Raw genomic sequence first — 54,942 nt, forward strand, 5'->3', positions numbered from 1 at the left:
GGCCCGTCCTCACCGGCGACGTCGAGGAGCTGCTCGACAGTCACGTCCGGCTGACCGGGCCCCGGGCCGACCAGCCACCCGGGCCGGGCGTGGTCGTCCAGGCGCAGCACACCGGCCGCCAGTCCACCTTCGTCCTCAGGCGGCCGGCGGCACCGGCGGCGCACGCGGTAGTGGCGCCCGGCTGGACCGCCCGGCCCATCACCCTGGACGAGCTGATCCTGACCCACCTCAGAGCGTCGGCCGCCGCGCCGCACGAGCGGAAGGCAGTCGCATGAGCCCGGTCGGCCAGCTGTCCGCACCCACGAACCGACGGAACGACCCCGGGTACGCCGGGGGCGTACGCGGTCTGCTCTGGCTGACCTGGCGTCAGCACCGCTGGACGGTGATCGGCACGCTGGTCCTGGCCGCGGTCCTGGTGGGCTGGATGACCTACCTGTCCGTGGAGCTGACGAGCCTGTGGCACCAGTGTCACGAGACCTTCTGCGCGGAGGAGTCGCCACAGGGCCGGCGGCTCGGCGGCTCCTCCAGCCTGGTTCTCACCCTGGCCGTCCTGTCGCAGGTGGTGCAGTGGATGCCGCTGCTGATCGGCGTGTTCGTCGGCGTCCCGGTGCTGACCAGGGAACACGAGCAGCGCACCCTGCTGCTGGCCTGGAGCCAGGACGTCTCCCCGCAGCGGTGGCTCTGGACCCGGCTGGCCCTGCTCGGCCTGTTCGTGGCGGCGGTGACCTCGGCCGTCGCCGGTGTCAGCGACCACCTGGAGCGGCTCCAGGCCCGGGTCGCCCCGGTGAGCCTGTTCGAGTACGGGCCGTTCCTCAACACCGCGATGCTTCCGGCCGTGATCAGCCTCTGCTGGTTCGCGGTCGGCGTCGCGCTCGGCGCTGCGATCAAACGCACGCTCCCGGCCGTGTTCGGCGTGGTCGTGGGCTTCGTCGGCCTGACCTATCTCGTCCGGTGGCGCTACCCCACGCTGATGGAGCCGCTGACCGTGCACCGCGTCATCGGCGGGCCGGGCGTGGGTGTGCTGCGTGACAACGCCCTGGTCGTCGACGGCGGCATGATCGACTACGGAATCGACGGGCCGTCCGGCGCGTTCGACCCCTCCGGGCGTGAGCTCAGCGGAGTCGAGCTGCAACGCCTCTGCCCGCCCGACAACGGCAGTGGCCGGACGATCGCATGCTTCGCCGAGCACAACCTTCAGCAGCACCTCCAGTACCAGCCGGGCAGCCGGATCCCCGAGTTCCACCTGATCGTCGCCGGCGGCTATCTGGGTCTCACCGCGCTGGCGCTTCTCGTCGTCTGGTGGATCGTCCGCCGCACCGACCTCAGCGCGGGCTGACCAGGGAATCGGCCTTGCCGGTGTTGTTACCGGCGAGTAGCGTTCGGGCATGAGCATCGACTCTCGCCAGGTGGCGGCCGGTCTCCTCGACGCCGTGCCGTTCGCCCGCACGCTCGGGATCGAGTTCGTCGAGGTGGCGCCCGAGGCCGAGGGCGGGGTCCGTGTCGTGGCCCGGCTCCCCGACATCGCGGCGCACCACAACCACCTCGGCGGCCCGCACGCCGGGGCCATGTTCACGCTGGGGGAGAGCGCCTCGGGCGCGGTCGTCCTGGTCGCATTCGGGCACGTCCTCGACCGGGCCGTACCCCTGCCGGTGACCGCTTCCGTGCACTTCCGCAAGATCGCGATGGGGCCGGTGCTGGCGACCGCGCGACTCGGCGGCGTACCCGCCGAAGTGCTGGCCGAGCTGGACGCCGGGCAGCGGCCCGAGTTCCCGGTCGAGGTCGAGGTGCACACCGAGGACGGCACGCTCACCTCCTCGCTCACCGTGATCTGGACGCTGCGTCCGAACCGCTGACCCGCGAAGTGTGGTTGCCCGGCGTGGGGCCTGGATAGATTCAAACGATGCTGGGCCTCCCCGCGCACGTGAGCGCGTGTCTCTTCGATCTGGACGGTGTGCTGACGCAGACCGCCAAAGTGCACAACGCCGCCTGGGCGGAGACGTTCGACGCGTACCTGCGGCGACGGTCCGTCGAAACCGGCGAGCCGTTCCAACCGTTCGACCCCGGACCGGACTACAACCGTTACGTGGACGGCAGACCGCGCGCCGACGGGGTGCGCACATTCCTGACCTCGCGCGGCATCACCCTGCCCGAGGGCTCGCCCGACGACCCGCCCGAGGCGGACACCGTCAACGGCCTCGGCAACCGCAAGAACGTCGTCCTGCTCCAGCACATCGAGCAGCACGGCGTCGAGGCGTACGAGGGCTCGGTGCGCTACCTGGAGGCAGCCACCGCGGCCGGGCTGCGGCGCGCGGTCGTCTCGGCCAGCGCCAACTGCGCCGCCGTGGTGCACGCCGCCGGGCTGGACCACTGGCTGGAGGCGCGGGTCGACGGCGTGATCGCCCGCGCGAACGGGCTGCGCGGCAAACCGGACCCGGACACCTTCCTGGAAGGCGCGCGGCTGCTCGGCGTCGAACCGTCGCAGGCCGCCGTCTTCGAGGACGCCCTCGCCGGCGTGGCCGCCGGACGGGCCGGCGGATTCGGGTACGTGATCGGCGTCGACCGCGTCGGCCAGGCCGACGAGCTGCTGGCGCACGGCGCCGACGTGGTGGTCACCGACCTCGCCGAACTGCTCGCAGCGGAGCCGGCCGCGTGATCCGGGAACGGGCGTACCCGGTCGAGCCCTGGCACGTCCGGGAGGTACGGCTCGACATGGACGTGCTGGCCCAGTCCGAGTCGGTGTTCGCACTCTCCAACGGGCACATCGGGCTGCGCGGCAACCTCGACGAGGGCGAGCCGCACGGCCTGCCCGGCACCTACCTGAACTCCTTCTACGAGCTGCGCCCGCTGCCGTACGCGGAAGCCGGCTTCGGCTTCCCCGAGTCCGGGCAGACCATCGTCAACGTCACGAACGGCAAGCTGATCCGGCTGCTCGTGGACGACGAACCACTCGACGTCCGCTACGGCGAGGTGCTCGCCCACGAGCGGGTCCTCGACCTGCGCGCCGGGACGCTCCAGCGGGACCTGCACTGGCGCTCCCCGGCCGGGCAAGAGGTCAAGGTCCGCACCACCCGGCTGGTGTCGTTCACCCAGCGTTCGGTCGCCGCCATCCACTACGAGGTGGAGCCGGTCAACGGGCCGCTGCGGCTGATCCTCCAGTCCGAGCTGGTCGCCAACGAGTCGCTGCCGCCGCAGAGCCGCGACCCCCGGGTGGCAGCCGTGCTGGAGTCGCCGTTGCAGGCCGAGGAGGAGCTGACCACCGACGACGGCGGCCTGCTCATCCACCGGACCAAGGTCAGCGGCCTGCGGGTCGCCGCCGCCATGGGCCACGACGTGCACGGCCCCGAACGCACCACGATCGAGAGCGAGGGGTACGAGGACTGGGTCCGCACCACCATCGGCTGCGTGCTCAAGCCCGGCGAGAAGCTGCACGTGATCAAGTACCTGACGTACGGCTGGTCCAGCCGCCGGTCGCTGCCGGCGCTGCGCGACCAGGTCGGCGCGGCGCTGGCCGCGGCCCGGCTCGACGGCTGGGACGGGCTGCGCCGGGCCCAGCGGGAATACCTGGACGCGTTCTGGGACGCCGCCGACGTGCGGGTCGAGGGCGACCCGGAGGTGCAGCAGGCCGTTCGCTTCGGCCTCTTCCACGTGCTCCAGGCCGGCGCCCGCGCGGAACGGCGGCCGATCTCGGCCAAGGGCCTCACCGGTCCCGGGTACGACGGCCACGCGTTCTGGGACACCGAGATGTTCGTGCTGCCGGTGCTCACGTACACCCAGCCCGGCGCGGTGCGCGACGCGCTGCAGTGGCGGTACGCCACGCTCGCCCAGGCCCAGGAGCGGGCCCGCACGCTGAACCTCGACGGTGCCGCCTTCCCGTGGCGCACCATCGAAGGGCCGGAGTCGTCGGCGTACTGGCCGGCCGGGACCGCCGCGTTCCACATCGCCGCCGACGTCGCCGACGCGCTGCGCCGCTACGTGCTGGTGACCGGCGACGAGACGCTGGAACGCGAGATCGGGCTGGAACTGCTTGTCGAAACCGCCCGGCTGTGGCGCTCGCTCGGCCACCACGACCGCGCCGGACGGTTCCACATCGACGGCGTGACCGGCCCCGACGAGTACACGGCGGTGAAGAACGACAACGTCTACACCAACCTGATGGCGCAGCGGAACCTGCGTACCGCCGCGGACTGCGCGATGCGCTACCGGGACCAGGCCCTCGACCTCGGCGTCACCGAGGAGGAGGCCGCCGCCTGGCGGGACGCCGCGAACGACATGCACGTGCCGTACGACGCCGAGACCGAGGTGCACGAGCAGGTCGAGGGGTTCACCCGGTTCCAGGAGTGGGACTTCCAGCACACGCCGCCGGAGAAGTACCCGCTGCTGCTGCACTACCCGTACTTCGACCTCTACCGCAAGCAGGTCGTCAAGCAGGCCGACCTGGTGCTCGCCATGCACTGGCGGGGCGACGCCTTCAGCACCGCCGAGAAGCTGCGCAACTTCGTCTACTACGAGCGGCGCACCGTACGCGACTCGTCGTTGAGCGCCTGCACCCAGGCGGTGCTCGCCGCCGAGGTCGGCTTCCTCGAACTGGCCCACCGCTACCTGCGCGAGGCCGCGCTGATGGACCTGCACGACCTGAACGAGAACACCCGCGACGGCGTGCACATGGCATCCCTGGCCGGCGCCTGGATCGCGCTCGTCGCCGGATTCGGCGGGCTGCGGGACCACGACGGGACGCTCTCCTTCGCGCCCCGGCTCTCCAGCCGCCTCAGCCGGCTGGAGTTCTCGCTCCAGTGGCGCGGGATGCGACTACGCGTCGACGTGCGGCCGCACCAGACGACGTACTCGCTGCGCAACGGCGGCCCGGACACGGTGGTGGAGCTGCGGCATCACGGCGAGCCGCTGCGGATCACCTCGGCGCAGCCGGTCACCGTGCCGATCCCGCCCGAGCACCCGAGCGAGCCGCAGCCGGAGCAGCCGCAGGGCCGCGCGCCGCTGATGCACCTGCCGGAACGCATGTAGCGGTCCCGCCACGACGGGCGGGACCGCTACGTACGCGTACCTCAGAACTGGCGGCCGTTCGACGGACGCCCGCCGGCGTCGCGCGGCGCCGTGGCCCGCGCGTCGTCGGCGGTACGCGCCGTCGCGGCGCGGTCGGCCCACTCCGGCGAGCCCTCAAGCTCCTGCTTGCGGCGCTCCTGGTCGGTGAGTTCCTGTTCCCGGGACCTGTCCTGTTTCGCCATGACGATCCTCGCGATCCGTCGGGGTCCGTGGTCACCCCGCGCGTTCCCGCCCGGCGGCGGATCAACCGTCCAGGTGGCGGGCGAAACTGCGCCGCAGGTGGTCCTTGGGGCGGGAGCCGACGATCGAACCGACCACCTCGCCGTCCCGGAACACCAGCATCGTCGGCGCGGACATGATCCGGTGGGCGCGGGTGGTCGCCGGGTTCTCGTCGGTGTTGAGGGTGACGAAGCGCAGCGCGTCGCCGAACTCGTCGGCCAGCTCGACCAGGTGCTTCGACACCACCCGGCACGGCGGGCACCACTCGGCCCAGAAGTCGACCACCACCGGCCGGTCGGCGGCCAGCACGGTGGCCGCGAAGGTGTCGTCGGTGACCGGGGTCAGTCGGCCGGTCCCCGTGTCCTGAGGCATGTTTCCTCCCGTTGGGCGATCGCGTGGGCGAGCTGGTCGTGCAGCCGGCGGCGGACGTCGCCGAGCCGGTCGAGGTAGTCGTCCACCTCGGCGAGCTTGCGCCGCAGCACCGCCACCGAATCGGGGCAGACGTCACCGGAGTCGTTACCGGCACGCAGGCAGGCGACGAACGGACGGATGTCGTCCAGGCCGAAACCGATCGCCAGCAGGGACCGGATCTCGCGGACGACGCGCAGTTCCGCCTCGTCGTAGACCCGGTACCCGTTGGCGGACCGGCCCGACCGGACCAGGCCGTGAGTTTCGTAGTAGCGCAGGGTGCGGGTGCTCGTACCGGCCCGCCGCGCCAGCTCCCCGATCCGCATCCGCCGCCCCCGTCCCTGCCTGTAGGTCGACGCTAAACCTTGCCGCCGACGTCAACGCAACCCCGCACGCGTCGGCCTCCCCGCTGGCTGTCCCCGTCGATCATGAAGTTGACGGCGTTGTGGATCTCCAAATCTGCCGCCAACTTCATGATCGACCCTGTAGCGGCGGGGCTGGGGTGGCGTCCCCCGTGGTTTTGCCCGGATGGCGTGATCATGAAGTTGGCGGGGTGGGGGAGCGCTTTCTGGGCCGTCAACTTCATGATCGTGCGGCTGGGGGGTATCGGGTGGGCGGGGGTGGAGGGATATGCGTGAGGTTTCGGTGCCTGTGGTGGACGGAGGGCTCGTCGGGGATGTCAGCGTGCCCGGCAACGCCGGTGGGATGGTGCTGTTCGCGCACGGGAGCGGCAGCTCGCGGCACAGCCCGCGCAACATGGCCGTCGGGCGCGCGCTCAACGAGCGTGGGCTGGCCACCGTGCTGGTCGACCTGCTGACCGCCGACGAGGAGGCGCGGGACGAGGTCACCGCCGAGCTGCGCTTCGACATCGGCATGCTGGCCGAGCGCCTGGCCGGGATCGTCGACTGGATGGGCGCCGACCCGGAGCTGGGGCAGCTCCCGGTCGGGCTGTTCGGGGCCAGCACCGGCGCCGCCGCCGCCCTGGTCGCCGCGGCGACCCGGCCGGACCGGGTGGGCGCGGTGGTCTCCCGGGGCGGCCGGCCCGACCTGGCCGGCAGCTCACTGACCGGGGTACGCGCACCGACGCTGCTGCTCGTCGGCGGCCTGGACGAGCAGGTGATCGTGCTCAACGAGCAGGCCCGGGACGCGCTCGGCGAGGTGGCGGAGCTGCGGATCGTGCCCGGCGCCACGCACCTGTTCGAGGAGCCCGGCACGCTGGAGCAGGTGGCCGAACAGGCCGGCACCTGGTTCACCACCCACCTGCGCCAGCCGCACCCTGCCTGAGCGCTGTGCCGCCCGCACCACCGGCGGCCGGCCGGCCCTCGTCCAGCGGCTTCGGCGGCCCGGCTCAGCTCGCGGCCTCGACGGCGCGGCTGTCATGCCGCGGCTTTCGACGGCCCGGCTGTCAGCCGGTGGCTTCGGCGGTGCGGCCGGGTTCGGCAGCCGGGCCGGGACCGATTGCGCGCTTCGCCGCGGCGGCGCGGTGTTGCTGCACGGTGTCCAGCACCCGCCAGAGCACCGCCGCGATCGGCACCGACACGAACGCACCGGCCACCCCGGCTACCAACGTGCCGGCGGTGACCACCACCAGGATGACGGCCGGGTGCAGCTGCACCTGCCGCCGCATCACCAGTGGTTCCAGCAGGTTGCCCTCGATCTGCTGGACGGCGATCACGGCGGCGAGCGTGAGCAGGGCGGTAGTGGGGCCGTTCGCGGCCAGCGCGACCAGTACCGCCACCGCGCCGGCCACCGTGGCGCCGATGATCGGCACGAAGCCGCCGAGGAACGTGATCAGGGCGAGCGGCAGGGCCAGCGGGACACGCAACACGACCAGCGCCAGCCCGATGCCGAGGGCGTCGATCGCCGCGATGATCATCGTGCCCCGGCTGTATGCGCCGAGCGTCCGCCAGCCTGCGCGGCCCGCCTCGGCGGTCAGCTCCCGGCGCGGGCCGGTCAGCCGGCGCAACACCCAATGCCACATCGAGCGGCCGTCCTTGAGCAGGAAGAACAGCAGCACCAGCGCGAGCAGGATCGCGCCGGCCACCTCGGCGACCTTGCGCGCACCGGCCACCGGGTCGGGAGTGCCGCTGCTCAGGCCCTGCCGGATCTGCTCCACCAGCCGGTCGAGCTGCTGGTCGGTGACCGGCAGGCTGGAGGTGACGAAGTCGCGGGTGCGCTGCAGCCCTTCGTCGAGCTGCTGGCTCAGCTCGCTGAACTGGCTCGCGGTGAGATTCCAGACCAGGACACCGGCACCGCCCAGGATGCCGAGCAACAGCAGGATGCTGAACAGGGCGGCGAGCCCGGCCGGCACCCGCAGCCGGCGCAGGCGTACCAGCACCGGGTCGAGCAGCGCGGCGAGGAACAGCGTGCCGGCCAGCGCAACCGCCAGCGGCGCGAGCAGCACCGCGATCTGCCCGAGCAGCCACAGCCCGGCGGTCACCACCAGGAGGCAGGCGCTCCAGGTGACAGCGGTCCGCACCGGCCAGGGCAGTCCCGCCCAGGTCTGCCGCGGGCCGGTCGTCGGTGCCGGCCGCGTCGGCTCGGATCCATCAGCGTCCACGTCGCCTCCTCGATCGTGGCCGTTGGTACCCGACGGACGTCGATCCGACACCAGGGCGGTAATGGCCCACCCGGTGTTTGTGCCCCCAGCCCCAGGGAAGGCTTCCAACGTATCGAAGGGAGATCCGACATGAGTGACTTCATGGACAAGGCGAAGGACTTCGCCGACAAGCATGACAAGCAGGTCGACCAGGGCATCGAGAAGGCTGGCGACGCGGCCGACAAGCGCACCGGCGGCAAGTACGACAACCAGATCGACAAGGGCGTCGACGCGGCGCAGCAGCGGACCGGCGACGGCGACACCGGCCGCTGACCGCACCTGGCGATCCCGGGCCGTCCCACTGAGGGCGGCCGGGACCGTCGTTTCGGGCCCCGAACACCCTCTGGTTCCAGCGACGGATCTCGCTGCCGCCCGCAGGCGGGAGATGGCTCAGGGTCGAGCGTGCGGAGTCGACCGCCCGGGGTGCCGAGAGCCAGCCGGTGACCGACACTTCCAGGTCCTGCCCGTTGGAGGCGATCGGCGTATCCGACCTGGACAACCTTCGGCCGGAACGCCCTGCAGGGCCGACCGGTCACCAGCCGGGGTAGCGCGCCCCGTTCACGTTGATCCGCAGGCTGAACAGCGAGCTGGAGGCGCAGATGTAGAGCTGGTTGCGCCTCGGGCCGCCGAAGGTGAAGTTTGCGACCACCTCCGGCAGGTGCAGCTTTCCGAGCAGCGTGCCGTCCGGGTCGAAGCAGTGCAGCCCGTCGTGGGCGGCCACCCAGACCCGGCCGGCGTCGTCGAGGCGTACCCCGTCGAAGGAGGCGGCGTCGCAGGTGGCGAAGACCTCGCCACCGCGCAGGGTGCCCTCGTTGACAGCGAACCGGCGCAGGTGCTTCGCCCGGGTGTCGACCACGTAGAGCAGCGACTCGTCGGGGCTGAACGCCAGACCGTTCGGCTGCCCGAAGTCGTCGGCGACGCGGCGCACCTCGCCGTCGTGCGGGTCGACCCGGTAGACGTGGTTGCCGCCGATCTCGCTCTCGGCCCGGTGGCCCTCGTAGTCGCTGTCGATGCCGTAGCTCGGGTCGGTGAACCAGATCGAGCCGTCGGAGTGCTCGACCACATCGTTCGGGCTGTTCAGCCGCTTGCCGCGCCAGCGCTCGGCGAGCACCGTATCGGTGCCGTCGGCCTCGGTCCGGGTGACCCGTCGCCGGCCTTGCTCGCAGCTCACCAGCCGCCCCCGTCGATCGACGGTGTGCCCGTTGGCGTAGCCGGCCGGCTGGCGGAACGCCCCGACCGCGCCGGTGGTCTCGTCCCAGCGCAGCAGCCGGTCGTTGGGGATGTCGCTGAAGACCAGGTAGCGCCCGGCGGCGAACCAGGCCGGGCCCTCCAACCAGCGGCCCCCGGTCCAGAGACACTCCGTCCACTCGTCGCCGTTCACCCGGCGGAACCGCTCGTCCCGCACCTCGAAACGCGTCCTGAACCGATCCACGCCGACCGCCTCCACCCGTGACTGATGTTCGGCAAGAAGCTAATATTACCGAACGAGGATCACCTGTGAGGCTAGACGCCGAACGGAGGCACGGTGATGGATGACGTCGATCGGACGCTGCTGGCGGCGCTGCAACACGACGCCACCCAGTCGTACGCGGCGCTGGCCGGGCAGGTCAGGCTCTCCACGGGGGCGGTCCACGAGCGGGTGCGCAAGCTGCGCGAGCAGGGTGTGGTTCGCCGGACCACGGTGGACGTCGAGCCGGCCGCAGTCGGCCGGGGTGTGCTCGCCTTCGTGCTGGTGGAGGCGAACGCCTGGATGGGTGACCACCCCACCCGAGACGCGCTCGCGGCGCTGCCCGAGGTGATGGAGGCGCACGTCATCGCCGGCCCCGCCTCGCTGCTCGTGAAGATCCGCGTAGGCACCCCGGAGCAGCTCCAGGCCAGCCTGCGCCGGCTATTCCAGGTGGAGGGCGTGACCGGGACGCAGACCGTGGTGGTGCTGGAGAGCTTCTTCGAGCGCCCACTCGACCCGTACCCGTAGACTTCCTGACACGCGACGACCTCTTGGCGGCCCGCGAATTCACCGCGGGCGGACTGATGCCGACGGGCCGGCCTCACAGCGGAGACCGGCCCGTGCGTCAAGCAGTTGTGCGGTTCAGGAGCTGTAGCCGCGTCCGGCGATCCAGTTGGCCAGCTCGGTCACGTCCATCCAGTACGTCGGCGCGTCCGGCCGGGCCGGGTCGGCGATGAGGACGGTGTCGACGTCGCCCTCGTACCGCACCACTGTCAGGTAGTGGCCGGGGTAGCTGTGCTCCACGCCGTCGACGTCCCGGGCGCCGCCCAGGATGTTCGCTACCACCGGCCGGTCGTCGTCCACTGCGGCCCGGATGTCCGCGCGTAGGCGTGCGACCTGCTCCGGCGTGGCCACGTCGTCGCGGATCTCGGTGGTCCGGTACTTGCCTCCGGTGTACTCGTTGAGGACCCGGGTGATGTCGATGGCGGAGTCGGTGCCGTTCTGGGTGGTGCCCAGCTTCACGGCCAGCTCGTCCTGGCTCACGTCCTTGCCCTCGGCCGAGAGCGCGATGCGGGCCGAGGCGGGGCCACAGTAGAAGAAGTTCGGCTGGGCCTGGTACTCGTAATCGGCGGTGCGGTCACCCTTGCCCTTGACCGGGGCCGCGTGGGCGGCGGCCGGACCGGCCACAGCCCCGCCGGCAGCGGCGAGGCCGGCGACGGAGAGCACGCACTTGCGGATGATCGGGTTCATGTCGAGGCTCCATTCGGGGGTCGGCGCTCCGTGCGGAGACGCGGCACCAGGAGTGGCGCTCGGCGTACGGAGAGTTCAACCGCCCTGCTTCCGGGCCTCATTTCCGGGCGTGACCGGGGCCACCGCGAAACCGGACAGACCGGCTCAGTCGGGCAGGCTACCCAGAAGCCGGGTGACCGCGATCTCGATGACCACCCGCTCCGGATTCGGACGCGGCGTGCGATAGCGCCCGGCGTACCACCGCTCGGCCTCGGCCACCGAATCCGGGTCCCGGCGCAGCACGGCCCGGCCCTCCACGGTCAGCCACCAGCGGCCGTCGACCTGGCACACGGCCACCGGAGTGCCGTCCGGCCCGGCCGCCGCGACGTGCCGGGCCTTGGCGGACCCCGCGGAGGTGATCACCCGGGCCACTCCGGCCTCCGGGTCGAAGGTCACCCCCACCGGTACGACGTGCGGTGTGCCGTCGGCGCGCAGGGTGGTCAGCGTGGCGAGATGCCGGTCCGCGAAGAAACGGGCCACCCGCCCGTCGTGCGGGTCCAACCGGTGCCGTCCCGCCATGCCGTCTCCTCGCTCGCGTGCCTCATCGACGGGGTGCCGCGCCGGGCGGCAACGCCGGGGCCGGGGACTCCCCGGTGGCCCGCTGCGCGGCGCGGTGCTTGACGGCCAGCCGGCCCAGGTAGAACAGCGCGCCGGCCAGCACGCCCATGTCGTCCAGGTAGATCGGGTCGGGCAGCAGGTCCACCGGCATGATCGTGTAGATCAGCGCGCCGTAGAACGCGACCTTGCCACCGGCGCCGAGCGCGCCGAGCATGCGGCGGGTGCGGACCAGCCGGACGGCGAGCACGACCGCCCCGGCCAACATGGCCGCCGCGACGACGGCGGCGAGTACGACGAGCACCCAGGATTCGCGGGACACGCCACCACGCTAGCTGAGCCGGGTCGATGCCGCCCGCGGGCGCGGCCGTGGCGCGCTGGGTCGTGGCCCGGGGCAACCGGACCGCCACTTCGCCGAAGTGGTGGCAACGAAGTGGTGCCGACCCAGCCACCGCCCCGAACTGGCGAACCGGGCCACCACTACCCCGAAGTGGCGGCAACGGCTCGGGACGGCGGGGCGCTCAGGCCGCGACGGCCGCCCGTCCCCGGGCCACCGGGCTCAGCTCGCGGGTGATGTCGGCGCCGGCCGTCCCGGTCGGCAGCTCCCGGGTGGTGTCCGGCCCGGCGAACCCGACGATGGACAGCTCCGCCTGCGGCTCGACGACCGGGTGCAGTGCCGCGAACACCTCGTCACGCAGGCTCTGCGCCGCCGCCGCGGCCCGCTCGGCGGCCTGCCAGGCGGCCTGCTCCCGTTGCGTGGCGGCCCGGTGCCGCGCGGCGAGGTTGTCCCGGACCAGCCGGCGCAGCAGCAGTTCCTGCTCCACCGGGTGCCGGCTCGGGTCCCAGCCGTTCCCGCCGAGGATGTCGCTGAGCTGCCGCACCGTGATCTCGTTACGCCACTGGGCGTCCATCGCCGCCCGGTGCAGCCAGCGCTCCCGGTCCGCGTACTCGGCCGGGGTCCGGGCGGTCCGGGGCAGCGGCAGCGCCGCGGCGGCGGCCAGGCGCCGCACGTCGTCCTCGGCCGCCTGGTACGTCTGCCAGGCCACCTCGGCCTCCTCCTGAGCGGTCAGCCACTCCGCCCGGCTCCGCTCGGCGGTCGCTGCCGCGCGGGCGGCGGCCACCGCCACCTCGTCGGCGTACCGGTCCCGCTCCCGATCCTGTACGCGGGCCCGCTCGGCCTGGTCGATGCTGCTCGGCCGGGCGGCGTCACTGATCCGGTCGACGAGTTCCGAGCGGAACCGGGACGGGCGGACGATCAGGGCGGCGACCACTGTCGCGGCCACGGCGAGCAGAGCCAGCCAGATCACGGCGGCCGCGGGGATGTCGGGCAGGACGGTGGAGAAGACGGTCTGCATTACCAGCACCTCAAGGTGGAACGACTGACGAACAAACGGTTGTGGCCCGGTCGTCCGGGCGGGTGCGCCTCGTGCGGAGGCGCGACTCGACGCGCGGCAGGGCGCGCGGGGTGCGGCTCATCGGGCCGCTTCGGGGCGTACCGGAAAGTGGTCCGGTCAGGCGCGCGGCGGACCGCGGCGGGCGATGGCCGCCCGAGCCGGGTCGGCGACGGCCACGGCCTCGACGCCGGGCATGCGCCCGGCGGAGGCGGAATCGGTGACGGCCGCGTCGGCGGCGGGACCGGTGGCGGTCCGTGGCGCGCCGTCGGCCGTCGTGGTGCCTGCCGCGACCGGAGACGCGATCGCGCTGGGCGCGAATTCGGTGGATGTCGCTCGGGCGTCGGTCGCCCCGAACCCGGCGGTACGAACCGTCGTGGCGTCGGCCTGCCCGGCCACGGCGGCGTGGGCGGGTGCGGCGGCGATGCCCTGGAGGCCGGCGATCAGCACCAGGCTGGCCACGGCCGTGCGGGCGATCCGGCGCAGCGTCGCCGTCCAGGTGGACGGGGTGAACGCTACGGGCAGCACTGTTTCAACCTATCGGCCGGCGAACGATTTCGCAGCTCAAAGATCTTGCGGGTTACGTGAGCCGTCCCACGGGTCGCTGTGGACGGACCGAGTCGTCGGGGCGGGCGAGCGGACTCCACCCGACGCGAAACGGCGCGGAGCCCGCCGGGGCGCCGCGCCGTTTCGGATGTCGCTGTCAGTTGCCGCCGAGCACCGGCGGCGGGGCGCCGTCGCCGTCGCCCCAGACCATCTCGTCCTCGGTGAGCCAGGTCAGCCGGCCGTCGGACTCGTCGTCGCCGTGGCTGCCGCGACCACCGAGCACGCCGCCACGGCCGGCCATCGCGGGCCGCCCGGTGCCGCCGGCGCGCTCGCCGGCCTTGCCTCCGGACTCGACCACCAGGCCGCGACCGGAGGTGAGCCGGCCGGTGCCGGCCGCCGCGCGGTTTTCCGCGCCGGGCACTCCGCCGAACCGGGCCGCGGACGCCGAGTTGGGACCGGTGCCCGCGAGCGCCCCGGTGCTGAGCACGCCGGGGGCGCCGTAGAGCGCGCCGCCGCCTCCGCCGGCCGTCATCGTCGCCGGGCCGCCGCCGGAGCCGAGGCCCGGGCCGCCGCCGATCGTCGGGCCGCCGGTGGTGCTGGTCAGCGGGCCGGCGCCGGCCAGCGAGGTGCCGGCCGGGTCGACAGTGCCGCCGGTGGTGACCGAACCCGGGACGCCCGCGCCGGGGTTGCCGCCCGGGGCGCCGGCGCCCGGGGTGCCCTCACCCGGCGTGCCGCTGGTGGGTGCCGTGTGGTGCACGCCCGACGTGGTGGCGGTGGCGCTCGCCCCCGGGCCGAAACTGCCCAGGTTCGGGCCGGACGACGGCGTCTTGACCGAGGGGCCGTTCTGCAACGTCGGGTCACCGTTGCTGGTGTTGCCCGGCAGCTCGACCTCGGGCGGGTCCGGCACGACGATCCGGCCGTACGCCGAGAAGTCGTAGCCCTCGGCGAGCTTCGCCACGACCTGCACCATCCGCTGGTGCGCCTTCTCCTGCTCGGCCTTGTCCTGCTGGTGGCCGACGATCCCACCGATCACCGCGCCGGGGGCGCCGCCGAGCAGGAAGCCCTTGCCGGCGCTGGAGAGCAGCTTGTCGTTGTCGTCGGTCTTCTCCGGGCTCTCCGCCTTGGTCTGCGCGGCCCGCAGCTCGCTGGACATCATGTCGAGGCCCTGCCGGATGCCGGTCATGCCCTCGGCGAGGTTGCCGGAGTAGCGCACGACCATGTCGAGCCGCCTGGTGAACTCGCGCGCGGCGTCGCCCGTCCAGCTCTTGGACAGCGCCTCCAGGTCGGCGGTGAGGTCGCGGCTGAGGTCGTCGAGCGTGCCCTTGAGGGAGGTCCACTGGGCGCTGAGCGCCTCGACCTGCCTCGGGTCGCCGGCGTTGACGCCCTGGTAGAGCTCCTCGTGGCTGACGTGCTCGTAGCGCCGGGTGTACTCAGACACGCGGGTCCTCCTTCGGCTGCTTCATCGCCTCGTTCAGCCCCGAGAGGGCGGCGGCGATGTCGGCCGCGGCGGCGGCGTTGCGGGCCTCGGCGGTCTTGTAGTTCGTCATGATCTTGTGGGTCGCCTCGCGGGCGGCCAGGATCGCCCGGCGCAGCCGGTCGACGTGGTTGACGTAGCTCTGGTGCGTCTCGGAGTAGCGACGTGCGTTGTCGGTCGCGTCGGTGAACGTGCCGAGCGCAGGCGGGCGGCACTGCATCTGGGTGTTGAGCTTGCGCAACACCGACTCCGCATCGTGCAGGCGCCGCTCAAGTCGCTGGTGGAAGTCCTCCAGGGACAGTACGTCTACTGTCGTGCGACCCGTCATGGCTGTATCCCCGTAGTCATCGTCGATAACCTTCGCCGCACTCAGGTTAGTCGAAACGCGCCAACCCGGGCGACCCGTGACAGCTTCCATCCACATCGGATCCCGGAAGGGCCGGTCAACCGCCCTGGACCTGGGCCGCCGCGCCGCCGGTGGAGGGGCTCGCGGTGGGCGCCGGCGGGGACGAGGCATCGAAGTACGCCATCGCGTCGCCCCGGGACAGCGTCGGCCCGGTCGGCACCAGCGCCAGCAGCGAGGCGGGTACGGCCACCGGCGTGACTTCGCCGTACCCGAGGGCGCTCTTCGCGTCGCCACCGGCGGTGCCGAGCGGATAGCGGATGCCCTGGGCGGTGATCAGGTAGACCGTCGACCCGGCCGCAGGCTTGCCGCTCTCCCCGGCGGTGGCCTGTGCCAGCACGCCCTTGCCGCCGGGCAGCAGCACGTTCTCGGCGGTGCGTACCGCGTCCCGGCCGCCCTGCCGCGACGGCATCGCGGTCGCCCCGGTCAGCTCGGCCGGCGGGGAGTCGAAGACCTCCAGCGTGGTGGTCGGCGGCTGGCCGGCCGGGCCGGGCCGGTAGGTGGCGCAGAGCACGGTGCGCCCCGGGCGGACCTCGTGCGGCGTCGGCAGCCGGGCGGGCAGGCCGTCCGGCTCCAGCCGCTGGTCGGTGAGGAGTCGGCCCGCCTCGTCGGGAGTGATCTGCGTCACCTCGCCGCCCCGGCCGAGCAGCAGCAACGCGGTGACCTCCCGGACCGTTGCCAGGCCCTGCCGGGTGAGCACGTAGTACTGGCCGGCCGCCTGGTAGACCTGGCCGATCCGGGCCGGCCGGCCGGCGACGGCGAGCCCGCTCGGGCCGCCGTCCCCGTCGATAGTGGGCTTGCGCAGCACCGGGCCCACCGGCACCGCGTTCAGCAGCTGCTGCCCGACGGTGAGGTTCGTGACGCCGGCCATCTTCAACGCCACGAGCGCCTGGTCGTCGCCGGCGACGCGCAGCCGCGAGCCGCCGGTGAGCAGGTAGCGGGCCTCGCCGGTGCGCACCACGACGGCCCGGTCGGTGAGCGCGGTGCCACCGGGCAGCGTCCGGTCGATCACCAGGTGCGTGGTGGAGCGCTGCGTGTCGTTCGGGTCGGGCACGTCGCACACCGACCAGGGGAGCCCGACCAGGGACTTGCGGTCCGGCAGGTCGTCCGGGGCGCCCACGATGCCGACCAGCCGGCCGCGCGGCCGGTCCTTGATGGACGCCTGGGACATGGTGCGCGGCTTCGCCGCCGCGTCGTTGACGATCAGCCGGGCCGAGGCGTAGTTGAGCGTCGGGCGCAGCACCCGGTCCTCGCCGAAGTAGTACGTCGCGCCGGTCTCCCGCTCGATCACCAGCGTGTTCGGCTCCAGCGGCGCCGAGTTGCTGGTGAGCTGCCCGTACGCGCCCACCCCGCCGAGCACCACGGCCGCCGCGATCACGCTGCCGAACACCGCCATGCCGAGGCGGCGCATCGGCAGGTCGTTGGTCTCCGGATCACCCGACAGCAACGCCGAGACGATGCGGCGGGTGACGAAGCGGTACGCCTGCACCTGATCGCGGCGGGTCCGCATGACTAACCTCCGGCGGGGGTGGGTCCACGACGACAGGGCCGAGCGGCGCCGCGGGCTTCCCTACGATAAGGGGCCGCCGGGGGTGCGCCGGACCCCGTCCACCGCCCGAACGCCGCACCCCGCCGGCGGACGCCCAGGATGTCCAGAAGGGACGCTCACCGATGACGCAGCTGCAGGCGCCACCCGGTCGTACGGCCACCGCCCCCGCCGTACCGGCGGACCGGCCGGTCACCCCGGCCGACAAGCGCCGCCGGGGCCGGCTCGGCCCGGTCGTGGTCGGCCAGCTCGTCGTGGTGGAGTGCGCCGCGCTCGCGGTCTGGTTCGCCACCGCCGGCCCGGCCTGGCTGCTCGGGATGGTGGGCGTACTGGCGCTGCTCGCCGTGACTGCCGCGTTCGCCCGTCGGGGCGGTCGCTGGTGGTACGAGGACCTGATGCTCCGCCGCCGGCTGCGCCGCCGCCGCGACCGGGCCCGGGGCGCGACGCCCGGCGGCGACCCCCGGCTGGCCGCGCTCGCCCCGGAACTGACCGTGGTGGAGCTGACCGAGCGCGGCACCCGCCTCGGCATCGGGCAGGACGACAGGGGATGGTTCGCCGCGCTGGCGCTCACCGGCCGGCCCGGCGCGCCCGCGGGCTCGATCGAGGCCGCCGTGGTGGACCGCGCGCTCGCCGTGCTCGCCGACTTCTCCGGCCCGGTCACCCAGACCCAGGTCGTCTCGCACACCCTGGTCTGGTACCCGGCCCCCGGTGCGCCGCCGTCGGCGCACCGGACCGTGTGGGTGGCGCTGCGCCTGTCGGTGGCCGACGCGCGGGCCGAGACGGTGAGCCGGGGCGGCGGCCTGCGCGGCGTGCACCGGACGGTGGCGGCCGGGGTGGGCCGGCTCGGCAAGGCGCTCAACGCCGCCGGTCTCGGCCACCGCGTGCTCGGCCGGGACGAGCTGCACGCGGCGGTGGTGTCCGGGGCCGGGCTCGACCTGGCGCCGGAGTCCCCGGTGGAGACGTGGACAAGCGTGCGCGGGGGCGGCTGGACGCAGCGCTGCCTGGCCCTGCGGGTACGCCCCAACGGCTCGCTCGGCGCGCTCGTGGACGCGGTCACCGCCACCTCCGCGCCCTCGCACACGGTCGCCGCGGTGGTGCTCCCGGGCGGCCGGCGGGTGCCGCCGCTGCTGCGGGTGGCGGCCATGGACGGGCACGCCGAGGCGCTGGTGAAGGCGGTCCGGGACATGGCCGGGCGCGTCGGTGTGCCGGCCCGCCCGCTGGACGGCCAGCACGGTCCCGGCGTCTACGCGACCGCGCCGGTCGGCACCGCGATGGGTACCGTCACGGTCGAAGGTTGACGATCCAGCCGTACATGCCGCACACCCAGACGGCGAGCGGCACCAACGCGATGATCAGCAGGATCTCCACGATGTCCAGGACCCGGCCCCAGACCGGCGAGATCCGCTTGCCGGCCACGGTCAGGCCGTAGACCAGGCTGATCACGGCCACCACGGCCAGGCCGCCGAGGATCAGACCGAGCCGTACCGCCAGCGAGCCGGCGGCGAACACTGCGGCGGCGACCAGCCCCAGGCCGACGGTGCCGGACAACAGCACCGGCGTGCGCTGCCCGCGGCTGAGGAACGGGCGCGCCCGCAGCAGCGACAGCAGCGCCAGCACCATGCAGAGCAGGACCGCCGGCAGGCGGCCGTCCTCGGCCAGCACCACCTCGCCGCCGAGCACCAGCAGCGAGACGGTCCAGAGCAGGCCGGTGAGGAACCCGTCGGCGCGCTCGCTGTTGCGCAGCACCGACGGCCCGTCCACCGACTCGGTGTCCGTCTTCAGGTCGTCCGGTCCGGTGGGAATGGACGGCACCGGCAGCCGGGCGAGGCGGTAGGCGAGCATCGGCAGCGCCGGCAGCGCGCCGAAGGCGACGGTCGCCACCACGGCCGCCGAGGCCGCCGCGTCGATGTCGAAGGCCAGGCTGAGCACCGCGCCGAGGCCGACCGCCGCCCCCACGCCGACCGCGCCGAGGAACAGCGGCAGGCGGTCGCCGACGGCGAGCGCGGCGATCGCGCCGAACACCACCACGGCGGTGCCGGCGAGCAGGACGTGCGGGCTGGCCAGCTCGCCGAGCGTGCGGTCCCCGGCGAGCACGAGCAGGCCGCCGACGCCCGCGTAACCGACCCCGACCAGGGCCAGCACCGCGCCGGTGCGACTGTCGCCGGCCGCCCGGGACAGCACCGCGGCGCCGACCAGCAGCGCCACCGCGACCACGAACGCGGCGGCCGCGCCGGGTAGCTGTGGCGGACCGGTGAGCAGCGCCGCCACCGCTCCGGCGGCCAGCGCGGAGGCCGCCAGGAGGACCGCGAACGTCCGGGTGGTGCCCACCTGCCAGGCGCCCGCCCGCTGCGTGGTGGAGGTGGCGACCGCGTCCACCACGTCGTCGAAGACGATCTCCGGGGCGGTGGCCGCCCGGGGGTTGAAGTAGAGCACCTCGCCGTCGCGGACCCCGAGCTGCGCGGCGGTACGGCCACCGTCGAGCGGCTGGCCGCCGAGCCGGGACAGGCTCCAGCCGCCGTGGCGCACACCCTCGTCGGCCAGATCCTCGCCCGCGTAGCGCAGCAGCGTGGGCAGCAGGTCGGCGAGCGGAACGTCGGACGGCAGCGCCAGATCCATCCTGGTACGCGGCGCCACGATGGTGATCCGGCTCAGCCCGCCGGTCGCCGTCTTCGTCGCCACAGTGGCCTCCTCGTTGCTCGCAGACGATCCGCTCGGCCGTCGGCGTCGCCCTACGGGTCCACGACGCCTCCGGGAGATTACCTACGATGGCGGTCGCACAGGTTGCCCACCCGACGCTCACCGGCGGTGGCAGACCACGATCAGGGCCGCTTCTGAGAGGGGAGAGCCGTGAGTACGGTGGTGTTCCGCCGACTTCCGCGTCAACAGGGGCCCGCGCTGCCGCGCGGCGAGGTGCTGCTGGAGTCCCCGCCCGAGCTGCCGGAGCCGAAGGCCAAGGGCATGGGGCAGGTGCTGATGATCCTGCCGATGCTCTGCGGCGTCGGCGCGATGGCGTTCCTCTACGCCGGCCGCGGCGGCGGCATGATGACGTACGTCGCGGGTGGCCTGTTCGGTGTGTCCATGTTGGGCATGGCGATCGGCACGCTCGGCAACGGCGGCAACGACAAGGCCGAGCTGAACGCGCAGCGCCGCGACTACATGCGCTACCTCGCGCAGATGCGCAAGCGCACCCGCCGGGCCGCCGAGCAGCAGCGCGCCGCGATGACCTGGCGGCACCCGGAGCCGGACGCGCTCTGGTCGATCGCCGCCTCCCGCCGGCTGTGGGAGCGGCGGATCACCGAGGACGACTTCGGCGAGGTGCGGATCGCGCTCGGCCCGCAGCGGCTGGCGGTGGAGATCGTGCCGCCGGAGACCAAGCCGGTGGAGGACCTGGAGCCGATGAGCGCGATCGCGCTGCGCCGGTTCGTCCGGGCCCACTCCAGCGTGCCGGACCTGCCCACCGCGCTGTCGCTGCGCGCGTTCAGCCGGATCGCGTTGCGCGGCGACCGGGAGCCGGTGCTCGACCTGGCGCGGGCCGCGCTGGGCCAGCTCGTCACGTTCCACGCCCCGGAGGACCTGCTGGTGGTCGTGGTGGCCGCGCCGGACCGGCAGCCGGCCTGGGACTGGGTGAAGTGGCTGCCGCACGCCCAGCACCCGGGGCGTACCGACGCGGCGGGCGCGCGCCGGATGGTGTTCGCCGCGCTCGACGAGGCGGAGACCGCGCTCGCCCAGGACCTGGGCGGCCGGCCCCGGTTCGCGCCGGAGGCGAAGCCCCTGACCACCGCGCCGCACGTGGTGGTCGTGCTGGACGGCGGCGAGGTCTCGGCGACCTGCGCGCTGACCGGCGCGGGCCTGCTCGGCACCACCGTGGTCGACCTGTCCGGCACGGTGCCGCGCGACGCCGGGCGCTGGCTGCTCTGCCTGGACGCCGGCGACGGCACCGGGCTCGACCTGGTCCGCGGCACCGCCACGTCCCGGCTCGGCAGCCCGGACCGGCTGTCCCTGTCCGCCGCCGAAGGGCTGGCCCGGCAGATCGCCCCGTTCCGGCTCTCCCAGCAGCAGGGCGCCAGCACGGAGGAGCCGCTGGCCCGCAGCATGGAGCTGCCCGACCTGCTCGGCGTCGGCGACGCGGCCACTGTGGACGTCCGGCAGACCTGGCGGCCGCGCAGCCACCGCGACCGGCTGCGCATCCCGCTCGGCCTGGGCCCGGACGGCAACGTGGTCGAGCTGGACTTCAAGGAGTCCGCGCACGAGGGCATGGGCCCGCACGGCCTGGTGATCGGCGCGACCGGCTCGGGCAAGAGCGAACTGCTGCGTACGGTGGTCGCCGCGCTGGGCGTGACGCACTCCTCGGAGGAGCTGAACTTCGTCCTGGTCGACTTCAAGGGCGGCGCCACGTTCGCCTCGCTGGACGCGCTGCCGCACACCAGCGCGGTGATCACCAACCTCTCGGACGAGCTGCCGCTGGTGGACCGCATGCGGGACGCGCTCGCCGGTGAGATGAACCGCCGGCAGGAGGTGCTGCGGGCGGCCGGAAACTACGTCTCCCGTTACGACTACGAGAAGGCGCGGGCGGCCGGTGAGCCACTGGAGCCGATGCCGAGCCTGCTGATCATCTGTGACGAGTTCTCCGAGCTGCTGGCCGCCAAGCCGGACTTCATCGACCTGTTCGTGATGATCGGCCGCCTCGGCCGGTCGCTCGGCGTGCACCTGCTGCTCGCCTCGCAGCGGCTGGAGGAGGGCAAGCTGCGTGGCCTGGACACGCACCTGTCGTACCGGATCGGCCTGCGCACGTTCTCGGCGGTGGAGAGCCGGATCGTGCTCGGCGTGCCGGACGCGTACGAGCTGCCCAGCGCGCCGGGCCACGGCTACCTGAAGACCGACACCGCCACCATGCTGCGGTTCCGTGCCGCCTACGTGTCCGGCCCGTACCAGGCGCCGGGGCAGGTGCAGCGCTCCACCCGGGCGCAGGTGCAGCGGCGGATCGTCCCGTACGGCATCGACTACGTACCGGCGCCGGCGTTGCCGAGCCCGGCGGAGGCCACGCCGGAGCCGGAGCAGTCGGGCGACGGCAAGGCGGTGGCCATGCTGGACGTGCTGATCGACCAGCTCAAGGGTCGCGGCAAGCCGGCGCACCAGGTCTGGCTGCCGCCGCTCGCCGAGCCGTCCGGGCTGGCCGAGATGCTGCCGAAGCTGAGCGTGCACCCGACGTTCGGCCTGACCACCGCCGACTGGCCGGGCCGCGGCCGGCTCGCCGTGCCGGTCGGGATCGTGGACCGCCCGTACGAGCAGCGCCGCGACCCGATGATGGTCGACCTGGCCGGGGCCGGCGGCAACGTGGTGATCGTCGGCGCGTCGCTGAGCGGCAAGAGCACCATGCTGCGCTCGATGCTGGCCTCGCTGGCGCTCACCCACACGCCGCGTGAGGTGCAGTTCTTCTGCCTCGACTTCGGTGGTGGCGCGCTGCGTAGCCTGGACGGGCTGCCGCACACCTCGGGCGTGGCGGGGCGGCGGGACACCGAGGCGGTCCGGCGGACGGTGGCCGAGGTGGTCGCCGTCATCGACGAGCGGGAGAACCGGTTCACCCAGCACGGCATCGACTCGGTGGCCAGTTACCGGCGCCGCCGCGCGGCCGGTGAGTTCGCCGACGACCCGTTCGGTGACGTCTTCCTCGTGGTGGACGGCTGGAACACGCTGCGCCAGGAGTACGAGGAGCTGGAACAGACCATCACCAACCTGGCGAACCGGGGCCTCGGCTTCGGTGTCCACGTGGTGATCACGGCCGTGCGCTGGGCGGAGATCCGGATCAACATGCGGGACCTGCTCGGCACCAAGCTGGAGCTGCGGCTGGGTGACCCGTCCGAGTCGGAGATCGACCGGCGGGCCGCGCAGAACGTGCCGGTCGGCGCGCCGGGTCGCGGCCTGACCCGCGACAAGCTGCACTTCCTGACCGCGATCTCGCGGATCGACGGCAAGCGCGATATCGAGGACCTGACCGAGGCGTCGGTGGCGCTCGCCGGCCACGTCGCGGCGAACTGGCCGGGCCGCCCGGCGCCGAAGGTCCGGCTGCTGCCGCGCAAGCTGACGGTCACCGAGCTGGCGAAGGTGGTCGACCGCTCCGCGCCGGGCATCCCGATCGGCGTCAACGAGTCGGCGCTCGCCCCGGTCTACCTGGACCTGGCGAGCGAGCCACACCTGACCGTGTTCGGCGACGCCGAGTGCGGCAAGACCAACCTGCTGCGGCTGATCGCCCGAGGGATCGCCGAGCGGTACACCCCGGCCCAGGCGCGGCTGGTCATCGCCGACTACCGGCGCGGCCTGCTCGGCGCGGTCGAGGGTGACCACCTGCTCGACTACGCGCCGTCGAACCAGGTGTTCAGCCAGGGCCTCGGCTCGATCCGCAGCGCGTTGCAGAACCGGCTGCCCGGCCCGGACGTGACCACCGCGCAGCTGCGCGACCGGAGCTGGTGGAAGGGGCCGGACCTCTACATCCTGGTGGACGACTACGACCTGGTCGCCTCCGGCGGGAACAACCCGCTCAGCGCGCTGCACGAGCTGCTGCCGCAGGCGCGGGACATCGGCCTGCACCTGATCGTCACGCGGCGCGTGGGTGGTGTGGCCCGGGCGCTGTACGAGCCGGTGCTGCAACGCCTGCGTGAGCTGGACTCACCGGGCCTGCTCATGTCCGGCAGCCGGGAGGAGGGCGCGGTCTTCGGCAACCTGCGGCCGACTCCGCAGCCGCCGGGCCGGGGCACGCTGGTGCGCCGCCGCGACGGTCAGCAGCTGATCCAGACGGCGTGGACGGAACCGGCCTGACGGGACGGACGACCGGCGCGGGCTTCCGGTAGCGTCGGCCCGATCGATCGTCGCGATTACGGGGAGGGCCCGGAGTTGAGCAGCCCGTCGGGTATCGGTGGAGCCCTGGAAGGCCTGCTGCGGCAGGCGCAGGAGCAGCAGCGGCGGCTGGCCGAGCTCCAGCGCCAGCGTGCGGAGCTGCGCGTCACCGGGGCGAGCCCGGACGGGCTGGTGCGGGTGACAGTCGACGGCGACATGAAGGTCGGCGACGTCGAGCTGAACGCGCGGGCCATGCGGCTGGACAGCTTCTCGCTGGCCGAGTCGATCCAGGCCGCTGTCGACGCCGCGTACGCGGCGTTCGAGGAGCGGCAGCGGGAGATGCTGGGCGAGATGCTCGGCGACTCCGAGATGGTCCGCCGGGCGCAGGACGGCACGCTGACCCCGGAGGACTGGTTCCGCCAGTTCGGGGTGGATCTGTCCAACCCGACCCGCAATCTGCGGCGCTGAGCGAGAGGGGGCGACGATGCCGAACACCGTCGACGTCGACGCGATCCGGAAGGCGAGCCGGATGCTCGACGCCCCGGACGGCCCGATCCAGTACCTGCGCAACGTCGAGGCGCTGCTGGCCGAGGTGAAGCTGCCCGGCAGCGCGCTGAGCTGGTTCGGCACCGGCGCTGTGGAGCGGCACAACGCGGCGGTGGACGGGCACCTCGACAACGTCCGGACCGGCGTGGAGCATCTGCGCAAGGCCGCCGCGCAGCTCGAACAGAGCGCGAAGAACTGGGAGAAGTCGGATCAGCCCTGGGTGGTCAAGTGACCGGCCGGGCCAGCCAGGGGAAGGACGCCTGATGCCACCGGAGATCCTCATCGCCAACGCCTCGGGGACGGTGACCGGCTCGGTGTCGGTCGCCCAGACCACGGCGCCGGTACGGTCGGCCGCGGCCATCGCCAGGGGAAACCTGGTCTGGATCGCCGCCTCGGCGGCGCTGATCGGCACCATCCTCTACCTGGAGTCGTTCGACAACCAGCAGGTGAACGAGTCCATCAAGAAGTGGGACGAGGCGGCCCGTCTGCTCGGGGCGGACCAGTTCGGCGCGGCGATGGCGGCGGTCCCGCCGGAGGCGTCGGAGTGGGACTTCGACGACCGGGACGCGTTCGACCAGTTCATGCGCAAGCTCGGCGCGGAGATCAACTCGCTGGCCGAGGCGTTCGCCGCCAACCGGGACACGCTCACCGCGGCCCGGGACGCGTACAACGACGCGGTCTCCGGCCTGGCTCAGGCGCTCATGCCGATCCTGGTCGCGGTGATCGCCTCGATCGCGCTCCAGTTCTTCCCCGCGACCACCGCTCTGGCCCAGGCCATCGGCATCGCCGGCCTGGCCGCCACCGCCGCGATCCTGGTCCTGGTCTTCGGGGAGATCAGCGCGTTGCTGCACGCGTTGCTCTCCGCGTTCCACACCGACAGCCGATTCACGTTCACCGCGGACTCCCGGCCCGGCTGGGCGCCCGCCGGCTCCGACCCGGACATCAAGGACATCAAAATCGACTGGGTTCAGGACTCCGCGTTCTACAGGTGACGGGAGCGGGCCATGGACACTCTGATCTTCGTGCTGTTTCTGTACGTCCTGCTGACCATCCCGGTCTTCGTGGTCCTGATGCTGTTCGCCGCGCTGACCCGTTCGGCGCGGCTGCGGCGGGCCGCCGAGGTGGTCTCGCTGAGCACCTGCGCGGCGTTGCTGGTGCTGACGTTCCAGCGCGCGTTCGAGAAGCCGCTGCTGTGGGTCGTGGTGGTGTTGCTGATCGCGGTGCTGGCCTTCGGCGTGTCGACGATCGTCAGACGTGTCGATGATCGCCAGAGCGGCACCTGAACGGTCCTGACCTCGGGATGGACCGTCCAACTCGTACGGACAGCGCCGGATCGCCTTGTCGATCCTGGGCTGTCGGAATACATCGATGGGACAGCAGGGCTGCGCGGGTTGGACATCGTCCGCTACGGTTCGGATGAAGTGTCCGTCGGTGGGGTGTGTTCGCCTTGCCGCGGGGGAGGGCGCGGCGGAACCGCCGCCACAAGATGACGGAAGGGTGTGAAGCATGGCGTTCGAGGTCAGTGCAGCGACTCTGCACACCGCCGCGAGTGACGTGCGGTCCACGCGCAGCGAGGTTGACGGCGAGCTGAAGAAGCTGTGGAACGTGGTCGACGACCTCGCGATGGCCTGGAAGGGCCAGGCGTCCATGGGCTTCCAGGGCCTGATGAACCGCTGGACCGAGGACACGACCAAGCTGCTGACCGCGATGGACAACATCGCGGACCTGCTCGACAAGTCGGGCACCACGCACCAGGTCAACGACGAAGAGCAGCAGCAGATGCTGGACAAGTTCCACTCTGCTCTGAACCCGTGATCCGCGAAGACAGGCAGAGGAGGAACTGATGAGCATCAAGGTTGACTACGCTGTTCTGGAGAGCAGCAACCAGCAGATGCAGGCCATCTCGCGGATCATCGACGAGAAGCTCGACACGCTGCGGGCGATGCTGACCAAGCTCGAGTGGGAGGGCCAGGACCGGGCCGCCTACCAGCAGCACCAGGCCCAGTGGGACGCCGCCGTGCGGGACATCAACAAGGTCCTGAACGAGATCGGCGGCGCGGTGGGCATCGCGCGCGAGAACTACATGACCACGGAGATGAGCAACTCCAAGGTCTGGGGCAGCTGACCCCGGACCGGTCCACAACGGCTCCGCTCCGGCTCGTGCCGGGCGGAGCCGTCGTGTATTCCGGCATCGTCGTGTATTCCGGCACCGTCGTCGCGCCTCGCGTCGACGGCGCGGCGGCCGGTCAGGCGTCCTGCGGGACGTCCCGTCGGCCGGGGCGCCAGCCGCGTCGCCGGCCGCGTACCAGGATCGGCCGCAGCGTCAGCAGGACGCCGGCGAGCAGCCCGCCGACGACGGCGACCCAGATCGCGACGGTGCGCTGCCACGCCAGCGGGTCGGTGGGCGGCGCCGGCGGCGGCATGGCGCCCAGCGGCGGGTCAGCACGGGTGCCGAGCAGGCTGGTCACCGCCCGGTAGGGGTTGACCATCCCGTAGCCGACGTCGGCGTTGTGCCCGTCGGGCGGGTTGTCGGCGGTGCGGGTCAGCCGGTGGGCGACCTCGGCGGCGCTGATGTCGGGGTGCGCGGCCCGTACCAGCGCGGCGACCCCGGAGACGTACGCGGTGGCGAAGCTCGTCCCGCCCTGCGGCTCGGCCCGGTAGCCGGACCCCTGCGGCGCGGGCCCGACGATGTTCAGCCCTGGGCCGGCGATGTCCACATAGTCCCCGCTGACCGAGCTGCCCACGTGCCCGCCCTGCTCGTCCAGGCCGGCGACGGCGATGACCCCCGGGTACGCCGCCGGATAGGCCGGCCGGTCCTCCCGGTTCTCCTGCCGGTTGCCGGCGGAGGCGACGACCACCACGTCCTTGTCGAGCGCGTACTGCACCGCCGACTTCAGCGCCGGGTCGTCGAGCGTGACCAGGGACAGGTTGATCACGCCGGCGTCGTTGTCGACCGCCCAGCGGATCGCCTTGCCGATCTCGCCCGGCACGTCCGGGTCGAAGTTCTCCTTGTTCTCGGCCAGCACGCGCAGCGGCAGGATGCGGGCCTCCGGCGCGATGCCGGTGTACGGCGAGCCGGTGCCCTCCCGCCCCGCGATGATGCCGGCGACCATGGTGCCGTGACCGACCAGGTCGCACTGGCCCTGGAGCCGGACGAGCTGGTTGAAGTCCTCACCGGGCAGCACCCGCCCGCGCAGCAGGGGATGGGACGGCGAGACCCCGGAGTCGATCACCGCGACGGTGGTCCCCGCGCCCTTGCCGACGCGCCACGCGGCGGCCGGGTCGAGGCGGCTCAGCGCCCACGGCGTCTCGGTGGGCGCGGGACCGCCGGTGGGCCCGCACTTCGGGGCGGCCACCGCGGGCGAGGGCACCGTCAGCGCGCCGCCGAGCAGGGCGGCCACCGCCGTTCCGGAGAGGACGGCCCTGATCCGGTGTCCGGCCCGGACGCGTCGCTCTGTCGCGCCCGGCCGCAAGCTGTCGCGCACGCGGTGAGATTACCGTCGCGCGCGCTCGCGCGGGCGCACGCGGTCGCGGGAACCGGTCACCGGTCGGCGGTGACGTCGCCGGCCGGCTCGGCGGCGAAGAGGGCCAGCAGGGCCCCCACCTGCTGGTCGGCCTCCGCCGGGTGCCGGAAGCGCCCCTTCGAGTTGATCGTGTACTCGTTGCGCCGCCCCACCCGGGTGCGCCGCAGGTAACCCCCGGCCTCCAGATCGGCGACGATGGCCTGGGCCGCCCGTTCGGTCACGCCCACCTCGTCGGCCACGTCCCGCAGCCGCGCGGTGGGGTTACGCGCGATCGCCAGCAGCACATGCCCGTGATTGGTGAGGAAGGTCCAGTTACGGCGGCTCCCGTCCTCACCTGGTGTCGTCGCCATGGTGGTCATGCTATGGCCATTGCGGCGGTCCCCCGAATCGGGACGGGGCCCGGCACGGGAAAGTATGAAATGCGTATCACGAATCTTGACGTGCCCCAGACGTCGTGTGACCGTGAAGTCGCGAGGCCGTACGGCCTGGTCGTTCCCCAGGTAGGCGAGGTGAGGCAGATGACGCCGAGAAGCCCGGAGCAGGCGCTCGCGGAACTGCGCGCCGGTAACCTCCGGTTCGTCACCGGTGTGCCGCAGCATCCGAATCAGGACGCCGGGCACCGGGCGGCCGTGGCCGACGGCCAGCACCCCTTCGCGGTGATCGTCGGCTGCTCCGACTCGCGGCTCGCGGCGGAGATCATCTTCGACCGGGGTCTCGGCGACCTCTTCGTGGTGCGTACCGCCGGGCACACCGCCGGGCCCGAGGTGCTCGGCAGCGTCGAGTACGCGGTCACCGTGCTGGGCACGCCGCTCGTGGTGGTGCTCGGGCACGACTCCTGCGGCGCGGTCCAGGCCGCCCGGGAGGGGGTCCGGACCGGCGCCGCGCCGGCCGGGCACCTGGGCGCGGTGGTGGACGCGGTCTCGCCCAGCCTGCTGCGGGCCGCCCGGCAGGGGATCGAAGACCTCGACGGCATCGTCGACGTCCACATCGCGCAGACCGTGGAGACGCTGCTGGCCCGGTCCGGCGTGCTGGCCGAGCGGGTCGCGGCGGGCCGGTGCGCGGTGGTGGGAATGTCGTACCGGCTCTCCGGCGGCGAGGTGCGGACAGTGGCGCAGGTCCCGGCGCCACTGCCCGCTCCCTCGGCGCCGGCGGACGCGGACGCGGCGCTGGCCAGCTGACCGCGGCGCCGGACGACAGAAGGGGCCGCCCACGGGCGGCCCCTTCTGTCTGCGTCCAGGTCAGAGCATCGACATGTGGACGTGGTCGGTGTGGTTCGACGGTCCGCTGTACGAACTCCAGCCGGTGGCCGGGAACCAGATCTGCCGGTTCCAGATGACGTAGTAGATGCCCAGCCGGTCGGCGTTGCGGATGAGGAAGGCGGCCACGTCGTTGCCGTACTTGCGGGTGTCGTTGTTGTGCCAGGGCGCGAACCCGCTGCTCTGCAGCGACCAGTCGCACGCCTTGCCCTTGGGGTGCTCCCACGGCCCGCCCGGCCGGTAACAGCCCACGAAGCGCGTATAGCCGGCGCGCCGGACCTCCTTGTAGGCGTGCAGCGTCCGCGGCGTGACGCAGCCCGAGGTGGTCGGGTCTTTCTCGCTGCACGACTCGGCCTTCCAGCCGCCGTCGCCGGTGCGGCCGGGGCCGATCTTGGCGACCGGTGAGGTGGCGTCGACCAGGCCGCCGGTGAAGCCGAGGCCGCCGACGAGCTTGAGGGCGCGCTCGGCCTGCACCTTCTCGCGCTCCATCGCGTTCTTCTGCTTCTCCTGCTCGCGCACCTCGGCGTCGAGCGCGATCTTGGCCTGCTCGGCGCGGGTCTTGACCGCGTTGATGGCGGCCAGGCGCTGCGCGTTGAGCAGGTTCAGCTCGTCCAGGGCGTTGACGCGGCGGACGAACGAGTCGGGCGAGTTGCTCTCCAGCAACATCGCCATCGCGCCCATCCGGCCGGTCCGGTAGGACTGGGCGGCGAGTTGGTTGACCTGCGGGCTGAGCGCCTCGAGTTCGGCCTGTGCCGTCTGCACCTCGGCGGCCAGCCGACGCTGGCGGTCCTGCGACTTGGCCAGCTTCGCCTTCGCCTGGAGGAAGGCGCGGTTGGCGGTGTCGATCGCCTCGGTGATGAGCGGTGGTTCGCCGTCCTCCTCGTGCCCGGACGGCTTGTTCGGGGCCGCCGCGGCGGGGGCCGCCGTCGCCGCGTTCGGCCCGGCCAGCACTGCCAGCGAGGCCAGCACGGCCACCAGGGGTGTCAGCCAGCGGCGCAGGGGTGGCGTCACAGTGTTCCCTTCCGTCGGCCGCCGACCGGGTTAGCTGACGGGTTCGGGACGGAAGTGGCCCCTACCGCTCGCGCGGATTCACCCCATGTACCTGGTTCCCCGGCTCGCCCGCAGGCGATTGGGCGGCGGCACCGCTGGCGCCGGTGCGCGCCTTCGGCGGTGACCGGCAGCGAGGTTACCCGACAGCACTCCTGCGGATCTACGTCCGGAAGCCGACCAATAGCGAGATTTCGCCGTGGCCCGCCGTGACCAGCATCGCGTTTGAAATCGATGGTCACCGTGCGGAGTTTCACCATGTCGCCTCCGTACTCCTTCCGCCGCCGAGCGCCTCCAGCGCGTCGTCGCGTCCGGCCGGCGGACGGGGCGCGGGGGCCGCCGGCTCCGCGCCGGTCGCACGCCGTCCGGCGGTGGTCACGATCGCGGCGAGTGCGGTCGTCAGCGGTACGGCCGCGATCAGGCCGAGCGTGGCCACCGCGCTGCGGACGATCTCCTGGGCGAGGAACTCGCTCGTGAGGATCTGGCTCACCGGGCGGGAGTCGGCGACCAGCAGGAGCAGGAGCGGCAGCGAGGCGCCCGCGTACGCCAGCACGATGGTGTTGACGGTGGACGCGATGTGGGCCCGGCCGACGCGGGTCGCCGCCCGGTAGAGCTGCCGCCGGGACAGTCCCGGGTTGGCGTGCGCGAGTTCGGTGACGGTGGCCGCCTGGGTGACGGTGACGTCGTCCAGCACGCCCAGCGAGCCGATGATGATGCCCGCCAGCAGCAGCCCGTGCAGGTCCACGTCGGCCCGGAACATGGACAGGGTGGTGGCGTCCTCGCTGCCGAAGCCGGTCAGGTGGGTGGCGGACGTGGCGAGCAGGCCGAGCACGCCGGTGATCACCAGGCTGCCCAGCGTGCCGAGCACCGCCACCGACGTCTGCGCGGTGATCCCGTGCGTCAAATAGAGCACCACGAACATGATCAACGCGGCGCCCACGATCGCCACCAGCAGCGGCGGCTGGCCGCCGCCGATGCCGGGAAGCACGAAGCCGAGCAGGATCGCGAAGCTGGCCACCAGGCCGCCGAGCGCGGCGAGTCCGCGCCAGCGCCCGAATGCCACGATCGCGGCGGCGAAGAGCACCAGCAGCCAGATCAGCGGGGTGCCGCGCTGGTGCTCGGCGATGTTGTAGGACTTCACCGACGGGTCGGCCGGGTCGATCAGCTCGACCAGGACGATCTTGTCGCCGACCTCGACCCGTGGTGCCCCCGGCCCGGCCGGCAGCGGCGTCTCGACCTGCCGGCCCGTGTCCGGGCCCTGCTCGGCGGTGACCGTCGCGGTGCCGCAGGGGCCGCCCGCGCCCTCCGGGGCCTCCGGGGTCGGCGGGCAGGGTTCGGTGACCACCCGGGTCACGGTGCCGTGGTAGCGGGGGACGTCCGCGCCGCCGACCGGCTCCCGGTCCTGCCGGGGCCAGAGCACCAGCGCCGCGATCACGGTGAGCGCGAACAGCGGTACCACCACGGCGACGAGCAGCCGCCGTACGCCCGGTGGCGTGGGCGGTGCGGGGCGGGTGTGGTCGGCACCCAAGGCGTCTCTCCCAACGGTCGCGGCGACGCCTGGTCCGCCGGACCGGTCTGGTCACCGGGCCGGCGCGGACGTGTCGACCACGTCCGGGTCGTCGCCCCGACATGGTAGGCAGCCCGGCTGGGCGCTCCCGGGCACCGTGGCCGGGGACGCGCGGCCCGCGCGGTCAGGCCAGGCCGGCCCGGCGTCGCCGGTACTCGTCCTCGTCGATCTCGCCGCGCGCGTACCGCTCGTCGAGGATGCGCCGGGCCGTGGTCGGCCCGGACTGCTGCGGGCCGGTCCACCGCACGGCCAGCCAGAGGAGCCCTGCCAGCACCACCAGCACCGCCAGGGACCAGATCCACATCCAGCCCATCATCGGGCTCTGCCACATCATCGGGCCGCCCTCCGTCCGTCACCGCGGGTCCGCCGGGCCGGCCTGCCCGCCACTTCGACGGTACGGCCGCGCGGGCGTGTCGGGTCGGGCCGGCGGGCCCGGTCCGGTGGGCCGGAGGTCCCGCTCAGCCGCGCTTCATCAGGCGACCGACGGCGGCCATCATCTCGGTCGCCATCTCGTCGGCCCGGCCCTCGGCGGCGCCCTCGTGCATGCAGTGCCGCGCGTGCCCGTCGAGCAGGCCGAGGCCGACCTTGTCCAGCGCCGCCTGGATGGCCGAGATCTGGGTCAGCACGTCGATGCAGTAACGGTCGTCCTCGACCATCTTCTCGATGCCCCGGACCTGACCCTCGATGCGGCGGAGCCGGGCGAGGAGTTGGTCCTTGCTGGCGGTGTAGCCCCGGGTCGGGCTGGACGGCGCGGTCATGAAAACGAGGATACCGTACCCCTCGGGGGTATGCTAACGTGTCGACAGTACCCCCAGGGGGTATAAGATCGGAGGGCGACATGGAGAGCACCTACCAGGTGAGCGGCATGACCTGCGGCCACTGCGTCAACTCGGTGAGCACCGAGCTGAACGCGCTTCCGGGCGTCAGCGACGTCCAGGTCGACCTGGCCACCGGCCGGGTCACCGTCACCAGTCAGAACCCGCTGGACGCGGACGCCGTCCGGGCGGCGGTCGACGAGGCCGGCTACGACCTCGTCGGTGCGTGACGGGTCCACGGACCCGCGGGAACGAGGAGAAACCATGAACACGGCGACGAAGCTCAGCGGCTTCGCGCTCGGCCTCGTGGCGGTCTTCGGCGCGGCGTACGGGATCGGCAACCTGGCCGACCCCGTCGCCCCGGCCGCCGAGACCCGCCACGACGACAGCGACAGCGACCACGGGACCGGCGACACCGGTCACGGAGACGAGAGCCAGGCGGGCGGCGCCGCCGCGCACCTGCCCGGCGGGCTGCTCGTCTCCGAACGCGGCTACACGCTCCAGCCCGCCACCGCGGCGGCCGGACAGTTCGCCTTCCGGATCACCGGCCCGGACGGCGCGCCGGTCACCCGCTTCGAGGTGGCCCACGACAAGCGCATGCACCTGATCGTCGCCCGCCGAGACCTCTCCGGGTTCCGGCACGTCCACCCGGAGATGACCGGCGACGGCACCTGGCGGGTCGCCTCCCCGCTCGACGGCCCCGGGGTCTGGCGGGCGTTCGCCGACTTCACGCCCGAAGGCGGCGAGCCGCTGACGCTCGGCCTGGACGTCACGGTCCCCGGTGAGCTGGCCGCCCGGCCGCTGCCGGCGCCGGCCACCAGCACCACAGTCGACGGCTACACCGTCACCCTGACCGGCACGCCGGAGCCGGGCCGGACCAGCCGGCTCACGCTCTCCGTCAGCCGCGACGGGCGGCCGGTCACCGACCTGCAGCCCTACCTCGGCGCGTACGGGCACCTGGTGGCGCTGCGGCAGGGCGACCTGGCGTACCTGCACGTGCACCCGGAGGGCACGCCCGGCGACGGGCGCACACCGGCCGGTCCGGCGATCACGTTCGCCGCGGAGGTGCCCTCGGCCGGGGCGTACCGTCTCTACCTGGACTTCCGGCACGGCGACGCGGTGCACACGGCCGAGTTCACAGTCCTGGCCGGCGACCGGACCGCGCCGGTGCCCACCGCGCCGGCACCCACCACCGCACCGACCCCGGACGCCGGACACGGCACGCCGGGGCACGGGCACAGTTGAGCGCCGGAGGTGCCGCGATGACTGCCACGGGAAAGGCGCTGCCCACCGCGCCGAACCTGATCGAGCTGGCGATCGGCGGGATGACCTGCGCGTCCTGTGCCGCCCGGATCGAGAAGAAACTCAACCGGATGGACGGCGTCGAGGCGACTGTGAACTACGCCACCGAGAAGGCCACCGTCCGGTACGCCGACGACATCGCGCCGGCCGACCTGATCGCCACCGTCGAGAAGACCGGCTACACCGCCGTGGTGCCGCCCCCGCCCGAGCAGGCGGCCGCAGCGGCCGGGGAGCCGGTGGACGAGCTGCGCACCGCGCGTACGCGGCTCTGGGTCTCCGCCGTGCTCACCGTGCCGGTGATCGTGCTCGCCATGGTTCCGGCCTGGCAGTTCGACTACTGGCAGTGGGCCTCGCTCACGCTGGCCGCGCCGGTCGTGGTCTGGGGCGGGCTGCCGTTCCACCGCGCCGCCCTGGTCAACCTGCGGCACGGCGCGGCGACCATGGACACGCTCGTCTCGCTCGGCACGCTCGCCGCGTTCGGCTGGTCGCTCTGGGCGCTGTTCCTCGGCGACGCCGGCATGCCCGGGATGAAGCACCCGTTCAGCCTCGACATCACCCGGGGCGACGGCGCCGGCAACATCTACCTGGAGGCCGCCGCCGGGGTGACCGTGTTCATCCTGGCCGGGCGGTACTTCGAGGCCCGTTCCAAGCGCACCGCCGGGTCGGCGCTGCGCGCCCTGCTCGAACTCGGGGCCAAGGACGTCGCGGTGCTGCGCGACGGCCAGGAGGTCCGGGTCCCGGTCGACCGGCTCGCGGTCGGCGACCGGTTCGTGGTCCGGCCCGGCGAGAAGGTCGCCACCGACGGCGTGGTCGAGGAGGGCACCTCGGCCGTCGACGCCAGCATGCTCACCGGCGAGTCGGTGCCGGTCGAGGTGGGGCCGGGCGACACGGTGGTCGGCGCGACGGTGAACGCCGGCGGCCGGCTGGTCGTCCGGGCCACCCGGGTCGGCGGCGACACCCAGCTCGCCCAGATGGCGCGGCTGGTGGAGCAGGCGCAGACCGGCAAGGCGGCCGTGCAGCGGCTCGCCGACCGGATCTCCGGCGTCTTCGTGCCGATCGTGATCGCGCTGGCTGCCGGCACGCTCGGCTGGTGGCTCGGCACCGGCTCGGGTACGACCCCCGCGTTCACCGCCGCGGTGGCCGTGCTGATCATCGCCTGCCCGTGCGCGCTCGGCCTGGCCACGCCGACCGCGCTGCTCGTCGGTACCGGACGCGGCGCGCAGCTCGGGGTGCTGATCAAGGGGCCGGAGATGCTGGAGTCCACCCGCCGGGTGGACACCGTGGTGCTGGACAAGACCGGCACCGTCACCACCGGCCGGATGGCGCTGGCCGAGGTGCTGCCCGCCGACGGCGAGGACGCCGCCGAGCTGCTCCGGGTGGCCGGCGCGCTGGAGGCCGCCTCCGAGCACCCGATCGCCCGGGCCGTCGCCGAGGGCGCGGCCGAGGCCGGGCCGCTGCCGCCGGTCGGCGAGTTCGCCAACGCCGAAGGGCTCGGCGTGACCGGCACGGTCGAGGGCCGGACCGTGGTGGTCGGCCGGGCGCGGCTGCTGCGCGAGCGGGGTCTCGACGTACCCGAGGAGGTCGCGCGGGCCGCGACCGGCGCGGAGGCGGCGGGCCGGACGGCGATCCTGGCCGGCTGGGACGGGCGGGCCCGGGGCGTGCTCGCGGTGGCCGACGCGGTGAAGCCGACCAGCCGGACGGCCGTCGCCCGGCTGCGTGAGCTGGGGCTCACACCGGTGCTGCTCACCGGCGACAACGCCACGGTGGCGAAGGCGGTGGCCGCCGAGGTCGGCATCGACGAGGTGATCGCGGAGGTGCTACCCGCCGAGAAGGTCGCGGTGATCGAGCGGCTGCAGGGCGAGGGCCGGGTGGTCGCGATGGTCGGCGACGGGGTCAACGACGCCGCCGCGCTGGCCCGGGCCGACCTCGGGCTGGCCATGGGCACCGGCACCGACGCGGCCATCGAGGCCGCCGACCTGACGCTGGTCCGGGGTGACCTGACCGCGGCCGTGGACGCGATCCGGCTCTCCCGGCGCACGCTGGCGATCATCAAGGGAAACCTGTTCTGGGCGTTCGCCTACAACGTGGCGGCGTTGCCGCTCGCGGCGGCCGGGCTGCTCAACCCGATGCTGGCCGGGGCGGCGATGGCCTTCTCGTCGGTCTTCGTGGTGGGCAACAGCCTGCGGCTGCGGCGTTTCCGCCCGATCGGGTGAGGGGATTGGGCGGGCGGCCGACGGGGTAACCAGTTGTCGTCAGGCAATCGCATCAGTGGAGGTCATGATGGGTCTCGACGACAAGATCGACAACACTTCCCAGGACGCCGCGGGCAAGGTCAAGGAGGGCGTCGGCCGGGCCACGGACAACGAGCGCCTGGAGGCCGAGGGCCGCAACGACCAGGCCGGCGCCAAGCTCAAGCAGGCCGGCGAGAAGATCAAGGACGCCTTCAAGAGCTGACGTACGCGCAGTGCACGTCGCCGGGCCGGCCCTTTCGGGCCGGCCCGGCGTGCCGTACCGGTCAGTGCCGCACCCGGTAGCGGACGTGCGTGACAGCGGGTGACGCCACCACCTTCTCCGGCTCCAGCACCACGTCGAGCGGCCCGTCGAACAGCGGTGTGCCGCCGCCCAGCACGATCGGCACCACGTGCAGCCAGAGCGAGTCGAGCTGCCCGTCGGTCAGGTACCGGCGTACCGTGGCGCCGCCACCGGCCACGCAGACCCGCCCGTCGCCGGCCGCCGACCGGGCCCGCTCCAGCGCCGCCCCGGGGCCGTCGGTGACGAAGTGGAACTCCGTGCCGCCGTTCATGACCAGCGGTTCCCGTGGGTGGTGGGTCAGCACGAACACCGGGGTCCGGAACGGCGGATCGTCGCCCCACCAGCCGGTCCACCCGAGGTCCCACGGACCCTCGCCGCCGCCGAACATGCGCCGGCCCATCACGTACGCGCCGACGCCCCCGGTCATCTCCTCGATCACCTCGGCGTCCGGGTTGCGCTCCCCGCCCTCCTGGCCGTGCTGCGCGCGCCAGCTCTCGGTGGCGAACGCCCACTCGTGCAACCGCAGGCCACCACGGCCCAGCGGGTCCGCCAGGCTCTGGCCCGGCGCCGCCACATAGCCGTCCAGCGACACCGACATCTGACTGGTCACCTCTCCCATGGAGGGTGGACCGCAGTGCGCGCGGCAACTCATCGGTCAGGCCAGGCGGGCGGCGCGGGCCTGGAGGTAACGGCGCTCCGGCAGGCTGGTGGTGGCCCGCGCGGCGGCCAGGTACGCGGCCCGCGCGTCCGACCGGTCCCCGGCCAGGTCGAGCAGATGCGCGCGGACGGCGGCGAGCCGGTGGTGGCCGGCGGTGCGGCCGTCGGCGTCGAGCGGCTCCAGCAGCGCGAGCCCGGCGCGCGGGCCGTCCACCATGGCCACCGCGACCGCCTGGTTGAGCGTGACCATCGGATTCGGCGCGATGTGGGCCAGCACCCGGTAGAGCGCGACGATCTGCGGCCAGTCAGTGGTCTCGGCGGAGGGGGCCTCCGCGTGCACCGCCGCGATGGCCGCCTGCACCTGGTACGGCCCCGGCGACGACCAGGTCAGCGCCTCGGTCACCAGCGCCACCCCCTGCGCGACGGCGTCCCGGTCCCACCGGCCGCGATCCTGCTCGGCCAGCGGCACCAGTTCGCCGTCCGGGCCGGTACGCGCCGCCCGGTGCGCGTCGGTGAGCAGCATCAGCGCCAGCAACCCGGCCACCTCGCCGTCGTCCGGGAGCAGCCGGCGCAGTTCCCGGGCCAGCCGGATCGCCTCGGCGGTCAGCTCCGCCCGGTGCAGCGCCTCGCCGCTCGACGCCGCGTACCCCTCGTTGAACACCAGGTAGAGCACGCGCAGCACAGCGCCCAGCCGCTCGTCGCGGTCGGCCGGCGAGGGCAGCGTGAAACGCGCGCCGGCCGCCTCGATCCGCTGCTTCGCGCGGCGGATCCGCTGGCTCATGGTCGCCTCCGGCACCAGGTACGCGCGGGCGATCTCGGCAGTGCTCAACCCGCCCACCGCACGCAGCGTGAGCGCGATCTGCGCGCTGACCGGCAGCGCCGGATGGCAGCAGAGGAACAGCAGCTTCAGCGTGTCGTCCCCGCTCGGCGGCTCCTCGTCGGGGGGCGGCGCGACAGTCGCGTACGCCGGCTGCCGGACCGCCACCGCGACCTCGCGTGCCCGGCGGGCGTGCTCACGGCGCCACTCGTCGGTGAGCCGGCGGGTGGCCACTATGACCAGCCACGAGCGGGGGTGGTTTGGCAGGCCCTGCTCGGGCCACTGGACGGCGGCGGCGAGCAGCGCCTCCTGGACGGCGTCCTCGCAGGCGTAGAACTGGCCGTGCCGGCGCACGAGCACGCCGAGGACCTGCGGTGCGAGTTCGCGTAGCAGGTCCTCGACCGCCCGCGAGGTCACATCTCCGTCCCGGCCTGCTCCATCACCGCGCGCACCTCCAGCACGCCGAAACCGTGCCGCACGTCCGGCCAGCGCGCGGCGATCTCGGCGGCCCGCTCCGGGGTCTCGCAGTCGACCGTCAGGTAGCCGGCGAACTGCTCCTTGCTCTCCACGAACGGCCCGTCGGTGATTTCAGTGCCGCCGGAGGCCGCCGGTCGTACCGTCCGGGCCTGCGACGGGTGGGCCAGCGCCTCTCCGCCGACCAGCTCACCGGACTCGGTCAGCTCCTTCATGATCTCGTCGACCTCGCCGAAGATCGCGTTGCGTTCCGCCTCGGACAGCTCCTCCACGAAGCCGGGCCGGTTCCAGATCAGCAGCATGTACTTCACTGTGCACTCCTCAGGTCCGGGGCCACCCTCGGTGGCGCCTCGCAGACGGGTCGGAGCCGGTCCGCCCGAACCGACATCATCGGCCAGGAAGTCAGCGGACCCCGCGCACCGGGCGGCGCGCCGCGCGTCCCGGATCGAGTGAGGCGCGGTCGGCCGCGCTGGTGCCGGAGACCCAGCCCTGTTCGTCGCGCACCTGGAGCCGGTGCCGCGTGGTGCCGGGAAAGAGCTGGTCGACGCGTTCCCGGACGGCGTCCGAGCGGGCCGCGAGCACCGGCAGCAGCCGGTCGTCGTCGCTCTCCTCGGCCGCGACCGCGCTCGCCTCGCGCAACCGGTCGCCGATCCGCAGCGCGAACGCGTTGAGGAACGACTCGTCGTAGCCCTTGGTGCGCCGTCCGCCGGCCTTGCCGCGCTCACCCCGGCCGCGCAGCATCGCGGCGGTGGCCTGCACCAGCAGCGAGGTGTGCAGCAGCTCTACCGCGGCCAGGTCGGCCGGGAAGCCGAGCACCGTGGCGAAACCCAGGTCGTCGGACCAGACCGACTCGCACCGGTTCGCCGCCGCCACCTCCTGGACCAGCAGCGCCTTCGCCGCCGCGTACGGGGCGTCGACGCCGATCCGGACCCCGCCCGGAGCACCGGACCGCTCGGCGGCGGCGTCGAGCAGCGCCGCGTCGATGCTGTGCCGGGCCATCAGCTCCTGCGCCTTCGCGGTGAACGCCTCCGCCTCGGCCGGATAGGCGGTCGACTCGGCCTTGGCGAGCAGCGCGCGTACCCGGTCGAGCATCCGGGAACCGCTCGGCGTCGCGGCGGCGCGTGGGACGGCGGCCGAGCCCGGCGGGGGCCGCAGCACCGCGATCGGCGGCAGCCCCGCCACCAGGACGAGCGCGTCGACGGCGTCCCGCAGCGCGGTGATCCGGTCGCCGTCGGCGCGCCGGTCCAGCCAGCCCGCGTCGTCGTCCCAGCGGGCGCCGGCCTCGGTGAGCTGCGCGTCGAACCACTCCGGGACGGGCGCCGGCAGGGTGCGCCGCTGCGCGGCCATGGCGTCGCGCAGCAGGCGGGCCCCGCGCGGGGTCAGCCGCCGGGTGGCGAGCCGGTCCAGGTCGGCGGGCTGCCAGCCGCGTGGCCAGAGCCGGCCCACGTCCCGGGTCAGCCGGGCCAGCAGCGCCGCGTCCACCGCGGCGCCGTCGGCCACCACCAGCCCGTCGAGGGCCCGTTCGGCGGCGCGTACGTCGGTGCCGCGCGCCGTCGCCACGGCGTCGTCGAGCAGTCGGTCGGCTGGTGACACGGGTGGCTCTCCCTGAACTCCGGCAGGCGGCCTCTCGCTCACCCCGACACCCGACGGTACCCGGCCCGCCCGTTCAACCTTCCCGGCCCGGCGTCCGTACTCCTGCCCGAGCGGGTGGGGGCGACGGACGGAGACCGACGTGGGCGGGCGTGACCGAGGGCTGCACCGGCGACGGCGGAGGCCGCGATCCGGGCGGATCCTGGCGGTGGTCCTGGTCGGGGCCGTGCTCGCCGCCGGCGGGTACGCGGCCCGGCACGCGGACCTGCTGGACCGCGTCGACGTGCGGCGGACCGTGCAGGCGGCGGCGCCGAGCGCGCCCGCGCCGGACGCGCGTCCCTCGCCGACGGCGGTGCCGACGCCGGTCCCGGCGGCCGGACGGGTGGCCCCCGGCATCGGCTACCCGCCCCGGGGCAGCGGCGCGTTCCGCACCGCCGACACCGTCGGCGCGGTGGCCGGGCGCTCCGGCGAACTGCTGCGCTACCGGGTCGCCGTCGAGGACGGCATCCGCAACGTGGACGTGGAACGCTTCGCCCGCGAGGTCGCGGCGACGCTCGCCGACCGGCGGGGCTGGACCGGCGACGGCCGGTGGCGGCTGCAACGGGTGGGCCGCGACGACAGGGCCGACTTCACAGTGCTGCTCACCACGCCGGTGACCCGGGGGCGGCTCTGCGGCGACCCGAGCGACAGATACACGTCCTGCCGCAACGGCGACCAGGTGGTGATCAACGTGGCCCGCTGGGTGTACGGGGTGCCGCACGTCACCGACCTCGACCGCTACCGGCAGTACCTGCTCAACCACGAGGTCGGCCACCGGCTGGGCCGGGGACACGAGCGCTGCCCCCGGGCCGGCGGTCCGGCGCCGGTGATGGTGCAGCAGACGCTCGGGCTGCACGGGTGCACGCCGAACCCGTGGCCGATCGTGGACGGCGAACCGCTCGCCGGGCCGCCCGGCCAGTACGACGACCCGATCCCGGCCGGCGACCGCTGAGCCCTCGCCAGGCGGCCGCCCCGGCCGTCAGCGGGAGAACGCGGCCCAGATGTTCTTGGTGGACCCGGTGGCGTACCAGCCGACGTCGAGCGAGACCGACTGGGCCAGGAACAGTCCGCGCCCGCCCGAGTCCGTCGGGCTGATGTCGGTCAGCTCCGGCACCGAGCTGACGTCGTGGTCGGCCACGTCGAGCAGGAACCGGTCGTCGGTGGTGAGCAGCGTGATGATGGTGGGCGGGCGGCCGTGCCGCAGCGCGTTGCTGGCCAGTTCGGTGGCGACCAGCACGACCAGGTGCGGCACCTCGTCCAGGTCCTCACCCTGCACCAGGCCGTGCCGGTTCAGCGCGTCGCGCAGCGAGGCGCGCAGGACGCGCAGATCCTCCGGGGAGTCGAGCACCCACCGCTCCAGCTCCGAGGCCTGTGGCGGCGGCGGCGAGGTGCGCAACTGTCCCATGATCTGGCTTTACCCTGCGTAGCCGTTCGTTAAGCAGTCACCGTCGCAACAGCGCGAACACTCCCCACCCCATGTACTCGCGCTGGAAGCGGAGGTACCGCAGCGGGTCCTCGGTCAGCTCCCGCCGCAGCTCCGGGGCCAGTTCGTCGTCCGGATTGGCGTCCAGCCAGCGGCGCAGGTTCAGCCAGTGCGCGGCCGCGTACCGGTCCCAGCTGTCCTGGTCGGCGAGGACCATCTCGACCAGGTCCCAGCCGCACTCGCCGAAGAGCCGCACCAGGCCGGGCAGGTCGTGGAACTCGTCCCGGGACCGGGCGTGCGAGCCGGTGACCGCCTCCTCGTCCGGCGGGTCCCGCCGCCAGTAGGGCTCGCCGACCAGCGCCATGCCGCCGGGCCGCAGCGCCCGGTCGAGCAGTTCCAGCGTGCCCGGCACCCCGTCGCCGATCCAGGTCGCCCCGACACAGGCCGCCACGTCGACCGGCCGCTCCGGTGAGTACGCCGCCGCGTCGCCGTGCACGAACCGTACGTGCTCGGCCACGCCCAGTTCCGAGGCGCGTTCCCGGGCGGCGGCGGTGAAGGCGCTGCTGATGTCGACGCCGGTGCCGGTGACCCCGTGGTCGCGGGCCCAGGTGCAGAGCAGCTCGCCCTTGCCGCTGCACAGATCCAGCAGCTCGTCGCCCGGTCGCAGCCGGATCGCGCGGCCCAGCGTGGCCAGCTTGACGTCGTCGAACGGGTTGAGGATCCGCAGGTCGCCCTCGCGGATGGTGAAGCTGCGCGGCAGGTCCGGTGCTGTCATTCGGGGAGCGTGCGCCGCCCGGCCGACGGCGGCAACCGATTTGCGTCTGTGCTGCTCCGGGTCTCCTGCGGTACGGTCACGACATGGTGGTCGAGGAACACTGGTGGAACGGCGTCAACAACCCTCGCGGACGGCGTGACGTCTACATCTGCACCGACGGAAGCCAGTGGCAGGTCCAGGCACAGATCGGCGGGGCGTCCGGCCGGTCCAAGATCCAGCAGTGCCCGAGCCGTGGCTCGGCGAGCATCCTGGCGGGGGCGTGGCGCGCGAGTGGCTCCGGCTGGCGGGCGATGCCCCGCTGAGCGGGCGGTCAGTCGCGAGGGCCGTGCACCGCGCGGTGCACAAGTGACTCGGCGACCTCACGCAGCTTGCGGTTGGAGTCCTGCGACACCCGGGCCAGGATGGCGAACGCCTCGTCGGCCGAGCAGCGCCGCTGACCCATGATGATGCCCTTGGCCTGTTCGATCACGGCCCGGCTCTGCATGGCCTCCTGCATCTGCTGAGCCAGCGTCGCGGTGCTCTCGTAGAGGTGGACGTTCGCCAGCGCGATGGCGGCGTATCCGGCCAGCGTCTGCGCCAGTTCGACCTGCTCGTCCAGGACACCGGGCGCCGCGCCGTAGATGTTCAGCGCGCCGACCATCGCCTCCTGGATGGGCAGGCCGACCGACAGCGAGCTGGCCGCACCCGCCCCGTGCGCCCGGGCCGCCCACTCCGGCCAGCGGCTCTCCGCCGACATGTCGGGCACCAGCATCGCGGTGCCGGTGGTGGCGGCGTCCAGGCACGGACCGCGGCCGTGCGCGTACTGCCACTCGTCGAGGGTCAGCGCCAGCTCGCCGGTGTACGCGGCGGTGTGCGCCCGGGTGCCCTGGACCAGGGTCACCGACACCTCGGCGGTGCCGGGGAGGGTGTCCTTGGCGACCTGCGCGATGGTCGACAGCACCACGTCCAGGTCGACCTCGTCGTACTTGATCCGAGCGAGCCTGATCAAGGCGGCGGCGAGGTCGGGGTGGGCGTGCGGCATGAGCTGTGACGTCCTCGTGGAAGCGGCGCCGGTGGGGGCGACGGGACGTGCCGACCGGTCGTGGGCGGCGGGCAGCGCGGGCCGATCGACGACCTCGAACGCGGCAAGCTTGCCGGTGACGTCGAGGACGCGTCGGACCACAGGCGAGAGCCGGCGCAGGACCAGGCGGCGACCGTGCTCGGCCAGCAGCCGCCGGGGGCAGTTCGTTGTCGATCGCGTTGCCGATCCAGGAGGCGGTGACCGGGGCGCTGAACCTCTACGGCAGCTCGGCCCACGCCTTCGACCAGTCGTCGATCGACCTGGCGGAGGAGTTCGCCGCGTACGCGGCCGTCGCGCTCGCCAACGCGCACCTCTACGAGAGCACCTCGACGCTGGCCCAGCAGATGCGCGAGGCGATGCGCAGCCGGGCCGTGATCGAGCAGGCCAAGGGCATCATCATGGGCCAGCGGCGCTGCTCGGCCGACGAGGCGTTCACCCTGCTCGCCAAGCTCTCCCAGGACACCAACCGCAAACTGCGCGACGTCGCCGAGGCGCTTGTCGCCCGCGCCGTCGAGCGCTGAGGTCCGCGCCCCTGTCCGGTAGGCATGAAACCGCCGTGAAACCGCGCTGATCCCCGCCGCCGTCACGGTTGCCGCATGACGACGACAACCTCACCGATGGTCGAGGCGACCGGGTTGCGCAAGGCGTACCGGAAGCAGGTGGTGCTCGACGGCGTCGACCTGCGCGTAGCCGAGGCCACGGTCTTCGCCCTGCTCGGCCCGAACGGCGCCGGCAAGACCACCACAGTGCAGATCCTCTCCACGCTGATCCCACCGGACGGCGGAACCGTGCGCGTCGCCGGCCACGACCTGGCCGCCGAGCCGGACCGGGTACGCGCCGTGATCGGCGTGACCGGCCAGTTCTCCGCCGTCGACGCGTTGCTCACCGGCGCGGAGAACCTGCGGCTGATGACCGACCTGCGGCATCTGGGCCGAATCGAGGGACGGCGGGTGGTGGACGACCTGCTGGCCCGCTTCGACCTGACCGACGCGGCGGACAAGCCGGTGGCGGCGTACTCGGGCGGGATGAAACGGCGGCTGGACCTGGCGATGACGCTTGTCGGCCGCCCCCGGCTGATCTTCCTGGACGAGCCGACGGCCGGCCTGGACCCGCGCAGCCGGCGGGCCATGTGGCAGATCGTGCGGGAGTTGGTGGCCGAGGGCACCACCGTCTTCCTGACCACTCAGTACCTGGAGGAGGCCGACCACCTGGCCGACCGGGTCGCGTTGCTCGACGGCGGTCGCCTCGTCGCCGAGGGCAGCCCGGCCGAGCTGAAGCGGCTGGTGCCCGGCGGTCACGTACGCCTGCACTTCACCGACCCGGCGCAACTGGCCGCGGCGGCCGGGCTGTTCCCGGCGGCCACCCGGCACGACGACGACCTCACGCTGCGGGTCCCCGGCGACGGCGGCGTCAGCGGGGTGAAGGCCCTGCTCGACCGGCTCGACGCGGCCGGCGTCGCCGTCGAGTCGATGAGCCTGCACACCCCCGACCTGGACGACGTCTTCCTGGCCCTCACCGGCCACCGCACCGAGGAGAAGGTGACCGCATGAGCACGCTCGCCCACACCGTCGGCGACTCGGCGACGATGCTGCGCCGCAACCTGAAGCACGCGGTGCGCTATCCGTCCCTGACAGCAGTGGTGATCGCCCTGCCGGTGGTCTTCCTGCTGCTGTTCGTCTACGTCTTCGGCGGCACGCTCGGCAACGGGCTCGGCGGCGTGGCCGGGGGCCGGTCCGCGTACGTCGACTACGTGACCCCCGGCATCCTGCTGCTCGCCCTGGCCGGCGCGGCGCAGGGCACCGCGATCTCGGTGGCCATGGACATGACCGAGGGCATCGTGGCCCGGTTCCGCACCATGTCCATCGCCCGCGCGGCGGTGCTCACCGGCCACGTCGTGGGCGCGGTGACGCAGACGCTGATCGGGCTGGCGGTGGTGGTCGCCGTGGCGCTGCTCGTCGGCTTCCGGCCGGATGCCGGCCCGGCGCAGTGGCTCGCCGCGGCCGGGCTGCTCACACTCACCGCGTTCGCCATCACCTGGCTGTCGGTCGCGCTGGGCATGGTGCCCAAGAGCGTGGAGAGCGCCAGCAACCTGCCGATGCCGCTGATGCTGCTGCCGTTCCTGGGCAGCGGTTTCGTGCCGACCGACTCGATGCCCGGGTGGCTCGCCTGGTTCGCCGGGCACCAGCCGTTCACCCCGATCATGGAGACGTTGCGCGGGCTGCTCCTGGCCGGTCCGGTCGACGGCGGCGACGCGCTCGCCGCGGTGGCCTGGTGTGCCGGGATCAGCCTGGTGGGCTACCTGTGGGCGCGCCGGCTGTACGACCGGGACCCGTCCCGCTGAGTTCCGCCACGGCGACGAGCCGCAGCTCATCGTGGTCGAGGGCGGCGTACGACGCGCGAGCGGCGTCGTACGCCGCCCGGTCCGCGTCGTAGGCCGCCTGCCGGGCCGCCGCCGAGGACATGGTGGGCTGGAAGTTGCGCTGGTAGCCGAAGCGCTCGGCGAGCGCGACGAGCCGGGCGCCGGCAGCCTTGTCGCCGGCACCACCCGACCGGTCCAGCTCGACCAGGGCGACGGCGAGCAGCAGAGACCCGTGGATCGGCAGTTGCACGAGAAAGCCCGGCGCGTCGGCGATCGGGTCGGCCAGCAGAGCCGCGCTCCTGCGGCGCAGCGCGTCGGCGAGCCCCGGCACCAGGTCCAGCCGGCCGTGCCGGGCGTGTGCCGCCAGGGCGGCCGCCCGGATCTCCAGGTGCCACGGCGCGTCGCCGGGCGGGCCGGACCAGATGAGCGGGTCCGCCGGCTGCCGCAACCCGTCCAGCGCCTCCCGCCAGCCGGCCAGCCCGGCGTCGACGTCGCCCCGGGCCAGCGCGAATTCGGCCCGGATGCCGCGCTCGTACGCCCGCATCCCGTACTGGTCGTCCTGCGCCGGCGCGGCGTCGTACCGGCCGTCGCAGGCGTCGGCGGTGGCCAGCCGCAGCCAGCGTTCCGCGTCGTCGACGTCGCCGAGCCCGAGGTTCACCAGGACCAGGCTCCACCGGATCTGGAGCCGGTCCCACCACGGGCCGGAGTCGGCGAGCAGGTCCAGCGCGGCGGTCAGGTGATCCCGGGCCTCCGCCGAGCGTTCGGTCTGCATGCACAACTCGCCGATCCGCGAGTGGACGAGCACCCGCAGCCACGGGATCGGCCGGTGGGCCAGCGCGTCCAGCATCCGCCGCGCCGCGTCCAGCGCGTCGTCCGGCCGCCCGGCCTGCTCCAGCAGGTAGCTGGCCAGGCCGTTCGCCATCGCGGCGACCAGCGGCTGCGGATGCGCGCGCAGCGCGGCGAGCGCGGCCGGGTCGGCCACGATCTCGGGGATCGCGCCCAGGACCGTCGCCATCGCGCCGACCAGGTCGTCCGTCGGGGGCGGCGGCAGTCTCCGCAGCACCACGAGCGAGCGGGTCGCCCGCCGCCCGGCGATCATCAGGGTGTGCGCCACGCCGAGCACGGCTACGGTACGAGCCGGCGCCACGAACTCCGGCGCGGGCCGGTAGTGGGACAGCAGGAAGTCGGTGTCGGCCACCAGCGCGAGCATCCGGGTGTAGCTGGTGTCGAGTGTCCACAACGCGGCGAGCGCGGCGGCGACGCCGACCACCGTGGGCGCGTCCGACCGGGCCGAGGCCAGTCGCAGCGCGGCGACGAGATTGTCCTGTTCGGACCGGACCGCCGCCAGGGCGGTGAACGGCTCGGGGCCGAGCAGCGTCTCGTGCTGCCCGAGGCCGAACTCGCGGGCCCAGGCGAGGAACGCCGCCGCGACACGGTCCGTCTCGCCGGCCTCGGCCCGGCGGGCCGCGCCGAACTCCCGCACCGTCTCCAGCATCCGGAACCGGATCGCCTCCGGCGTCTCCTCCACGCGCAGCAGCGACTGGTCGACCAGATGTTCCAGCACCGGCAGCGCGTCGTCGCCCAGCACCCGGTCGGCCGCCGCCGTGGTGAAGCCGTCGGGGAACACCGACAGCGCCCGCAGCGCCGCCCGCCCCTCCGGCCGCAGCAGGTTCCAGCTCCAGTCGACCACCGCGTGCAGCGTGTGGTGGCGCGGCGGGGCGTCCCGTGGGCCGCCGCGCAGCAGCCCGAACCGGTCGTCCAGCCGGCGGGCCAGCTCCGGCACGCTCATCGCCCGGACCCGGGCCGCGGCCAGCTCGATCGCCAGCGGCATCCCGTCCAGGTGCCGGCATACCTCGGCCACCTGCTCGGCGGGCAGCACCACGCCCGGCCGGGCGGCCCGGGCCCGCTGCGTGAACAACTCCACGGCCGTGTCCAGCGGCAGTTCGGGCAGCGCGTGCACCGCCTCCGACGTCAACCCGAGCGGGGTGCGGCTGGTGGTCAGGACCCGCAGCTCCCGGGTCGCCGCCAGCAGCGCCGCCACCAGCTCGGCGACGCCCCGGACCACCTGCTCGCAGTTGTCCAGCACCAGCAGCACCGGCCCGGCGCCGAGCGCCGTCACTATCGCGGCGACCGGGTCGGCGGGCACCGGCAGCGCGCCGACCGGGCCGGCGACCGGCTCGCCGACCCCCAGCGCCGCCGCGACCGCGTCCGGCACGTCGCCGTCGGCGGTGACCGCGCCGAGCGCCACCAGACGTACGGCGCGTTGCGGCGCGCGCCGGGCCACCGCGTACGCGAGCCGGGTCTTGCCCAGCCCGCCGGGACCGACGACGGAGACCACCCGGGCGTGGGTCAGCAGGGACTCCACGGCGGTCAGGTCGTCGTCGCGGCCGAGCAGCGGGTTCGGCTCGTACGGGATGCCGGGCCGGGCCACCCGGCTCTCCCCGTCGAGCAACTCCCGGTGCAGCTCGCGCAGCGCCGGCCCGGGGTCGGCGCCCAGCTCGTCGCGGAGCGAGCGGCGGTAGTCGTCGTACCGGGTCAGCGCCGCCGACCGGCTGGTCACCGCCGCCTCGCAGCGGAGCAGTTCGGCCAGCAGCTCCTCGTCGTGGCGGGTCCCGGCGGCCAGCGCGGCGAGCCCGGGCAGCGCCTCCGCAGGCCGGCCGAGCCGGGACAACGCGATCGCCCGGGCCCGGGACAGCGCGCGGTAGGTGGCCGCCCGCTCCGCGCGCAACGCGGTGAGCGGATCGCCCTCGCCCGGCTCGTCGCCCGGCGGACCGGCCCAGTACGCCAGCCCTGCCTCCGCCTCGGCCAGCGCGTCCGCGTGCTGGCCCGCCCGCGCGTGCCGGGCCGCCGCCGTGGCGTGCCGCAGCACCGCCGCCGCGTCCACCTGCGCGTCGGTGAGCGCCAGCCGGTAGCCGGTGGCGGTTCGCACGATCAGGTCGGCGCCCAGCTCGGCGCGGGCCCGGGACACCAGGATCTGCAACGCCTTCACCGGGTGCCGGGGCGGTTCGTCCGGCCAGAGCGCCTCGACCAGCGCACCGGTGCCGCAGCCCGCCCTGAGCCGCCCGGCCAGCAGCGCCAGCAGCCCGCGCAGCCGGGCCCCACCGACCGGCACACCCCGGCAGACCACGTCCGACAGCAGGGTCAGTTCGGTGGCCACCAGGCCAGCGTAGGCGGCGGACCGGCCCGTCACGGCCCCCGCGCCGGGGCGGTTCGTGCAGGCGGCGTGAAAAGCGCGTCAAGAAACCGCGCCCGCGCGTCATGGTCGCGTTATAGCCCCTGTCCGTACCGCCGGACCTGGCGTTTTGATTGCCCGGCGCGACCGGGAGGCGGTCGCGAGGACATCTTCCGCTAGGAGAGATCAGCCGTGTCTGACGTGCTGTTCGTGTTGCTGACGGTGGGGCTGTTCGCGGCGCTCGCCCTCGTGGTGAGGGGTGTGGAGAAGCTGTGAGCGCCGTCAACGCCGTCGGCTTGGTGCTGGCGATCGGGCTGGGCGTGTTCCTGGTCGTCGCCCTGCTGTTCCCGGAGCGCTTCTGATGAGCATGACGACAGCCGGCGTGCTCTTCGTCCTGTCGCTGGTGGCGGCGCTCGTCGCCGTGCACCGGCCGTTCGGCGACCACATGTACCGGGTGGTCGCCGGAACCCGGTCGTCCCTCCTCGAGCGGGGGATCTACCGCCTGGTCGGGGTCAACCCGGCCGCCGAGCAGACCTGGGGCGTGTACGCCCGCTCGGTGCTGGCCTTCTCGGCGGTGTCCCTGCTGTTCCTGTACGCGTTCCAGCGTCTGCAGAACCACCTGTGGCTCTCGCTGGGCTTCGAACCGGTGGTGCCGCACGGTGCCTGGAACACCGCTGTGTCGTTCGTGACCAACACGAACTGGCAGTGGTACTCGGGTGAGTCGACGATGGGCCACCTGGTGCAGATGGCCGGCCTGGCGGTGCAGAACTTCGTCTCGGCCGCGGTCGGCATCGCCGTCGCGGTGGCGCTGGTCCGGGGCTTCGCCCGCAGCCGCACCGGCGAGCTGGGCAACTTCTGGGTCGACCTGACCCGGGTCACGCTGCGGATCCTGCTGCCGATCGCGGTGCTCGGCGCGCTCGCGCTGATGCTCGGCGGCGTGGTGCAGAACCTGTCCGGCGGCACCGACGTGACCACGCTGACCGGCGGCGCCCAGACGATCACCGGCGGGCCGGTGGCCGGTCAGGAGGTCATCAAGGAGCTGGGCACAAACGGCGGCGGCTTCTACAACGCCAACAGCGCCCACCCGTTCGAGAACCCGACCGCGTGGACGAACTGGCTGGAGATCTTCCTGATCCTGGTGATCCCGTTCAGCCTGCCGCGGGTCTTCGGCCGGATGGTGGGGCAGAAGCGGCAGGGCTACGCGATCGCCGCGGTGATGGCGATCCTCGCGCTTGCCAGCATCACCCTCACCAACGTGTTCGAGCTGGCCGGCCACGGCACGGTGCCGCAGGCCGTCGGCGCGGCGCTGGAGGGCAAGGAGGTGCGCTTCGACGTGTCCAACTCGGCCACGTTCGCGGCGGCCACCACGCTCACCTCGACCGGCGCGGTCAACTCGTTCCACGACTCGTACACCGCTCTGGGCGGCATGATGACGCTGGGCAACATGATGCTCGGCGAGGTCGCGCCCGGCGGCGTCGGCGCCGGCCTGTACGGGCTGCTGATCCTCGCCGTGATCACGGTGTTCGTGGCCGGCCTGATGGTCGGGCGTACGCCCGAGTACCTGGGCAAGAAGATCGGCTCGCGCGAGATCAAGTTCGCCTCGATGTACTTCCTGATCACCCCGGCGCTGGTGCTCGCCGGCACCGCCGCCGCGTTCGCCACCGGCAACGACTCGACAACGCTCAACGTCGGGCCGCACGGACTGTCCGAAGTGCTCTACGCGTTCACCTCGGCCAGCAACAACAACGGCTCCGCGTTCGCCGGCATCACCGTGAACACGCAGTGGTGGAACATCGCGCTCGGGCTCTGCATGCTGCTCGGCCGGTTCCTGCCGATCATCTTCGTGCTCGCGCTGGCCGGCTCGCTCGCCCGCCAGCAACCCACACCCGCCTCCGAGGGCACCCTGCCGACCCACCGGCCGCTGTTCGTCGGCATGGTCGTCGGCGTCACCGTGGTCCTCGTCGCGCTCACGTTCCTTCCCGCGCTCGCGCTCGGCCCGCTGGCCGAAGGGCTGTGACCACCATGAGAGACAAGGACATGACAGCACCTCTCCAGACCGCCGACGCGCCGGTCACCGGCGACACCGCGGCACCCGGCACGCCCGACCGCCGGGACGACCGGGTCGGCGGCGGGTTGCTCGACCCTCGCCAATTGCTCCGGTCGCTGCCGGACGCGCTGCGCAAGCTCGACCCGCGCACGCTGTGGCGCAACCCGGTGATGCTGATCGTCGAGATCGGCGCGTTGTTCACCACAGTGCTCTCGGTGACCGACCCGTCGGTGTTCGCGGTCGCGATCACCGTCTGGCTCTGGCTCACCGTGCTCTTCGCGAACCTGGCCGAGGCGGTCGCCGAAGGGCGCGGCAAGGCGCAGGCCGACACGCTGCGCCGGGCCAAGCAGGACACCATCGCCACCCGCCTGGTCGGCTGGACGCCGGGCGCCGCCGCGAACGCGTACCGAGACGAGGCGGTACCCGCGCCGCAACTGCGCCAGGGCGACATCGTCATCGTCGAGGCCGGGCAGGTCATCCCCGGTGACGGCGACGTGGTCGAGGGCATCGCCAGCGTCGACGAGTCGGCGATCACCGGCGAGTCCGCGCCGGTGATCCGGGAGTCCGGCGGCGACCGCAGCGCCGTCACCGGCGGCACCCGGGTGCTCTCCGACCGGATCGTCGTGCAGATCACCCAGAAGCCGGGCGAGAGCTTCATCGACCGCATGATCGCGCTGGTCGAGGGCGCCAACCGGCAGAAGACGCCGAACGAGATCGCGCTGAACATCCTGCTGGCCGCGCTGACGATCGTCTTCCTGCTCGCCGTCGTCACGCTCCAGCCCATGGCCATCTTCGCCAAGGGGTACCAGGCCGCCGCGCCTGACACCGCCGCGATCACCGACTCCGGCGTCACCGGCGTCGTCCTGGTCTCGCTGCTGGTCTGCCTCATCCCGACCACCATCGGCGCGCTGCTGTCCGCGATCGGCATCGCCGGCATGGACCGGCTCGTGCAGCGCAACGTGCTGGCGATGAGCGGCCGGGCGGTCGAGGCGGCGGGCGACGTCAACACGCTGCTGCTGGACAAGACCGGCACGATCACGCTGGGCAACCGGCAGGCCGCCGAGTTCCTGCCGGTGACCGGTGTGGACGCGGCCACGCTCGCCGACGCGGCGCAACTGTCCAGCCTGGCCGACGAGACCCCCGAGGGTCGCTCGGTGGTGGTGCTCGGGAAGAACGAGTACGGGCTGCGCGAGCGCGAGCCCGGCGTGATCCCGCACGCCACGTTCGTGCCGTTCACCGCGCAGACCCGGATGAGCGGCGTCGACCTGGACGCCGACGGCGACGTCAGGCAGATCCGCAAGGGCGCCGCCGCCGCGGTGATGAAGTGGGTACGCGAGCACGGCGGCCACCCGACCGAGCAGGTCGGTGAACTGGTCGACGCGATCAGCGGCACCGGCGGCACGCCGCTCGTGGTGGCCGAGCACGTGGCCGGCGAACCGGCCCGGGCGCTCGGCGTCATCCACCTCAAGGACGTGGTGAAGGCCGGGATGCGGGAGCGCTTCGACGAGATGCGCCGGATGGGCATCCGGACCGTGATGATCACCGGCGACAACCCGCGTACCGCGAAGGCCATCGCCGACGAGGCGGGCGTGGACGACTTCCTCGCCGAGGCCACGCCGGAGGACAAGCTCGCCCTGATCCGCAAGGAACAGGAGGGCGGCCGGCTGGTCGCGATGACCGGCGACGGCACCAACGACGCGCCCGCGCTGGCCCAGGCGGACGTCGGCGTGGCCATGAACACCGGCACGTCGGCCGCGAAGGAGGCCGGCAACATGGTCGACCTCGACTCCGACCCGACCAAGCTGATCGAGATCGTGGAGATCGGCAAGCAGTTGCTGATCACCAGGGGCGCGTTGACGACGTTCAGCATCGCCAACGACATCGCGAAGTACTTCGCGATCATCCCGGCCATGTTCGCCGGCATCTACCCGTCGCTGGACCAGCTCAACATCATGCGGCTGGCCAGCCCCGAGTCGGCGATCCTCTCCGCCGTCGTCTTCAACGCGACAGTCATCGTGGCGCTGATCCCGCTGGCCCTGCGCGGCGTGCGTTACCGCCCGGCCAGCGCGTCCGCGCTGCTGCGCCGCAACCTGTGGCTCTACGGCCTCGGCGGCATCGTGGTGCCGTTCGTCGGCATCAAGCTCATCGACCTGCTCGTCCAGTTCGTCCCGAGGATCTCGTGATGCGCCTTCCCGGTTGGCTCTCCCAGCACCTGGCCGCCCTGCGCGCGGTACTCGTCTTCACCGTGCTGCTCGGCCTTCTCTACCCGCTCGCCCTGGTCGCCGTCGGCCGGCTCCCCGGCCTCGACGGCAAGGCCGACGGCTCACTGCTCACAGTCGACGGCCGGACCGTCGGCAGTTCCCTGATCGGCCAGTCGTTCACCGACGCGGACGGCAACCCGGTCCCGCGCTACTTCCAGTCCCGTCCGTCGGCCGCCGGGGACGGCTACGACCCGACCGCCACCGCGGCCGGCAACCTCGGCCCGGAGAGCGTGGTGGACACGCTCACCGGCGACGAGGAGACCTCGGCGCAGAGCCTGCTCACCCAGGTCTGCGCGCGTAGCAAGGCAGTCGGCGAACTGGACGGCGTGGACGGGCGGCGCCCGTACTGCACGCCGGACGGGGTGGGCGCGGTGCTCGCCGTGTTCCGCGCCGACGGGCTCACCGGCCGGATCACCCGCGTGGTGAGCGTCAACCAGGCCGCGCCCGCGAGGCCGTTCGTCACCACCTGGCAGGGCGTACTGGTGGAGGCGGCGCGGCCCGGCCACGACTACGTGGCCGAGGGCGGCATCGTCACCCCGGTCCGCGGGGACGCCCCGGCGCGGCCCGCCGTGCCGGCCGACGCGGTCACCGCCGGCGGCAGCGGCCTCGACCCGCACATCTCCCCGGCGTACGCCCGGATCCAGGTGGCCCGGGTGGCGCGGGAGCGCGGCGCGGACCCGGCGGCGGTACGGCGGCTGGTCGCCGAGCACACCACCGGCCGGGCGCTGGGCTTCATGGGCGAGCCCGGCGTGAACGTGCTGGAACTCAACCTCGCGCTCGACGAGGCGTTCCCGGCGCGCTGACGGAAGTGTTAAGAAGGGCCCCCTTCACCTCGCGAGGCGTTAACAGGGGGCCCTTCCTTGCACTCAGGGAGGATGGGGTTGTGGGCAGGGGTGAACTGCGGATCTATCTCGGGGCCGCCCCGGGCGTCGGCAAGACGTACGCCGTGCTCGAAGAGGCCCGGCGGCGGGCCGAACGCGGCACCGACGTGGTGATCGGCCTGGTCGAGACGCACGGCCGCCGGCACACCGCCGAGATGATCGGCGACCTGGAGGTGGTGCCGCGCCGGTCGATGACCTACCGGGGCGTCGAGTTCACCGAGATGGACCTGGACGCGGTGCTGGCCCGGTGGCCCGAGGTCGTCGTGGTGGACGAGTTGGCCCACACGAACGTGCCCGGCTCCCGGCACGACAAGCGCTGGCAGGACGTGCAGGAGCTGCTCGACGCCGGGATCAGCGTGCTCTCCACCGTCAACGTGCAGCACCTGGAGTCGCTCAACGACGTGGTCGCGCAGATCACCGGCACCACCCAGCGGGAGACCGTGCCGGACCAGGTGGTCCGGGCCGCCGAGCAGGTCGAGCTGGTGGACATGACGCCGGAGGCGCTGCGCCGCCGGATGGCGCACGGCAACATCTACCGGCCCGACAAGATCGACGCCGCGCTCGGCAACTACTTCCGGGTCGGCAACCTCACCGCGCTGCGCGAGCTGGCGCTGCTCTGGCTGGCCGACAAGGTCGACGAGCAGCTCGACGCGTACCGCGCCCAGCAGGGCATCTCCGACACCTGGGAGGCGCGGGAACGGGTGGTCGTCGCGCTGACCGGCGGCCCGGAGGGCGAGACGCTGATCCGCCGGGCCGCCCGGATCGCCGCCCGCAGCAAGGGCGCCGACCTGCTCGCCGTGCACGTCGCCCGCAGCGACGGGCTGGCCGGCGCCGACCCGGCCCAACTGGCCCGGCAGCGGGTGCTGGTGGAGAGCCTCGGCGGCACGTACCACCAGGTGCTCGGCGCCGACATCCCGGCCGCGCTGCTCGACTTCGCCCGGGGCGTCAACGCCACCCAGCTCGTGCTCGGCGCGAGCCGCCGGGGCCGGTTCGCGCAGGTGTTCGCCAGGGGCGTCGGGGTGACCACCACC

At 73.3% G+C, this 54,942-nt stretch carries 58 protein-coding genes, 1 pseudogene and 1 riboswitch (2 of these 60 cut by a window edge); of the genes and pseudogenes, 31 read left to right on the forward strand and 28 right to left on the reverse strand.

The features are described from left to right. The 5 genes in view from FHU28_RS05490 to FHU28_RS05510 are tightly spaced (at most 49 nt apart) and all read left to right on the forward strand, a layout consistent with a single transcriptional unit that may run on beyond the window. Positions 1-275, forward strand: partial view of an ABC transporter ATP-binding protein gene (locus FHU28_RS05490; RefSeq protein WP_184681490.1) — the 3' end only. The gene continues 634 nt to the left of window position 1, outside the view; the window shows 275 of its 909 coding nt (coding positions 635-909); its start codon lies off the left edge, out of view; the stop codon is at positions 273-275. Next, positions 272-1,336, forward strand: a complete 1,065-nt coding sequence (locus tag FHU28_RS05495; protein WP_184681492.1) for an ABC transporter permease — start codon at positions 272-274, stop codon at positions 1,334-1,336. Before FHU28_RS05490 ends, FHU28_RS05495 begins: the two co-directional genes overlap by 4 nt. 49 nt (positions 1,337-1,385) lie before the next feature. Next, positions 1,386-1,853, forward strand: a complete 468-nt coding sequence (locus tag FHU28_RS05500; RefSeq protein WP_184681493.1) for a DUF4442 domain-containing protein — start codon at positions 1,386-1,388, stop codon at positions 1,851-1,853. 47 nt (positions 1,854-1,900) lie between these two features. Then, entirely contained in the window at positions 1,901-2,653 is a 753-nt protein-coding gene (locus FHU28_RS05505; RefSeq protein ID WP_184681495.1) for an HAD family hydrolase, read from the forward strand. After that, complete coding sequence (locus FHU28_RS05510) at positions 2,650-5,019, forward strand: glycoside hydrolase family 65 protein (RefSeq protein WP_184681497.1); 2,370 nt, start codon at positions 2,650-2,652, stop codon at positions 5,017-5,019. The genes FHU28_RS05505 and FHU28_RS05510 overlap by 4 nt, the downstream gene beginning before the upstream one ends. A gap of 41 nt (positions 5,020-5,060) precedes the next feature. Here the strand turns inward: FHU28_RS05510 and FHU28_RS05515 are convergent, their stop codons facing one another. From FHU28_RS05515 to FHU28_RS05525, 3 genes are all read right to left on the reverse strand, one after another. Further along, positions 5,061-5,240, reverse strand: coding sequence for a hypothetical protein (locus tag FHU28_RS05515; protein WP_184681499.1), 180 nt, complete (start codon positions 5,238-5,240; stop codon positions 5,061-5,063). Positions 5,241-5,301: 61 nt separating this feature from the next. Next, entirely contained in the window at positions 5,302-5,649 is a 348-nt protein-coding gene (locus FHU28_RS05520) for a thioredoxin family protein (RefSeq protein WP_221453120.1), read from the reverse strand. Continuing rightward, positions 5,619-6,011, reverse strand: a complete 393-nt coding sequence (locus FHU28_RS05525; protein WP_184681502.1) for a MerR family transcriptional regulator — start codon at positions 6,009-6,011, stop codon at positions 5,619-5,621. Before FHU28_RS05525 ends, FHU28_RS05520 begins: the two co-directional genes overlap by 31 nt. A gap of 304 nt (positions 6,012-6,315) precedes the next feature. On the opposite strand from FHU28_RS05525, the gene FHU28_RS05530 reads away from it, so the two are divergent. Beyond that, positions 6,316-6,969 (forward strand): dienelactone hydrolase family protein, encoded by a 654-nt coding sequence (locus FHU28_RS05530; protein WP_184681505.1) that lies wholly within the window; start codon positions 6,316-6,318, stop codon positions 6,967-6,969. 121 nt (positions 6,970-7,090) lie between these two features. On the opposite strand, the gene FHU28_RS05535 is transcribed toward FHU28_RS05530, so the two are convergent. Further along, positions 7,091-8,245 (reverse strand): AI-2E family transporter, encoded by a 1,155-nt coding sequence (locus FHU28_RS05535; protein ID WP_184681508.1) that lies wholly within the window; start codon positions 8,243-8,245, stop codon positions 7,091-7,093. A gap of 129 nt (positions 8,246-8,374) precedes the next feature. Between FHU28_RS05535 and FHU28_RS05540 the strand changes: the two genes are divergently transcribed. After that, on the forward strand, positions 8,375-8,557 hold the full coding sequence (locus FHU28_RS05540; protein WP_120571972.1) for an antitoxin: 183 nt from the start codon (positions 8,375-8,377) through the stop codon (positions 8,555-8,557). Between the two features lie 259 nt (positions 8,558-8,816). Here the strand turns inward: FHU28_RS05540 and FHU28_RS05545 are convergent, their stop codons facing one another. After that, the gene (locus FHU28_RS05545; protein ID WP_184681510.1) at positions 8,817-9,716 is read right to left on the reverse strand and encodes an SMP-30/gluconolactonase/LRE family protein; all 900 of its coding nucleotides are present in this window, start codon (positions 9,714-9,716) and stop codon (positions 8,817-8,819) included. A 93-nt stretch (positions 9,717-9,809) separates the two neighbouring features. On the opposite strand from FHU28_RS05545, the gene FHU28_RS05550 reads away from it, so the two are divergent. Then, positions 9,810-10,259 carry an Lrp/AsnC family transcriptional regulator gene (locus tag FHU28_RS05550; RefSeq protein ID WP_184681512.1) on the forward strand — a complete coding sequence of 150 codons (450 nt, stop codon included), beginning with the start codon at positions 9,810-9,812 and terminating at the stop codon, positions 10,257-10,259. Positions 10,260-10,373: 114 nt separating this feature from the next. Here FHU28_RS05550 and FHU28_RS05555 read toward each other — a convergent pair whose 3' ends face one another. The 8 genes from FHU28_RS05555 to eccB form a co-directional block, all read right to left on the reverse strand. Beyond that, a complete protein-coding gene (locus FHU28_RS05555) occupies positions 10,374-10,982 on the reverse strand; it encodes a C39 family peptidase (RefSeq protein WP_184681515.1) in 609 nt (202 codons plus the stop codon). Positions 10,983-11,126: 144 nt separating this feature from the next. Further along, entirely contained in the window at positions 11,127-11,540 is a 414-nt protein-coding gene (locus tag FHU28_RS05560) for a pyridoxamine 5'-phosphate oxidase family protein (protein ID WP_073825932.1), read from the reverse strand. A gap of 22 nt (positions 11,541-11,562) precedes the next feature. Further along, the gene (locus FHU28_RS05565; protein WP_073825929.1) at positions 11,563-11,898 is read right to left on the reverse strand and encodes a DUF1232 domain-containing protein; all 336 of its coding nucleotides are present in this window, start codon (positions 11,896-11,898) and stop codon (positions 11,563-11,565) included. A 199-nt stretch (positions 11,899-12,097) separates the two neighbouring features. Continuing rightward, entirely contained in the window at positions 12,098-12,931 is an 834-nt protein-coding gene (locus FHU28_RS05570; RefSeq protein WP_184681517.1) for a hypothetical protein, read from the reverse strand. A 156-nt stretch (positions 12,932-13,087) separates the two neighbouring features. Beyond that, the gene (locus FHU28_RS05575) at positions 13,088-13,495 is read right to left on the reverse strand and encodes a hypothetical protein (RefSeq protein WP_184681519.1); all 408 of its coding nucleotides are present in this window, start codon (positions 13,493-13,495) and stop codon (positions 13,088-13,090) included. Between the two features lie 175 nt (positions 13,496-13,670). Continuing rightward, positions 13,671-14,951: a WXG100 family type VII secretion target gene (locus FHU28_RS05580; RefSeq protein ID WP_184681529.1), complete on the reverse strand. Its 1,281-nt coding sequence runs from the start codon at positions 14,949-14,951 to the stop codon at positions 13,671-13,673. After that, positions 14,944-15,315, reverse strand: a complete 372-nt coding sequence (locus FHU28_RS05585; RefSeq protein ID WP_116503638.1) for a hypothetical protein — start codon at positions 15,313-15,315, stop codon at positions 14,944-14,946. The genes FHU28_RS05580 and FHU28_RS05585 overlap by 8 nt, the downstream gene beginning before the upstream one ends. 115 nt (positions 15,316-15,430) lie before the next feature. Beyond that, positions 15,431-16,900 carry a type VII secretion protein EccB gene (gene eccB / locus FHU28_RS05590; protein ID WP_184681531.1) on the reverse strand — a complete coding sequence of 490 codons (1,470 nt, stop codon included), beginning with the start codon at positions 16,898-16,900 and terminating at the stop codon, positions 15,431-15,433. Between the two features lie 161 nt (positions 16,901-17,061). On the opposite strand from eccB, the gene FHU28_RS05595 reads away from it, so the two are divergent. Then, positions 17,062-18,234: a type VII secretion protein EccE gene (locus tag FHU28_RS05595; protein ID WP_184681533.1), complete on the forward strand. Its 1,173-nt coding sequence runs from the start codon at positions 17,062-17,064 to the stop codon at positions 18,232-18,234. Here the strand turns inward: FHU28_RS05595 and eccD are convergent. Then, the gene (gene eccD, locus FHU28_RS05600) at positions 18,218-19,615 is read right to left on the reverse strand and encodes a type VII secretion integral membrane protein EccD (RefSeq protein ID WP_184681536.1); all 1,398 of its coding nucleotides are present in this window, start codon (positions 19,613-19,615) and stop codon (positions 18,218-18,220) included. The genes FHU28_RS05595 and eccD overlap by 17 nt on opposite strands. A gap of 168 nt (positions 19,616-19,783) precedes the next feature. On the opposite strand from eccD, the gene eccCa reads away from it, so the two are divergent. The 7 genes from eccCa (at position 19,784) to FHU28_RS05635 (ending at position 26,438) form a co-directional block, all read left to right on the forward strand. After that, positions 19,784-23,749 carry a type VII secretion protein EccCa gene (eccCa, locus tag FHU28_RS05605; protein ID WP_184681538.1) on the forward strand — a complete coding sequence of 1,322 codons (3,966 nt, stop codon included), beginning with the start codon at positions 19,784-19,786 and terminating at the stop codon, positions 23,747-23,749. A 75-nt stretch (positions 23,750-23,824) separates the two neighbouring features. After that, positions 23,825-24,235 (forward strand): YbaB/EbfC family nucleoid-associated protein, encoded by a 411-nt coding sequence (locus FHU28_RS05610; protein WP_184681548.1) that lies wholly within the window; start codon positions 23,825-23,827, stop codon positions 24,233-24,235. 16 nt (positions 24,236-24,251) lie between these two features. Then, positions 24,252-24,545: a hypothetical protein gene (locus FHU28_RS05615; RefSeq protein WP_073825893.1), complete on the forward strand. Its 294-nt coding sequence runs from the start codon at positions 24,252-24,254 to the stop codon at positions 24,543-24,545. Between the two features lie 31 nt (positions 24,546-24,576). After that, a complete protein-coding gene (locus FHU28_RS05620; RefSeq protein WP_184681550.1) occupies positions 24,577-25,305 on the forward strand; it encodes a hypothetical protein in 729 nt (242 codons plus the stop codon). A 12-nt stretch (positions 25,306-25,317) separates the two neighbouring features. Continuing rightward, positions 25,318-25,596 (forward strand): hypothetical protein, encoded by a 279-nt coding sequence (locus FHU28_RS05625; protein ID WP_184681552.1) that lies wholly within the window; start codon positions 25,318-25,320, stop codon positions 25,594-25,596. Positions 25,597-25,819: 223 nt separating this feature from the next. Next, on the forward strand, positions 25,820-26,128 hold the full coding sequence (locus FHU28_RS05630; protein ID WP_184681556.1) for a WXG100 family type VII secretion target: 309 nt from the start codon (positions 25,820-25,822) through the stop codon (positions 26,126-26,128). 28 nt (positions 26,129-26,156) lie between these two features. Next, positions 26,157-26,438 (forward strand): WXG100 family type VII secretion target, encoded by a 282-nt coding sequence (locus FHU28_RS05635; RefSeq protein ID WP_043327076.1) that lies wholly within the window; start codon positions 26,157-26,159, stop codon positions 26,436-26,438. A gap of 121 nt (positions 26,439-26,559) precedes the next feature. On the opposite strand, the gene mycP is transcribed toward FHU28_RS05635, so the two are convergent. Further along, complete coding sequence (mycP, locus tag FHU28_RS05640) at positions 26,560-27,798, reverse strand: type VII secretion-associated serine protease mycosin (protein ID WP_311773522.1); 1,239 nt, start codon at positions 27,796-27,798, stop codon at positions 26,560-26,562. Between the two features lie 56 nt (positions 27,799-27,854). Continuing rightward, the gene (locus FHU28_RS05645; RefSeq protein WP_184681560.1) at positions 27,855-28,196 is read right to left on the reverse strand and encodes a helix-turn-helix transcriptional regulator; all 342 of its coding nucleotides are present in this window, start codon (positions 28,194-28,196) and stop codon (positions 27,855-27,857) included. A gap of 159 nt (positions 28,197-28,355) precedes the next feature. On the opposite strand from FHU28_RS05645, the gene FHU28_RS05650 reads away from it, so the two are divergent. Next, entirely contained in the window at positions 28,356-29,015 is a 660-nt protein-coding gene (locus FHU28_RS05650; protein WP_184681563.1) for a carbonic anhydrase, read from the forward strand. A gap of 60 nt (positions 29,016-29,075) precedes the next feature. Here FHU28_RS05650 and FHU28_RS05655 read toward each other — a convergent pair whose 3' ends face one another. The 4 genes from FHU28_RS05655 to FHU28_RS05670 all read right to left on the reverse strand — a co-directional run bounded on the left by FHU28_RS05655 (position 29,076) and on the right by FHU28_RS05670 (position 32,465). Continuing rightward, positions 29,076-30,104, reverse strand: a complete 1,029-nt coding sequence (locus FHU28_RS05655; protein ID WP_184681566.1) for a coiled-coil domain-containing protein — start codon at positions 30,102-30,104, stop codon at positions 29,076-29,078. Between the two features lie 4 nt (positions 30,105-30,108). Further along, positions 30,109-30,239, reverse strand: a riboswitch (cyclic di-AMP (ydaO/yuaA leader). 154 nt (positions 30,240-30,393) lie between these two features. Continuing rightward, positions 30,394-31,668: a YibE/F family protein gene (locus FHU28_RS05660; protein ID WP_184681569.1), complete on the reverse strand. Its 1,275-nt coding sequence runs from the start codon at positions 31,666-31,668 to the stop codon at positions 30,394-30,396. 163 nt (positions 31,669-31,831) lie between these two features. Beyond that, positions 31,832-32,041 carry an SHOCT domain-containing protein gene (locus FHU28_RS05665; RefSeq protein WP_184681572.1) on the reverse strand — a complete coding sequence of 70 codons (210 nt, stop codon included), beginning with the start codon at positions 32,039-32,041 and terminating at the stop codon, positions 31,832-31,834. A 124-nt stretch (positions 32,042-32,165) separates the two neighbouring features. Continuing rightward, complete coding sequence (locus FHU28_RS05670; RefSeq protein ID WP_013283780.1) at positions 32,166-32,465, reverse strand: metal-sensitive transcriptional regulator; 300 nt, start codon at positions 32,463-32,465, stop codon at positions 32,166-32,168. Between the two features lie 80 nt (positions 32,466-32,545). Here FHU28_RS05670 and FHU28_RS05675 point away from each other — a divergent pair, with 80 nt between their 5' ends. The 4 genes from FHU28_RS05675 (at position 32,546) to FHU28_RS05690 (ending at position 36,278) form a co-directional block, all read left to right on the forward strand. Then, a complete protein-coding gene (locus FHU28_RS05675; protein WP_184681575.1) occupies positions 32,546-32,752 on the forward strand; it encodes a heavy-metal-associated domain-containing protein in 207 nt (68 codons plus the stop codon). 34 nt (positions 32,753-32,786) lie between these two features. Continuing rightward, positions 32,787-33,767 (forward strand): hypothetical protein, encoded by a 981-nt coding sequence (locus tag FHU28_RS05680; RefSeq protein WP_184681577.1) that lies wholly within the window; start codon positions 32,787-32,789, stop codon positions 33,765-33,767. A gap of 17 nt (positions 33,768-33,784) precedes the next feature. Then, on the forward strand, positions 33,785-36,037 hold the full coding sequence (locus FHU28_RS05685) for a heavy metal translocating P-type ATPase (protein ID WP_184681579.1): 2,253 nt from the start codon (positions 33,785-33,787) through the stop codon (positions 36,035-36,037). Positions 36,038-36,104: 67 nt separating this feature from the next. Then, positions 36,105-36,278, forward strand: coding sequence for a CsbD family protein (locus FHU28_RS05690; RefSeq protein ID WP_116511121.1), 174 nt, complete (start codon positions 36,105-36,107; stop codon positions 36,276-36,278). 61 nt (positions 36,279-36,339) lie between these two features. On the opposite strand, the gene FHU28_RS05695 is transcribed toward FHU28_RS05690, so the two are convergent. From FHU28_RS05695 to FHU28_RS05710, 4 genes are all read right to left on the reverse strand, one after another. Beyond that, the gene (locus FHU28_RS05695; RefSeq protein ID WP_184681581.1) at positions 36,340-36,975 is read right to left on the reverse strand and encodes a dihydrofolate reductase family protein; all 636 of its coding nucleotides are present in this window, start codon (positions 36,973-36,975) and stop codon (positions 36,340-36,342) included. Positions 36,976-37,011: 36 nt separating this feature from the next. Next, on the reverse strand, positions 37,012-38,247 hold the full coding sequence (locus FHU28_RS05700; RefSeq protein WP_184681583.1) for an RNA polymerase sigma factor: 1,236 nt from the start codon (positions 38,245-38,247) through the stop codon (positions 37,012-37,014). Beyond that, complete coding sequence (locus FHU28_RS05705) at positions 38,244-38,606, reverse strand: YciI family protein (protein ID WP_221453590.1); 363 nt, start codon at positions 38,604-38,606, stop codon at positions 38,244-38,246. The genes FHU28_RS05700 and FHU28_RS05705 overlap by 4 nt, the downstream gene beginning before the upstream one ends. A gap of 100 nt (positions 38,607-38,706) precedes the next feature. Then, positions 38,707-39,897: a DUF2786 domain-containing protein gene (locus FHU28_RS05710; RefSeq protein WP_184681585.1), complete on the reverse strand. Its 1,191-nt coding sequence runs from the start codon at positions 39,895-39,897 to the stop codon at positions 38,707-38,709. Positions 39,898-40,036: 139 nt separating this feature from the next. Here FHU28_RS05710 and FHU28_RS05715 point away from each other — a divergent pair, with 139 nt between their 5' ends. Next, positions 40,037-40,885 carry a DUF3152 domain-containing protein gene (locus FHU28_RS05715; protein WP_311773523.1) on the forward strand — a complete coding sequence of 283 codons (849 nt, stop codon included), beginning with the start codon at positions 40,037-40,039 and terminating at the stop codon, positions 40,883-40,885. Between the two features lie 27 nt (positions 40,886-40,912). Here the strand turns inward: FHU28_RS05715 and FHU28_RS05720 are convergent, their stop codons facing one another. Both FHU28_RS05720 and FHU28_RS05725 read right to left on the reverse strand, forming a co-directional pair. After that, complete coding sequence (locus tag FHU28_RS05720; RefSeq protein WP_184681587.1) at positions 40,913-41,338, reverse strand: ATP-binding protein; 426 nt, start codon at positions 41,336-41,338, stop codon at positions 40,913-40,915. A gap of 37 nt (positions 41,339-41,375) precedes the next feature. Further along, the gene (locus tag FHU28_RS05725) at positions 41,376-42,131 is read right to left on the reverse strand and encodes a class I SAM-dependent methyltransferase (RefSeq protein WP_184681589.1); all 756 of its coding nucleotides are present in this window, start codon (positions 42,129-42,131) and stop codon (positions 41,376-41,378) included. Positions 42,132-42,214: 83 nt separating this feature from the next. On the opposite strand from FHU28_RS05725, the gene FHU28_RS05730 reads away from it, so the two are divergent. Next, on the forward strand, positions 42,215-42,433 hold the full coding sequence (locus FHU28_RS05730; RefSeq protein WP_073825840.1) for a hypothetical protein: 219 nt from the start codon (positions 42,215-42,217) through the stop codon (positions 42,431-42,433). Positions 42,434-42,441: 8 nt separating this feature from the next. Here FHU28_RS05730 and FHU28_RS05735 read toward each other — a convergent pair whose 3' ends face one another. Next, entirely contained in the window at positions 42,442-43,152 is a 711-nt protein-coding gene (locus tag FHU28_RS05735; RefSeq protein WP_116503672.1) for a GAF and ANTAR domain-containing protein, read from the reverse strand. A 185-nt stretch (positions 43,153-43,337) separates the two neighbouring features. On the opposite strand from FHU28_RS05735, the pseudogene FHU28_RS05740 reads away from it, so the two are divergent. From FHU28_RS05740 to FHU28_RS05750, 3 genes and pseudogenes are all read left to right on the forward strand, one after another. Beyond that, positions 43,338-43,712: pseudogene (locus FHU28_RS05740) on the forward strand (ANTAR domain-containing protein); the annotation flags it as partial. A 75-nt stretch (positions 43,713-43,787) separates the two neighbouring features. Further along, on the forward strand, positions 43,788-44,741 hold the full coding sequence (locus FHU28_RS05745; RefSeq protein ID WP_184681591.1) for an ATP-binding cassette domain-containing protein: 954 nt from the start codon (positions 43,788-43,790) through the stop codon (positions 44,739-44,741). Further along, entirely contained in the window at positions 44,738-45,532 is a 795-nt protein-coding gene (locus FHU28_RS05750) for an ABC transporter permease (RefSeq protein ID WP_184681592.1), read from the forward strand. The genes FHU28_RS05745 and FHU28_RS05750 overlap by 4 nt, the downstream gene beginning before the upstream one ends. On the opposite strand, the gene FHU28_RS05755 is transcribed toward FHU28_RS05750, so the two are convergent. Continuing rightward, a complete protein-coding gene (locus tag FHU28_RS05755; protein WP_184681594.1) occupies positions 45,474-48,707 on the reverse strand; it encodes an ATP-binding protein in 3,234 nt (1,077 codons plus the stop codon). The genes FHU28_RS05750 and FHU28_RS05755 overlap by 59 nt on opposite strands. 287 nt (positions 48,708-48,994) lie before the next feature. Here FHU28_RS05755 and kdpF point away from each other — a divergent pair, with 287 nt between their 5' ends. The 5 genes from kdpF to FHU28_RS05780 form a co-directional block, all read left to right on the forward strand. Then, the gene (gene kdpF, locus FHU28_RS05760; protein ID WP_036343797.1) at positions 48,995-49,084 is read left to right on the forward strand and encodes a K(+)-transporting ATPase subunit F; all 90 of its coding nucleotides are present in this window, start codon (positions 48,995-48,997) and stop codon (positions 49,082-49,084) included. After that, entirely contained in the window at positions 49,084-50,739 is a 1,656-nt protein-coding gene (kdpA, locus tag FHU28_RS05765) for a potassium-transporting ATPase subunit KdpA (protein WP_184681596.1), read from the forward strand. The genes kdpF and kdpA overlap by 1 nt, the downstream gene beginning before the upstream one ends. Positions 50,740-50,759: 20 nt before the next feature. Further along, positions 50,760-52,952: a potassium-transporting ATPase subunit KdpB gene (gene kdpB, locus FHU28_RS05770; RefSeq protein WP_184681598.1), complete on the forward strand. Its 2,193-nt coding sequence runs from the start codon at positions 50,760-50,762 to the stop codon at positions 52,950-52,952. Continuing rightward, a complete protein-coding gene (locus tag FHU28_RS05775; protein WP_184681600.1) occupies positions 52,952-53,833 on the forward strand; it encodes a potassium-transporting ATPase subunit C in 882 nt (293 codons plus the stop codon). The genes kdpB and FHU28_RS05775 overlap by 1 nt, the downstream gene beginning before the upstream one ends. Positions 53,834-53,913: 80 nt before the next feature. After that, on the forward strand, positions 53,914-54,942 hold the beginning of the coding sequence (locus FHU28_RS05780; protein WP_184681603.1) for a sensor histidine kinase. It continues 1,518 nt past the right edge of the window; the window shows 1,029 of its 2,547 coding nt (coding positions 1-1,029); its start codon is at positions 53,914-53,916; its stop codon lies off the right edge, out of view.

Source organism: Micromonospora echinospora (assembly GCF_014203425.1).
Taxonomy (GTDB): Bacteria; Actinomycetota; Actinomycetes; order Mycobacteriales; family Micromonosporaceae; genus Micromonospora; species Micromonospora echinospora_A.

Bases quoted from the DNA above. Each gene is read 5' to 3' on its own strand.
- FHU28_RS05570 (WP_184681517.1), bottom strand. From the start codon at position 12,931: ATGCAGACCGTCTTCTCCACCGTCCTGCCCGACATCCCCGCGGCCGCC.
- FHU28_RS05705 (WP_221453590.1), bottom strand. From the start codon at position 38,606: ATGCTGCTGATCTGGAACCGGCCCGGCTTCGTGGAGGAGCTGTCCGAG.
- FHU28_RS05645 (WP_184681560.1), bottom strand. From the start codon at position 28,196: ATGACCACCATGGCGACGACACCAGGTGAGGACGGGAGCCGCCGTAAC.
- FHU28_RS05690 (WP_116511121.1), top strand. From the start codon at position 36,105: ATGGGTCTCGACGACAAGATCGACAACACTTCCCAGGACGCCGCGGGC.
- FHU28_RS05725 (WP_184681589.1), bottom strand. From the start codon at position 42,131: ATGACAGCACCGGACCTGCCGCGCAGCTTCACCATCCGCGAGGGCGAC.
- FHU28_RS05695 (WP_184681581.1), bottom strand. From the start codon at position 36,975: ATGGGAGAGGTGACCAGTCAGATGTCGGTGTCGCTGGACGGCTATGTG.
- FHU28_RS05540 (WP_120571972.1), top strand. From the start codon at position 8,375: ATGAGTGACTTCATGGACAAGGCGAAGGACTTCGCCGACAAGCATGAC.
- FHU28_RS05530 (WP_184681505.1), top strand. From the start codon at position 6,316: ATGCGTGAGGTTTCGGTGCCTGTGGTGGACGGAGGGCTCGTCGGGGAT.
- eccB (WP_184681531.1), bottom strand. From the start codon at position 16,900: ATGCGGACCCGCCGCGATCAGGTGCAGGCGTACCGCTTCGTCACCCGC.
- FHU28_RS05515 (WP_184681499.1), bottom strand. From the start codon at position 5,240: ATGGCGAAACAGGACAGGTCCCGGGAACAGGAACTCACCGACCAGGAG.
- FHU28_RS05505 (WP_184681495.1), top strand. From the start codon at position 1,901: ATGCTGGGCCTCCCCGCGCACGTGAGCGCGTGTCTCTTCGATCTGGAC.
- FHU28_RS05620 (WP_184681550.1), top strand. From the start codon at position 24,577: ATGCCACCGGAGATCCTCATCGCCAACGCCTCGGGGACGGTGACCGGC.
- FHU28_RS05720 (WP_184681587.1), bottom strand. From the start codon at position 41,338: ATGGGACAGTTGCGCACCTCGCCGCCGCCGCCACAGGCCTCGGAGCTG.
- FHU28_RS05665 (WP_184681572.1), bottom strand. From the start codon at position 32,041: ATGATGTGGCAGAGCCCGATGATGGGCTGGATGTGGATCTGGTCCCTG.
- FHU28_RS05635 (WP_043327076.1), top strand. From the start codon at position 26,157: ATGAGCATCAAGGTTGACTACGCTGTTCTGGAGAGCAGCAACCAGCAG.
- FHU28_RS05500 (WP_184681493.1), top strand. From the start codon at position 1,386: ATGAGCATCGACTCTCGCCAGGTGGCGGCCGGTCTCCTCGACGCCGTG.
- FHU28_RS05775 (WP_184681600.1), top strand. From the start codon at position 52,952: ATGCGCCTTCCCGGTTGGCTCTCCCAGCACCTGGCCGCCCTGCGCGCG.
- FHU28_RS05745 (WP_184681591.1), top strand. From the start codon at position 43,788: ATGACGACGACAACCTCACCGATGGTCGAGGCGACCGGGTTGCGCAAG.
- FHU28_RS05555 (WP_184681515.1), bottom strand. From the start codon at position 10,982: ATGAACCCGATCATCCGCAAGTGCGTGCTCTCCGTCGCCGGCCTCGCC.
- FHU28_RS05560 (WP_073825932.1), bottom strand. From the start codon at position 11,540: ATGGCGGGACGGCACCGGTTGGACCCGCACGACGGGCGGGTGGCCCGT.
- FHU28_RS05675 (WP_184681575.1), top strand. From the start codon at position 32,546: ATGGAGAGCACCTACCAGGTGAGCGGCATGACCTGCGGCCACTGCGTC.
- FHU28_RS05525 (WP_184681502.1), bottom strand. From the start codon at position 6,011: ATGCGGATCGGGGAGCTGGCGCGGCGGGCCGGTACGAGCACCCGCACC.
- FHU28_RS05685 (WP_184681579.1), top strand. From the start codon at position 33,785: ATGACTGCCACGGGAAAGGCGCTGCCCACCGCGCCGAACCTGATCGAG.
- FHU28_RS05495 (WP_184681492.1), top strand. From the start codon at position 272: ATGAGCCCGGTCGGCCAGCTGTCCGCACCCACGAACCGACGGAACGAC.
- FHU28_RS05650 (WP_184681563.1), top strand. From the start codon at position 28,356: ATGACGCCGAGAAGCCCGGAGCAGGCGCTCGCGGAACTGCGCGCCGGT.
- kdpB (WP_184681598.1), top strand. From the start codon at position 50,760: ATGACAGCACCTCTCCAGACCGCCGACGCGCCGGTCACCGGCGACACC.
- FHU28_RS05585 (WP_116503638.1), bottom strand. From the start codon at position 15,315: ATGACGGGTCGCACGACAGTAGACGTACTGTCCCTGGAGGACTTCCAC.
- FHU28_RS05615 (WP_073825893.1), top strand. From the start codon at position 24,252: ATGCCGAACACCGTCGACGTCGACGCGATCCGGAAGGCGAGCCGGATG.
- FHU28_RS05520 (WP_221453120.1), bottom strand. From the start codon at position 5,649: ATGCCTCAGGACACGGGGACCGGCCGACTGACCCCGGTCACCGACGAC.
- FHU28_RS05735 (WP_116503672.1), bottom strand. From the start codon at position 43,152: ATGCCGCACGCCCACCCCGACCTCGCCGCCGCCTTGATCAGGCTCGCT.
- FHU28_RS05670 (WP_013283780.1), bottom strand. From the start codon at position 32,465: ATGACCGCGCCGTCCAGCCCGACCCGGGGCTACACCGCCAGCAAGGAC.
- FHU28_RS05595 (WP_184681533.1), top strand. From the start codon at position 17,062: ATGACGCAGCTGCAGGCGCCACCCGGTCGTACGGCCACCGCCCCCGCC.
- FHU28_RS05750 (WP_184681592.1), top strand. From the start codon at position 44,738: ATGAGCACGCTCGCCCACACCGTCGGCGACTCGGCGACGATGCTGCGC.
- FHU28_RS05625 (WP_184681552.1), top strand. From the start codon at position 25,318: ATGGACACTCTGATCTTCGTGCTGTTTCTGTACGTCCTGCTGACCATC.
- FHU28_RS05730 (WP_073825840.1), top strand. From the start codon at position 42,215: ATGGTGGTCGAGGAACACTGGTGGAACGGCGTCAACAACCCTCGCGGA.
- FHU28_RS05630 (WP_184681556.1), top strand. From the start codon at position 25,820: ATGGCGTTCGAGGTCAGTGCAGCGACTCTGCACACCGCCGCGAGTGAC.
- kdpA (WP_184681596.1), top strand. From the start codon at position 49,084: ATGAGCATGACGACAGCCGGCGTGCTCTTCGTCCTGTCGCTGGTGGCG.
- FHU28_RS05680 (WP_184681577.1), top strand. From the start codon at position 32,787: ATGAACACGGCGACGAAGCTCAGCGGCTTCGCGCTCGGCCTCGTGGCG.